This window comes from Micromonospora sp. NPDC023869 (assembly GCF_055559695.1).
Genome location: NZ_JBVHKD010000001.1, coordinates 1 through 57,671, shown reverse-complemented (window position 1 = coordinate 57,671; position 57,671 = coordinate 1). Strand labels below are relative to the sequence as shown.

General features: G+C 72.6%; 50 protein-coding genes and 1 tRNA gene. 33 read left to right on the top strand and 18 right to left on the bottom strand.

Going from position 1 to position 57,671, the window contains the following annotated elements; genetic code table 11:
• Positions 1 to 5: 5 nt before the first annotated feature.
• From ACZ31C_RS00255 to ACZ31C_RS00245, 3 genes are all read left to right on the top strand, one after another.
• A complete protein-coding gene (locus ACZ31C_RS00255) occupies positions 6 to 749 on the top strand; it encodes a hypothetical protein (RefSeq protein WP_465793556.1) in 744 nt (247 codons plus the stop codon).
• Between the two features lie 2 nt (positions 750 to 751).
• Entirely contained in the window at positions 752 to 1,732 is a 981-nt protein-coding gene (locus ACZ31C_RS00250; protein WP_465793555.1) for a nucleoside triphosphate pyrophosphohydrolase, read from the top strand.
• 386 nt (positions 1,733 to 2,118) lie between these two features.
• Positions 2,119 to 3,738: a DUF885 domain-containing protein gene (locus ACZ31C_RS00245; RefSeq protein WP_465793554.1), complete on the top strand. Its 1,620-nt coding sequence runs from the start codon at positions 2,119 to 2,121 to the stop codon at positions 3,736 to 3,738.
• A 3-nt stretch (positions 3,739 to 3,741) separates the two neighbouring features.
• Here ACZ31C_RS00245 and ACZ31C_RS00240 read toward each other — a convergent pair whose 3' ends face one another.
• Positions 3,742 to 4,431: a hypothetical protein gene (locus ACZ31C_RS00240; RefSeq protein WP_396740607.1), complete on the bottom strand. Its 690-nt coding sequence runs from the start codon at positions 4,429 to 4,431 to the stop codon at positions 3,742 to 3,744.
• Positions 4,432 to 4,652: 221 nt separating this feature from the next.
• On the opposite strand from ACZ31C_RS00240, the gene eno reads away from it, so the two are divergent.
• The 14 genes from eno to ACZ31C_RS00170 all read left to right on the top strand — a co-directional run bounded on the left by eno (position 4,653) and on the right by ACZ31C_RS00170 (position 16,745).
• A complete protein-coding gene (gene eno / locus ACZ31C_RS00235) occupies positions 4,653 to 5,936 on the top strand; it encodes a phosphopyruvate hydratase (RefSeq protein ID WP_396740605.1) in 1,284 nt (427 codons plus the stop codon).
• A 29-nt stretch (positions 5,937 to 5,965) separates the two neighbouring features.
• On the top strand, positions 5,966 to 6,595 hold the full coding sequence (locus ACZ31C_RS00230; RefSeq protein ID WP_396740603.1) for a septum formation initiator family protein: 630 nt from the start codon (positions 5,966 to 5,968) through the stop codon (positions 6,593 to 6,595).
• A gap of 36 nt (positions 6,596 to 6,631) precedes the next feature.
• Positions 6,632 to 7,189, top strand: a complete 558-nt coding sequence (locus tag ACZ31C_RS00225) for a DUF501 domain-containing protein (RefSeq protein ID WP_350695693.1) — start codon at positions 6,632 to 6,634, stop codon at positions 7,187 to 7,189.
• The gene (locus ACZ31C_RS00220; RefSeq protein ID WP_465793553.1) at positions 7,186 to 7,719 is read left to right on the top strand and encodes an amino-acid N-acetyltransferase; all 534 of its coding nucleotides are present in this window, start codon (positions 7,186 to 7,188) and stop codon (positions 7,717 to 7,719) included. Before ACZ31C_RS00225 ends, ACZ31C_RS00220 begins: the two co-directional genes overlap by 4 nt.
• Positions 7,720 to 7,772: 53 nt before the next feature.
• Positions 7,773 to 8,711, top strand: coding sequence for a Ppx/GppA phosphatase family protein (locus ACZ31C_RS00215; RefSeq protein WP_465794329.1), 939 nt, complete (start codon positions 7,773 to 7,775; stop codon positions 8,709 to 8,711).
• Between the two features lie 104 nt (positions 8,712 to 8,815).
• A complete protein-coding gene (locus ACZ31C_RS00210) occupies positions 8,816 to 9,316 on the top strand; it encodes an LppU/SCO3897 family protein (RefSeq protein WP_465793552.1) in 501 nt (166 codons plus the stop codon).
• Positions 9,317 to 9,516: 200 nt separating this feature from the next.
• Positions 9,517 to 10,203 carry a dienelactone hydrolase family protein gene (locus ACZ31C_RS00205; RefSeq protein ID WP_465793551.1) on the top strand — a complete coding sequence of 229 codons (687 nt, stop codon included), beginning with the start codon at positions 9,517 to 9,519 and terminating at the stop codon, positions 10,201 to 10,203.
• Positions 10,196 to 10,936, top strand: a complete 741-nt coding sequence (locus ACZ31C_RS00200) for a uracil-DNA glycosylase (protein WP_396740595.1) — start codon at positions 10,196 to 10,198, stop codon at positions 10,934 to 10,936. The genes ACZ31C_RS00205 and ACZ31C_RS00200 overlap by 8 nt, the downstream gene beginning before the upstream one ends.
• A gap of 78 nt (positions 10,937 to 11,014) precedes the next feature.
• The gene (locus ACZ31C_RS00195) at positions 11,015 to 11,743 is read left to right on the top strand and encodes a DUF4129 domain-containing protein (protein ID WP_465793550.1); all 729 of its coding nucleotides are present in this window, start codon (positions 11,015 to 11,017) and stop codon (positions 11,741 to 11,743) included.
• Positions 11,740 to 12,330, top strand: coding sequence for a hypothetical protein (locus ACZ31C_RS00190; protein WP_396740591.1), 591 nt, complete (start codon positions 11,740 to 11,742; stop codon positions 12,328 to 12,330). The genes ACZ31C_RS00195 and ACZ31C_RS00190 overlap by 4 nt, the downstream gene beginning before the upstream one ends.
• Positions 12,330 to 13,337, top strand: a complete 1,008-nt coding sequence (locus ACZ31C_RS00185; RefSeq protein WP_465793549.1) for an AAA family ATPase — start codon at positions 12,330 to 12,332, stop codon at positions 13,335 to 13,337. The genes ACZ31C_RS00190 and ACZ31C_RS00185 overlap by 1 nt, the downstream gene beginning before the upstream one ends.
• 6 nt (positions 13,338 to 13,343) lie before the next feature.
• On the top strand, positions 13,344 to 14,714 hold the full coding sequence (locus tag ACZ31C_RS00180) for a DUF58 domain-containing protein (protein ID WP_465793548.1): 1,371 nt from the start codon (positions 13,344 to 13,346) through the stop codon (positions 14,712 to 14,714).
• Positions 14,711 to 15,265: a hypothetical protein gene (locus tag ACZ31C_RS00175; RefSeq protein WP_465793547.1), complete on the top strand. Its 555-nt coding sequence runs from the start codon at positions 14,711 to 14,713 to the stop codon at positions 15,263 to 15,265. Before ACZ31C_RS00180 ends, ACZ31C_RS00175 begins: the two co-directional genes overlap by 4 nt.
• Positions 15,266 to 15,419: 154 nt before the next feature.
• The gene (locus ACZ31C_RS00170; protein ID WP_465793546.1) at positions 15,420 to 16,745 is read left to right on the top strand and encodes an NAD(P)/FAD-dependent oxidoreductase; all 1,326 of its coding nucleotides are present in this window, start codon (positions 15,420 to 15,422) and stop codon (positions 16,743 to 16,745) included.
• Positions 16,746 to 16,781: 36 nt separating this feature from the next.
• Here the strand turns inward: ACZ31C_RS00170 and ACZ31C_RS00165 are convergent, their stop codons facing one another.
• On the bottom strand, positions 16,782 to 18,611 hold the full coding sequence (locus ACZ31C_RS00165; RefSeq protein ID WP_465793545.1) for a hypothetical protein: 1,830 nt from the start codon (positions 18,609 to 18,611) through the stop codon (positions 16,782 to 16,784).
• A gap of 101 nt (positions 18,612 to 18,712) precedes the next feature.
• Here ACZ31C_RS00165 and ACZ31C_RS00160 point away from each other — a divergent pair.
• The 3 genes from ACZ31C_RS00160 (at position 18,713) to ACZ31C_RS00150 (ending at position 20,190) form a co-directional block, all read left to right on the top strand.
• Positions 18,713 to 18,793, top strand: a tRNA-Leu gene (locus ACZ31C_RS00160).
• A 103-nt stretch (positions 18,794 to 18,896) separates the two neighbouring features.
• Positions 18,897 to 19,733 carry a Bax inhibitor-1/YccA family protein gene (locus tag ACZ31C_RS00155; RefSeq protein ID WP_131055973.1) on the top strand — a complete coding sequence of 279 codons (837 nt, stop codon included), beginning with the start codon at positions 18,897 to 18,899 and terminating at the stop codon, positions 19,731 to 19,733.
• A gap of 124 nt (positions 19,734 to 19,857) precedes the next feature.
• The gene (locus tag ACZ31C_RS00150; protein ID WP_465793544.1) at positions 19,858 to 20,190 is read left to right on the top strand and encodes a hypothetical protein; all 333 of its coding nucleotides are present in this window, start codon (positions 19,858 to 19,860) and stop codon (positions 20,188 to 20,190) included.
• Positions 20,191 to 20,197: 7 nt separating this feature from the next.
• Here ACZ31C_RS00150 and ACZ31C_RS00145 read toward each other — a convergent pair whose 3' ends face one another.
• The 3 genes from ACZ31C_RS00145 to ACZ31C_RS00135 all read right to left on the bottom strand — a co-directional run bounded on the left by ACZ31C_RS00145 (position 20,198) and on the right by ACZ31C_RS00135 (position 23,451).
• Positions 20,198 to 21,457 carry an acetyl-CoA C-acetyltransferase gene (locus tag ACZ31C_RS00145; protein ID WP_465793543.1) on the bottom strand — a complete coding sequence of 420 codons (1,260 nt, stop codon included), beginning with the start codon at positions 21,455 to 21,457 and terminating at the stop codon, positions 20,198 to 20,200.
• Between the two features lie 88 nt (positions 21,458 to 21,545).
• Entirely contained in the window at positions 21,546 to 22,337 is a 792-nt protein-coding gene (locus ACZ31C_RS00140; RefSeq protein WP_465793542.1) for an SGNH/GDSL hydrolase family protein, read from the bottom strand.
• A gap of 61 nt (positions 22,338 to 22,398) precedes the next feature.
• Positions 22,399 to 23,451, bottom strand: coding sequence for an SGNH/GDSL hydrolase family protein (locus ACZ31C_RS00135; RefSeq protein WP_465793541.1), 1,053 nt, complete (start codon positions 23,449 to 23,451; stop codon positions 22,399 to 22,401).
• A 162-nt stretch (positions 23,452 to 23,613) separates the two neighbouring features.
• Here ACZ31C_RS00135 and ACZ31C_RS00130 point away from each other — a divergent pair, with 162 nt between their 5' ends.
• Both ACZ31C_RS00130 and ACZ31C_RS00125 read left to right on the top strand, forming a co-directional pair.
• Positions 23,614 to 23,970, top strand: coding sequence for a YkvA family protein (locus tag ACZ31C_RS00130; RefSeq protein WP_396740573.1), 357 nt, complete (start codon positions 23,614 to 23,616; stop codon positions 23,968 to 23,970).
• Positions 23,971 to 24,051: 81 nt separating this feature from the next.
• Positions 24,052 to 25,422: a cystathionine beta-synthase gene (locus tag ACZ31C_RS00125; protein ID WP_465793540.1), complete on the top strand. Its 1,371-nt coding sequence runs from the start codon at positions 24,052 to 24,054 to the stop codon at positions 25,420 to 25,422.
• A 135-nt stretch (positions 25,423 to 25,557) separates the two neighbouring features.
• On the opposite strand, the gene ACZ31C_RS00120 is transcribed toward ACZ31C_RS00125, so the two are convergent.
• The 8 genes from ACZ31C_RS00120 to ACZ31C_RS00085 form a co-directional block, all read right to left on the bottom strand.
• Positions 25,558 to 25,884, bottom strand: a complete 327-nt coding sequence (locus ACZ31C_RS00120) for a DUF6506 family protein (RefSeq protein WP_465793539.1) — start codon at positions 25,882 to 25,884, stop codon at positions 25,558 to 25,560.
• A gap of 335 nt (positions 25,885 to 26,219) precedes the next feature.
• Complete coding sequence (locus ACZ31C_RS00115) at positions 26,220 to 26,729, bottom strand: GNAT family N-acetyltransferase (RefSeq protein ID WP_465793538.1); 510 nt, start codon at positions 26,727 to 26,729, stop codon at positions 26,220 to 26,222.
• The gene (locus ACZ31C_RS00110; RefSeq protein WP_465793537.1) at positions 26,726 to 27,655 is read right to left on the bottom strand and encodes a ribonuclease Z; all 930 of its coding nucleotides are present in this window, start codon (positions 27,653 to 27,655) and stop codon (positions 26,726 to 26,728) included. Before ACZ31C_RS00110 ends, ACZ31C_RS00115 begins: the two co-directional genes overlap by 4 nt.
• Positions 27,656 to 27,991: 336 nt before the next feature.
• The gene (locus ACZ31C_RS00105; protein WP_396740566.1) at positions 27,992 to 29,182 is read right to left on the bottom strand and encodes an osmoprotectant NAGGN system M42 family peptidase; all 1,191 of its coding nucleotides are present in this window, start codon (positions 29,180 to 29,182) and stop codon (positions 27,992 to 27,994) included.
• Positions 29,179 to 31,074, bottom strand: a complete 1,896-nt coding sequence (gene ngg, locus ACZ31C_RS00100) for an N-acetylglutaminylglutamine synthetase (protein ID WP_465793536.1) — start codon at positions 31,072 to 31,074, stop codon at positions 29,179 to 29,181. Before ngg ends, ACZ31C_RS00105 begins: the two co-directional genes overlap by 4 nt.
• Before the next feature lie 2 nt (positions 31,075 to 31,076).
• Entirely contained in the window at positions 31,077 to 32,861 is a 1,785-nt protein-coding gene (locus ACZ31C_RS00095; protein ID WP_465793535.1) for an N-acetylglutaminylglutamine amidotransferase, read from the bottom strand.
• A gap of 251 nt (positions 32,862 to 33,112) precedes the next feature.
• The gene (msrA, locus tag ACZ31C_RS00090; protein ID WP_396692662.1) at positions 33,113 to 33,775 is read right to left on the bottom strand and encodes a peptide-methionine (S)-S-oxide reductase MsrA; all 663 of its coding nucleotides are present in this window, start codon (positions 33,773 to 33,775) and stop codon (positions 33,113 to 33,115) included.
• 73 nt (positions 33,776 to 33,848) lie between these two features.
• Positions 33,849 to 34,271 (bottom strand): HIT family protein, encoded by a 423-nt coding sequence (locus tag ACZ31C_RS00085; RefSeq protein WP_465793534.1) that lies wholly within the window; start codon positions 34,269 to 34,271, stop codon positions 33,849 to 33,851.
• 87 nt (positions 34,272 to 34,358) lie between these two features.
• Between ACZ31C_RS00085 and ACZ31C_RS00080 the strand changes: the two genes are divergently transcribed.
• The 4 genes from ACZ31C_RS00080 to ilvA all read left to right on the top strand — a co-directional run bounded on the left by ACZ31C_RS00080 (position 34,359) and on the right by ilvA (position 38,949).
• Positions 34,359 to 34,823 (top strand): hypothetical protein, encoded by a 465-nt coding sequence (locus ACZ31C_RS00080; protein ID WP_396740560.1) that lies wholly within the window; start codon positions 34,359 to 34,361, stop codon positions 34,821 to 34,823.
• Positions 34,824 to 35,029: 206 nt separating this feature from the next.
• On the top strand, positions 35,030 to 36,172 hold the full coding sequence (locus ACZ31C_RS00075) for a cystathionine gamma-synthase (RefSeq protein WP_396740558.1): 1,143 nt from the start codon (positions 35,030 to 35,032) through the stop codon (positions 36,170 to 36,172).
• A 16-nt stretch (positions 36,173 to 36,188) separates the two neighbouring features.
• Positions 36,189 to 37,598, top strand: a complete 1,410-nt coding sequence (locus tag ACZ31C_RS00070; RefSeq protein WP_465793533.1) for an amidase — start codon at positions 36,189 to 36,191, stop codon at positions 37,596 to 37,598.
• Between the two features lie 130 nt (positions 37,599 to 37,728).
• Positions 37,729 to 38,949, top strand: a complete 1,221-nt coding sequence (gene ilvA / locus ACZ31C_RS00065; protein ID WP_449951091.1) for a threonine ammonia-lyase — start codon at positions 37,729 to 37,731, stop codon at positions 38,947 to 38,949.
• 63 nt (positions 38,950 to 39,012) lie between these two features.
• Here the strand turns inward: ilvA and greA are convergent, their stop codons facing one another.
• Together greA and ACZ31C_RS00055 are read right to left on the bottom strand one after the other, a co-directional pair.
• Positions 39,013 to 39,510: a transcription elongation factor GreA gene (greA, locus tag ACZ31C_RS00060; protein WP_131053387.1), complete on the bottom strand. Its 498-nt coding sequence runs from the start codon at positions 39,508 to 39,510 to the stop codon at positions 39,013 to 39,015.
• Positions 39,511 to 39,780: 270 nt separating this feature from the next.
• Positions 39,781 to 40,215: a DUF4307 domain-containing protein gene (locus tag ACZ31C_RS00055; RefSeq protein WP_350695644.1), complete on the bottom strand. Its 435-nt coding sequence runs from the start codon at positions 40,213 to 40,215 to the stop codon at positions 39,781 to 39,783.
• 220 nt (positions 40,216 to 40,435) lie between these two features.
• Here ACZ31C_RS00055 and mca point away from each other — a divergent pair, with 220 nt between their 5' ends.
• From mca to ACZ31C_RS00040, 3 genes are all read left to right on the top strand, one after another.
• The gene (mca, locus tag ACZ31C_RS00050; protein ID WP_465793532.1) at positions 40,436 to 41,320 is read left to right on the top strand and encodes a mycothiol conjugate amidase Mca; all 885 of its coding nucleotides are present in this window, start codon (positions 40,436 to 40,438) and stop codon (positions 41,318 to 41,320) included.
• A gap of 48 nt (positions 41,321 to 41,368) precedes the next feature.
• Positions 41,369 to 41,665, top strand: a complete 297-nt coding sequence (locus tag ACZ31C_RS00045) for a hypothetical protein (RefSeq protein WP_396740548.1) — start codon at positions 41,369 to 41,371, stop codon at positions 41,663 to 41,665.
• A gap of 179 nt (positions 41,666 to 41,844) precedes the next feature.
• A complete protein-coding gene (locus ACZ31C_RS00040; RefSeq protein WP_465793531.1) occupies positions 41,845 to 44,385 on the top strand; it encodes a putative bifunctional diguanylate cyclase/phosphodiesterase in 2,541 nt (846 codons plus the stop codon).
• Positions 44,386 to 44,452: 67 nt separating this feature from the next.
• On the opposite strand, the gene ACZ31C_RS00035 is transcribed toward ACZ31C_RS00040, so the two are convergent.
• Positions 44,453 to 45,529, bottom strand: a complete 1,077-nt coding sequence (locus ACZ31C_RS00035; RefSeq protein ID WP_465793530.1) for a phosphatidylinositol-specific phospholipase C domain-containing protein — start codon at positions 45,527 to 45,529, stop codon at positions 44,453 to 44,455.
• A gap of 134 nt (positions 45,530 to 45,663) precedes the next feature.
• Between ACZ31C_RS00035 and ACZ31C_RS00030 the strand changes: the two genes are divergently transcribed.
• The 3 genes from ACZ31C_RS00030 to purE all read left to right on the top strand — a co-directional run bounded on the left by ACZ31C_RS00030 (position 45,664) and on the right by purE (position 49,526).
• Complete coding sequence (locus ACZ31C_RS00030; RefSeq protein ID WP_465793529.1) at positions 45,664 to 47,703, top strand: thioredoxin domain-containing protein; 2,040 nt, start codon at positions 45,664 to 45,666, stop codon at positions 47,701 to 47,703.
• A gap of 53 nt (positions 47,704 to 47,756) precedes the next feature.
• On the top strand, positions 47,757 to 48,938 hold the full coding sequence (locus ACZ31C_RS00025; RefSeq protein ID WP_465793528.1) for a 5-(carboxyamino)imidazole ribonucleotide synthase: 1,182 nt from the start codon (positions 47,757 to 47,759) through the stop codon (positions 48,936 to 48,938).
• A 99-nt stretch (positions 48,939 to 49,037) separates the two neighbouring features.
• A complete protein-coding gene (purE, locus tag ACZ31C_RS00020) occupies positions 49,038 to 49,526 on the top strand; it encodes a 5-(carboxyamino)imidazole ribonucleotide mutase (protein ID WP_350695631.1) in 489 nt (162 codons plus the stop codon).
• Between the two features lie 80 nt (positions 49,527 to 49,606).
• Here the strand turns inward: purE and ACZ31C_RS00015 are convergent, their stop codons facing one another.
• Positions 49,607 to 54,739, bottom strand: coding sequence for an SCO7613 C-terminal domain-containing membrane protein (locus ACZ31C_RS00015; RefSeq protein WP_465794328.1), 5,133 nt, complete (start codon positions 54,737 to 54,739; stop codon positions 49,607 to 49,609).
• 456 nt (positions 54,740 to 55,195) lie between these two features.
• Entirely contained in the window at positions 55,196 to 56,623 is a 1,428-nt protein-coding gene (locus tag ACZ31C_RS00010) for a UDP-glucose dehydrogenase family protein (RefSeq protein ID WP_465793527.1), read from the bottom strand.
• A 252-nt stretch (positions 56,624 to 56,875) separates the two neighbouring features.
• On the opposite strand from ACZ31C_RS00010, the gene ACZ31C_RS00005 reads away from it, so the two are divergent.
• Positions 56,876 to 57,671 (top strand): acyl-CoA dehydrogenase family protein (locus ACZ31C_RS00005; RefSeq protein WP_465793526.1); only part of this gene is annotated, 796 nt, incomplete at its 3' end.

Below are 57,671 nucleotides of genomic sequence, written 5' to 3'. Positions count from 1 at the left end.
CGGGCATGCGTGCTCGCCGTCTTGTCGCCGTCGCCAGCGTGGCGGTCGGCCTCGTCGCCCTCTCCGGTTGCCGTTCCGAGCCCGGTGTCGCCGCGTACGTCGGTGACCACCGGATCACCGAGGACGCCGTCACCGAGGTCATCGACGACGCCCGGGCCAAGAACCCGGAGCCGACCGAGGCGGCCGAGCAGGTGCCCGGCCAGCAGCAGGTACGGCTGCCCGGGCGCAGCGAGGTGGTGAGCACCCTGGTGCTCGGTCAGGTCTGCGAGCGGATCTCCGCCGCCGAGGGTTACCGCCCCCAGGGGCAGGCCGAGGCCGCCCAGGTGGCCCAGCAACTCGGCATCAGCCCGGAGGCCACGTACGCGCGGCAGGTCGCCGAGCTGTACACCTGCCTGTCCGGCATCCCGGTCGGCTCGCCGGTGGCACCGACCGAGCAGGAGCTGGCCGACCTGGTGGCGGCGGGCAAGCGCGCCGGTGCCGTACCCGCCGACGTGACCGTCGAGCAGGCCACCCCGCAGCTCGACGGCGAACAGCTCCGCCAGGCCCTGGCCACCCGCGACGCCCTGGCCGGGGCGGTCGAGACGTACGACGTGACGGTCAACCCGCGCTACCGTCCGCTGGAGTTCCCGGTGCTCAGCTTCGCCGGTCAGGCGGTCGCGGTGGGTGTGCCGCTGGGTGAGCCCGGTTCCGACGCGGTCACCGACGTCTCCACTCCGAGGCCGGCGCAGACCGGCCCGGTCGACGGCTGACCGTGCCCCGGATCGTCCTGCTGGTGACCTCGCCCCGGTTGCCGGCCGGTCTGCTGACGGCGACCGCCTGGGACGTCGTACGCGCCGCGCCGGTGTTCGCCGGTGCGGAGAGCGAGCTGACCAACGCCTTGCGGGTCGCCGGTGCCGAGGTGCGGGTGCTCGACGGGCCGGCGGTGCCGGTGTTGCTGGACGCCTCGACGACGCACGAGACCGTGGTGTGGCTGGCCGGCCCGGCCGGCGACGAGTCGCTGGCCCGTCAGCTGGGGCTGCGGTTGGCCCGCGAACCGGGGCTGGCCGAGCTGGAGCTGATGTACGGCTCGTGGGATCCGCCGGGGGCCCGGCTGCTCGACGCGGTGGCGGTGCTGGACCGGCTGCTCTCCCCGGGTGGTGATCCGTGGAAGCGGGCGCAGACCCACCAGAGTCTGGCCGGGTTCCTGCTGGAGGAGTGCTACGAGGCGTACGACGCGATCGGCGCCGGAGACACCGACGCGTTGCGCGAGGAGTTGGGTGACGTGCTCCTCCAGGTGGTGCTGCACGCCCGGCTGGCCGAGGAGCTGCCCGAGGGCGAGCGGTGGACCGTGGACGACGTGGCCGGTGGCCTGGTCGACAAGATGGTCCGGCGCAACCCGCACGTCTTCGCCGACGCCGAGGCGGGCAGCCTGGAGGAGATCACCGCGAACTGGGAGCGGATCAAGCAGGCCGAGAAGTCCCGGGACTCGGTACTCGACGGCATCGCGGTGAGTCAGCCCGCGCTGGCCCTGGCCGCCAAGATCCTGGAACGCGCCACCCGGGCCGGACTCGGTGTGCCGCTCCCGTCGCCGCAGGCCCAGCCGGACGCCGAGGCGGCCCTGGGCGCCGCACTGCTGACCGCCGTGGCCGAGGCCCGCGACGCCGGCCTGGACCCGGAGACCGCCCTGCGCCGCGCCACCCTCGCCCACGCCGAGTCCATCCGCAAAGCCGAATCCACCGCCCGCCCGAGCTGACGCACCGCCCCCCCCCTGACGCACCGCCCCCTGACGCACCGCCCCCTGACGCGCCGCCACGGATCGTGGCAGTGCAGCTGCTCCAGACCCGGCGTGTCGAACAGCTACGCTGCCACGCTGCTGCCAAGGGCGGAAGCCCCCCATCGCGCTGAGGTTGGGTCAGCCCAGAGGCCCGATCTACTTGGCCAGGTTGACGAACCCCTGCCAGATGGCCGCCGTGGCTCCGTGATCAAGAGGTTTGCATCGGAGAGACCGCGCCGGCACGACGCAAACTCCTTGATCAACGGGATGGGTGGCCTGATCACCGGAGTGGGTGGACCGTTTGCGGTGGGCGGGGCGGGACCGCTCCAGCGGCGGGGGACGGGTGGGGTGGTTAGGTTCGGGGGGTGGAGAAGTTCGGGGTGGTGGCGGAGCGGATCGTCGAGGCGTTACTGGTCAGTCGGCCGGGGGTGGCCACCTCGGTCGGAGACCACCGGTACGACGACCGGTTGCCGGATCTCTCCGCCGACGGGGTGGCGGCCGACCGGGCGATGCTCGTGGACGCGGCCAGCGTGCTGTGCGAGATCGACCCGGATCCGGGCGACGTCGAGGAGCAGGTGGACCACGCACTGCTGGCGGCGGCGGTCGACCGGGAGTTGTTCGAGCTGACCGAGATCCGGGCACACGAGTGGGACCCGCTCGCGCACAATCCCGGCCCGCTGCTGCACGCGCTCGTCGCCCGGCCGTACGCGCCGGTCGAGGAGCGGTTGACCGCGCTCGCCGGGCGGCTCGCCGCCGTACCGGACGCGTTGGCGACCGCGCGGGCGACGCTGCGCGACATGCCCCGGATCCATGCGGAGACGGCGGTCGGGCAGTTCACCGGCACCGCCGCGCTGGTCCGGGACGAGGTGCCGGCGCTGCTCGCGCAGGCACCGGCGTTGGTCGACCGGGTCGAGCCGGCGGCCACCGCGGCGATCGCCGCGCTGGAGGAGTTCGTTGCCTGGCTGGGCACCGGGCTGGCCGCCGAGGACGGGCCGGGACGGGATCCCCGGTTGGGACGGCGGCGCTGGGAGGCCCGCCTGTGGCACACCCTCGACACCGAGCTGGGCGCCGCCGAGATCCAGCGGCGGGCGTGGGCCAACCTGGACCGGATCGGTGAGGAGATCCGCGCGGCGGCGGTCGAGCTGGTCGGTGGTCCGGCCGACGACGAGACGGTACGCCGCGCGCTGGACCTGCTCGCCGCCGAGCACCCCGACGACCACACCATCGTCGACCTGGCCTCGATCACCATGGACGAGGCGAGCGACTTCGTCCGCGCGCACGACCTGGTGAGCGTGCCGGACGACCCCTGCGTGATCCAGGTGATGCCGCAGTTCGCGCGCGGCGTGGCAGTGGCCTACTGCGACGCGCCGGGCGCGCTGGAGACCGCCGACCTGCCCACGTTCTACTGCATCGCGCCGACTCCGGCGGACTGGCCGGCGCATCGCGTGGACTCGTTCTACCGCGAGTACAACGACCACATGATCAGGAACCTGACCGTGCACGAGGCGATGCCCGGTCACTTCCTCCAGCTCGCCCACGCCCGCCGTCACCGGGGCACCACCCGGGTACGCGCGCTGACCCGCTCCGGTCCGTTCGTCGAGGGTTGGGCGGTCTACGCCGAGGAGCTGATGGCCGGGCACGGGTTCGGCGGGCTACCGGTGCGGTTGCAGCAGCTCAAGGTGCAGTTGCGGATGACCCTCAACGCGTTGCTGGACCAGTTGGTCCACGCCGAGGAGGCGTCCGAGGCGGAGGCGATGGCGTTGCTGACCGGGCGCGGCTTCCAGGAGGAAGGTGAGGCGGCCGGCAAGTGGCGCCGCTCGCTGCTCACCTCGGCCCAGCTCTCCACCTACTTCGTCGGGTACGCGGAGGTCGCCGACATCGCCGCGGCCCGCCCGTCCGAGGTGGCGCTACGGGACTGGCACGACGAGATGTTGGCGCACAACTGCCCGCCCCCGCGCCATCTGCGGACCCTGCTCGGGATCTGAGCCTCAGGTGGCGGGTCGGCGGTCCACCACGCCCGCGCCCGGCGGTACCTCGAACGCAGCGCCGTCGACCTGCTCCTGGTAGCGGCTCAGCGCCAACTCCACCGGCACACCGTCGATCTGGCCGGTGAAGCTGCCGAGCACGCCCTCCGCGGTCACGCAGGCGTTGAAGCTCTCGGCGGTCTGCCGCACGTCGACGCAGGTCGCGTGGTGCCCGGCGATGGTGTTCTCGCGCTGGGTGATGACCGCGCCGGGATCCAGTGCGGCACTGGTCAGCAGGCCCATCACCAGCGGCGGCGTGACCAGGCCCTCGCGTTCGGCGGCGGCGAAGACGACCACCGGCGGCTTGCTGTTCGCAGCGGGCGGCGCTTCGAGCGTGCAGACCGTCCGCCCGTCGTCGGCCTCGCAGCGGGTGGTCGCCTCGGCGGTCACGGTCAGCTTGCCGTCCGGCCACTCGTACGCCGACCGGGCCGGGTCCTGCGACTGGTTGATCGACGCGGTCCGTCCGCCGGAGAGTTGGTACTGCGCCGAGTAGGTCAACTCCAGCGCCCGGTCGATCCGGGCGGCGAGTTCGTTGACCACGTCGGCCCGTCCCATCGCCCGTCCGGCGTCGTCCAGAGCCTGACAGCCAGTGACGGTGAGCAACGCGATGACCGACACGGCGAGCGTACGGAGGGTGGTCGAGGCGGCGGGCATGGCGCCAAGCCTGATCGATCAGGTCCCGCTCGTGCAAACCCGTTGCCGGTTGACGCACGAGAATTCGGGAATGTCCGACCCGTCGGCGCTCACAGAGCGGGTGGCGGCCCGCCCGGTCGCGGTGCGGAGGAACGGGGACCGATACGCTGCGTTCAACACCTGCCTCAGCCGCACCGTCGCGGCCCATACCGCACGAGACGACACGAACGAGGAGCGACTCAGTGGCAACCATCGAGGTAATCGAGGCTCGGGAGATCCTGGACTCGCGGGGTAACCCGACGGTCGAGGTCGAGGTCGGGCTGGACGACGGCACGGTCTCCCGGGCGGCGGTGCCCTCCGGCGCCTCCACCGGCGCCTTCGAGGCGGTCGAGCTGCGCGACGGTGACAAGGGCCGCTACCTGGGCAAGGGAGTGGAGAAGGCGGTCGCCAACATCGAGGACCGCATCGTCGACCAGCTCATCGGGTACGACGCCAGCGAGCAGCGGGTGATCGACCAGAAGATGCTGGACATCGACGGCTCCGACAACAAGGGTGAGCTGGGCGCCAACGCCATCCTCGGCGTCTCGCTGGCGGTGGCCAAGGCGGCGGCCGGCAGCGCCGGGCTGAGCCTCTTCCGCTACCTGGGCGGGCCGAACGCGCACCTGCTCCCGGTGCCGATGATGAACATCCTCAACGGCGGGGCGCACGCCGACAGCAACGTCGACATCCAGGAGTTCATGATCGCGCCGATCGGCGCGCCGAGCTTCCGGGAGGCGCTGCGCTCCGGCGCCGAGGTCTACCACGCGCTCAAGACCGTGCTGAAGAAGAAGGACCTGTCGACCGGGCTCGGCGACGAGGGCGGCTTCGCCCCGAACCTGCCCACCAACGCCGCCGCCCTGGACCTGATCGCCGAGGCGGTGGAGAAGGCCGGCTACACGCTCGGCACCGACATCGTCTTCGCCCTGGACGTCGCTGCCACCGAGTTCTTCGCCGACGGGCGCTACACCTTCGAGGGCGTCGCCAAGAGCGCGGAGGAGATGAGCGAGTACTACACCAAGCTCGCCGACGCGTACCCGATCGTGTCGATCGAGGACCCGCTGGCCGAGGACGACTGGAGCGGCTGGCAGACGCTGACCGCCGCGATCGGCGACCGGGTCCAGATCGTCGGTGACGACCTGTTCGTCACCAACCCGCAGCGCATCGCCCGGGGCATCACCGAGCGGGCGGCCAACGCGGTGCTGGTGAAGGTCAACCAGATCGGCTCGCTGACCGAGACCCTGGACGCGGTCGACCTGGCCCACCGGGCCGGCTTCAAGTGCATGATGAGCCACCGGTCCGGCGAGACCGAGGACACCACCATCGCCGACCTCGCGGTGGCCACCGGCTGCGGCCAGATCAAGACCGGTGCCCCGGCCCGCTCCGACCGGGTGGCCAAGTACAACCAGCTCCTGCGCATCGAGGAGGAGCTGGCCGACGCGGCGCGGTACGCCGGTGCGGGCGCCTTCCCGCGTTACCGTTCCGCCTGACGGGTGGTGAACCTCGGGGGAGGGGTGTGATGCAGCAGCGCCGCACGCCGGGTGGTCAACGTCCGGCCCGCCGGCCGGGCCGCACCGGTCGGCCCGGCACCGGCCGGGGCGCGGTCCGGGACGGCGGAGGGGTCCGCGCCGAGTCGCGTACCACCGCCGGCCGGGCGCCGTCGGCCGCCCGCGGTGCCGAGGGCGTACGCTCCGCCAAGCGGCCCGCCGCAGCCCGGCGCACCGCCGCAGGCGGCGTCACTCGGCTCTCCGCACCCCAATCCCGAGGTCTCACCGGCCGGGCCACCGTGCTGGTCGCGGTGCTGATCGCGCTCGCGCTCGCCTACACGTACCCGGTCCGGGTCTATCTCGACCAGCAGGCCGACATCGAGCGGATGGAGGCCTCGCAGGCCGCCCAGCGCAAGCTGATCGCCGAGCTGACCGAGGAGGCCGAGAAGTGGCAGGACGACGCGTTCATCGAGGCCAAGGCGCGGGAGCGGTTCTTCATGACCCGGCCCGGTGAGAAGTTGGTGGTGCTGCTCGACGACCCGGCCGGGGCCGCGCGGGACGCCGGCACCGCCCAGCCCGGCACCCCGTCCACACCGGACCGCTGGTACGACACGCTCTGGTCGAGCGTGCGCGCCGCCGACGCGACCCCGACCGTCGACTGAGCACCGACCACCCCCGCACGAACGAGAGATGGCACCGTGACTGTCGTACCACCGCAGGAGCCGGCTGCGGCCTCCGTACCCCCACCGAAGCGGGAACCGGCCACGGAGGCCGACCTCGCCGCGGTGGCCGCGCAGCTTGGACGCCCGCCGCGCGGCACCCGGGCGGTGGCGCACCGCTGCCCGTGCGGCCTGCCCGACGTGGTGGAGACGACGCCCCGGCTGGCCGACGGCACCCCCTTCCCGACGCTCTACTACCTGACCTGCCCCCGCGCGACCGCGGCGTGCAGCCGGTTGGAGTCGGCCGGGTTGATGCGGGAGATGGCCGACCGGTTGGCCGCCGATCCGGAGCTGGCCGACCGCTACCGGGCCGCGCACGAGGACTACCTCGCCCGGCGGGACTCGATCGCCGAGGTCCCCGAGATCGCCGGCATCTCGGCTGGCGGGATGCCCGGCCGGGTGAAGTGCCTGCACGTCCACCTCGGTCACGCGCTCGGTGCCGGGCCCGGCGTGAACCCGTTCGGTGACGAGACGCTGGACCTGGTCGAGCCCTGGTGGGCGGCGGGCCGGTGCGTCGACGTGCCGGACGCCGAGTGAGCGGCGAGCCCGTTCCGGACGGGGCCGACGACATCCTGGTCCGGCCCGCCCGCACCGCCGACGTCCGGGCCATCCGTCGGCTGGTGGACACCTACACCGACGACCGGCGGCTGCTCAGCAAGGCCACCGTCACGCTCTACGAGCACGTGCAGGAGTTCCGGGTCGCCAGCCGGGTCGCCGACGGCGCGGTGGTGGGCTGCGGCGCGCTGCACGTGATGTGGGAGGACCTGGCCGAGATCCGGACGGTGGCGGTCGACCCGACCTGCCGAGGTCGGCGGATCGGGCACCGGATCGTGGCCGAGCTGATCGAGGCGGCGCGGGACCTGGGCATCGCGCGGATCTTCGTGCTCACCTTCGAGACCCGGTTCTTCGGCTCGTTCGGCTTCACCGAGATCGACGGCGCTCCGGTGCCGAACCCCGTCTACGAGCAGTTGCTGCGCTCGTACGACGAGGGCGTCGCCGAGTTCCTCGATCTGGAACGGGTCAAGCCGAACACGCTGGGCAACACCCGGATGCTGCTGCGTCTCTGAGGCCGGGTGCCCGGTCGGCTCGCCACTGTAGGGTGACCGTCGTGACGACGCGTGTGGCCGCCATCGACTGTGGCACCAACTCGATCCGGTTGCTGATCGCCGACCTGCCCGACCCGTCGGAGGGGCCCACCGCGCCGCTGCGCGACGTGTCCCGGCGGATGGAGATCGTCCGGCTGGGCCAGGGCGTCGACGCCACCGGACGGCTCGCCCCCGAGGCGATCGAGCGGACCCGGGTCGCGCTCGCCGACTACGCCGCCGAGATCGAGAAGTCGGGTGTCGAGCGGGTGCGGATGTGCGCCACCTCGGCCAGCCGGGACGCGGAGAACGCCGCCGACTTCCGGGCCATGGTGCAGCAGACGCTGGGCGTGGCGCCCGAGGTGGTCAGCGGCGACGAGGAGGCCCGGCTCTCGTTCACCGGCGCGGTACGCGGACTGCCGTCCGACGCGCGGTCGCCGTACCTGGTGGTGGACATCGGCGGCGGCTCCACCGAGTTCGTGGTCGGAAGCCGGGACGGCGGCGTCGACGCGGCGATCTCGATGGACATCGGCTGCGTCCGGATGACCGAGCGGCACCTGCACGGGGACCCGCCCGGGCTGGACGAGATCGCCGCCGCGCAGGCCGACATCGCGGTGGCGGTCGACCGCGCGCTGACGGTGGTGCCGGGACGCGAGGCGGCCACGCTGGTCGGGCTCGCCGGGTCGGTCACCACCGTGGTCGCGATCGCCGAGGGCCTCACCGGGTACGACCCGACCCGCATCCACCACGCGCGGGTGTCGTACGACCGGGTGGCGCAGGTGACCGCCGAGCTGCTGGCGGCCAATCGGGAGCAGCGGTTGGCGATCCCGGTGATGCACCCGGGCCGGGCCGACGTCATCGGTGCCGGCGCGCTCGTCCTCCGGGTGATCATGGAACGGGCCGGGATGGACTCGGTGGTGGCCTCCGAGCACGACATCCTCGACGGCATCGCCTGGAGCCTCGCTCCGGTCGGCTGAGTGCCTTCTGGGAAATAGCTGAACGGTTGATGCCCACGGGGCGACGGACGACATCGATGATCGCTTACGGTGTCGTCTGCTCATCCACCCTGGAAGGACAAACCGTGTCAGAGCAGGTCGCATCGGCTCCCGCGCCGAATGCTTCGCAGGACCCGTCGAGTGTCCCGGCACCGCCCTCCGGAGAGGCGGCGGGACAGTCGGCGCCGCCGACCGAACCGGCACGTGGGTCCGGTGGCAAGAAGAAGCTGATCGGCATCGTCGGCGCGCTCGTCGTGTTCGCGGTCATCACCGGTCTGAAGTTCGGCCTCGCCAGCCTCTTCGACTCCGACCAGACCGCCGAGGCGAAGTCCGGTGACTGCATCGCCGAGCTCCCCGAGACGATCGGCGAGCAGGAGACCGAGGTCAGCGGTGCGAAGGTGGTCGCCTGCACCGACACCGACGCCGCGTACAACGTGGTCGGTCGGGTCGACGACCAGACCGAGGCCCAGGCCCGCACCGGTGAGGCGTGTGAGCCGTACTTCAAGGAGGGCGAAGACGGCTACGTCTTCTACAGCGTCAAGCCCGGCGCCACCGGCTACCTGCTCTGCCTGACCCGAAAGGCCTGACGGCAGGGCATGGCCCGGCACCATCGACGGCGGCACCGGCCCCGGTGCCGCCGTCGGCGTGTCGAGCGGGGTGTGCGAACGGGAGGTGAACACCACTGCTCCCGCATCTTCCTAGCGATGGTCACCCCGTGGCAGGCTACCGACACGTACGACCACTGGGCGACCAGCCAACGATGACTGACCGCTAGGAGGATGGGCCGATGGGCGAGATGGTTACTTACCGTGGCGACGGAGGTACCGGCGAGGGGTATCTCGCGGTGCCCGCCAGTGGCACGGCCAGCCCTGCGGTCATCGTCATCCAGGACTGGTGGGGCCTGGTGCCGCAGATCCGGTCGGTGGTGGACCGCTTCGCCGAGGCGGGCTTCGTCGCGCTGGCCCCGGACTTCCGGCACGGCGAGCCGGCGGGCAAGCCGAGCGAGCCCCGACGACTGTTGAACGGTCCACAGATGGACGAGGCGGCCCGCGAGATCGCGGTGGCCGCCGACTACCTCGCCGGGCGTGCCGAGGTGACCGGAAAGGTCGGCTGCGCGGGCTTCTGCGCCGGGGCGAGCCTGGCGCTCTGGGCGGCCAGCCACTCCGAGCGGATCGTCGCCGCCGCCGCGTTCTACCCCCGGCTGCCCTGGGAGGGCATGAGTCCGGAGTGGACCGACTACGCCGGAAAGGACGCCCTCGTGCATTGCTCCGAGGCGGACGGCACCTCCACCGACCCCGGCGTCCAGACGGTCCGCCGGGCGATCGAGAACGCCGGCGGCACCTGCCAGTTGCACGACTACCCGGGCACCGCGCACGCCTTCTTCAACGAGGACCGGCCGGAGAAGTTCGACCTGCGTGCCGCCACCAGCGCCTGGGCCCGCACGCTCGAACTGTTCCGGGCCAAGCTTGGCTGAGTCGCGTACCCCGGCCGACGTGGTCGCCCGCGCCACGCGGGCGGCCGACCTGACCGACCTCGACGCGGCCGTCGCCGACTGCTTCGCCTGCCCCCGGCTGGTCACCTGGCGGGAGGAGGTGGCGCGCACCCGACGCGCCGCCTTCCGCGACCAGGAGTACTGGGGCCGGCCGGTACCCGGCTTCGGTGACCCCGAGGCCCGGATCGCCGTGCTCGGACTGGCCCCGGCGGCACACGGCGGCAATCGCACCGGACGGATCTTCACCGGCGACCGCTCCGGCGACGTGCTCTTCGCCGCGCTGCACCGGGCGGGCCTGGCCAACCAGCCGACCAGCGTGGCCGCCGACGACGGACTGGCCCTGCGGCACACCCGGATCTTCGCGGCGGTGCGGTGCGCCCCGCCGGACAACAAGCCGAGCCCGGCCGAGCGGGACACCTGTGCGCCCTGGCTGCACCGGGAGGTCGACCTGATCCGACCGACGCTGCGGGTGGTGGTGGCGCTGGGCGGCTTCGCCTGGGCCGCGTGGTGGCCGGTGGCACGCCACGTGTACGGCGTCCGTCCGCCCAGCCCGCGACCGTCGTTCGGCCATGGGGCACACTGGTCCGGCACGGCCGTACCGGAACTGCTCGGCTGCTATCACGTCAGCCAGCAGAACACCTTCACCGGACGGCTGACACCAGGAATGCTTGACGATGTGTTCGCCCGGGCGAAAGAACTGGCCGGGTTGGACTGACGCTGCGGGGTGGTGGAGATGGCGGACGCGACGCAGACGAGCCCGCCGTACGCCCTGGTGGAGCGAAGGTAGGTCGACGTGGACCTGCTGCGCAAGTGGTGGCCCGTCACCGCGGTGATCGGCCTGCTCGCCGTCGTCACGCTGGCCGCCGCACACTCGTCGATCGGCGCGAGCCGGATCCCGCCGGCCGTGCAGGACGCCCCGTTCGTCCTGGAGTACCCGACCGGCGACCCGCGTCCCTCGATCCCGGTCGAGCCGCGCGACGCCGCCGAGCAGACCCGGGCCGAGATCCCGCCCTGGATCGGCACGCTGGCGTTGGCGCTGCTCGGGCTCGTCCTGCTCGTGGTCATCGGCTACCTCGCCTGGACGGTGATCCGGGGCATGACCCGCCGGGTCACCCGGCGGCTGCCCGCCCGTCCGGCCCGCCGCAGCGCCGCCGGCACCGCCCGCGAGGTGGTCGCCGCGGTCGACGCCGGCCTGGTCGACCTGGACGACCGGGACACCGACCCGAGGACCGCGGTGATCGCCTGCTGGGTCCGCCTCGAAGAGGCCGCCGCCGGTGTCGGGGTGCCCCGACGGGCCGGTGACACCCCCACCGACCTGGTCACCCGGCTGCTGCGCGGGGACTCCGCCAACGGCGTGCCGGCGATCGTCAGCGCCGACGTGCTGGCCGAGCTGGCGCAGGTCTACCGCGAGGCGCGGTACGCGACCCGCCCGGTCGAGGAGCGCACGCGCGACCAGGCCCGCGCCGCCCTGCAACGGTTGCGCGGCGAACTCACCGCCACCGCCGCCGGAGTGCCGGCATGAGCAAAACCAGTATCGACGACCTGCTCAGCTTCGAGGAGGAACGGCCGGTCCAGCAGGAAGCGCCCCGGGGTGGGCGGCTGCGGAGCCTGCTCGGGTTCCTCGGCCTCACCGCCGCCGCGACCGTCGTCCTGATCGCCGGGCTGCGGGCGGTCGGGTTGCGGGTGTCCCTGGTGGTGCTGGTCGCCGGAGTGGTCACCGTGCTCGCGGTACGCCGCATCGTCGCCACGCTCGCCCCTCCGCCGCGCTCCGGACAGACCGTGGCGCGGCCGCAGCAGGACGGCGAGGAGGACGGGATGTACAACTGGGACGCCCGGGACGCGCTGCGCACCGCGATCAACGGGTGGGAGCTTCCTCTGGAGTGGTCCAAGACCCAGCCGGAGCGCTTCTCCCACGTGATCCTGCCCCGCCTCGCCGAGCTGGCCGACGAGCGGCTCCGGCTCAAGCACGGCGTGACCCGCGAGTCGGATCCCGGCCGGGCCCGGGCCCTGCTGGGCGAGCGACTGTCGACGTTCCTGGACACCCCGCCCCGCCGTACCCCTTCGCCGCGCGATCTCGCGGCGATCGTCGCCGAACTGGAGAAGATCTGATGAACGACGTCGGCCAGACGATGCCCCCCGCCGAGGTCGGCCGCCTCGCCCGGGCGGTGTTGGACGCGGTGGGCCAGGTCGTGGTCGGCAAGCGGGACTCGCTGGAACTGGTCCTCGCTGGCATCCTCGCCGGTGGACACGTGCTCCTGGAGGACCTGCCCGGCCTGGGCAAGACGCTCACCGCGCGGTCCTTCGCCCAGGCGCTCGGGCTGGACTTCCGCCGGCTCCAGTTCACCCCGGATCTGCTGCCCGCCGACGTCACCGGCTCGTTCCTCTACGACCAGCGCAGCGGCGACTTCACCTTCCGGGCCGGCCCGGTCTTCACCAATCTGCTGCTGGCCGACGAGATCAACCGGACGCCGCCGAAGACCCAGTCCGCCCTGCTGGAGGCGATGCAGGAGAAGCAGGTCTCGGTCGAGGGGGTCACCTATCGCCTGGACGAGCCCTTCCACGTGCTCGCCACCGCCAACCCGATCGAGTACGAGGGCACCTATCCGCTGCCGGAGGCGCAGCTGGACCGTTTCCTGCTGCGAGTGTCGTTCGGATACCCGGAGCACGAGGAGGAGTGGGAGGTGCTGCGTCGGCGGATGGCCCGCCGCCGCGAGGAGGCCGAGATCAAACCGGTCGTGGACGCCGCCACCCTGCGCGCCATGCAGGCGGCGTTGGAGGACGTGGTGGTGGAGGACTCGGTCGGCCGGTACATCGTGTCGTTGACCGCGGCCACCCGGGAACACCCGTCGGTGCTGGTCGGTGCCTCGCCGCGTGGCTCGCTGGCACTGCTGCTGCTGGCCCGGGTGCGGGCCGTGCTCTCCGGCCGGGACTACGTGGTGCCGGAGGACGTCAAGGACGTCGCGGCACCGGCGTTGGCGCACCGGATCACGCTGCGGCCGGAGATGTGGCTGCGCCGGGTCGACCCGTCTTTCGTCGTCGGCGAGGTCCTCGACGGCACTCCCGCGCCGGCCAGTGGCGCGCTGCCCAGTTACGCCGCCGGTGGACCGGGACGCTGACCCATCGTGACCGCTCCGGACCGACCGGCCCCGCCGAGCTGGACGCCGACTGCGGCGCTCGGCCGCGCGGTGCTGCTCACCGGCCTGCTGCTGGCCGCCGCGGTGCTGTTGGGTCGGGTCGACCTGGTCGTGCTGGCCGTGCCGTTCGCGCTCGGCACCGCGTACGCGCTGCGTCGCCGACCCACCGAGCTGCCCCAGGTGTGGATCAGTGCCGACGAGGCGCACCTGGTGGAGGGCGGCGACGTGAGCGGCACGGTCAGCGTCGGCAACCCGGGCACCGTGCCGTACGACGTGGCGGTGCTGCGTACCCGGGTCTCGCCGTGGCTGCGGGTGACCCGGGCGGCCCTCGCCGGTGGCGACGCTCCCGCCGGCCAGCGCTCCTCTCCGACCGACCGGCCCTTCGTCACCTCCGTCGCCCCGGACACCGCAGTCGACCTGGAGCTCTCCGGCACCGCGTTGCGGTGGGGACGGCACCGGATCGGCCCGGCCGGCGCCCGCGTCGCCGCCGCGCAGGGCCTGCTGACCTCCCGTGCGGTCTACGCCGAGCCGATCAGGTCCAAGGTGTACCCGAAGACCGAGCCGTTCGACGCGGTCGAGGCGATGCCCCGAGCCGCCGGCCTGGTCGGCGCGCACCATTCGCGTCGGCCCGGCGAGGGCGGCGAGCTGGCCGGTGTCCGCGTGTTCGCCCCCGGCGACCGGCTGCGTCGCATCGACTGGCGGGTGTCGCTGCGGGCCCGGCAACTGCACGTGGCGTCCACCCTCTCCGACCGGGACGCCGAGGTGGTCGTGCTGCTCGACGTGCTCGCCGAGGCGGGCCGCTCCGGCGGGATCGCCGGCACCGCCTCGGTGCTGGACACCACGGTCCGGGCCGCCGCCGCCATCGCCGAGCACTACCTGCACCGGGGCGACCGGGTGGCGTTGCTGGAGTACGGCCCGAGCGCCCGCCGCCTTCGCCCGGCCACCGGACGCCGCCAGTACCTCACCGTCCTGGAGTGGCTGCTGGACGTGAAGGCGCAGTCCTCCCCGCACGAGCCCTACGACCAGGTGTTCGGGCCGCAGGTGCTCTCCGCCGACGCACTGGTGGTGGTCCTCACGCCGCTGCTCGAGGAGCGGTCGGCGCAGATGCTGGCTCGGCTGGCCCGCTCGGGGCGGTTCGTGGTCGCGGTGGACACCCTGCCGGCCGACCTGACCCCGCCGACCGACCGGGGCTGGGCCGAGGTGGCGTACCGGCTGTGGCGGCTGGACCGGGAGACGATGATGGCCCAGCTTCGCGAACACGGGGTGCCGGTGGTGCCCTGGGCCGGTGCGGGCAGCCTCGACCAGGTGCTGCGGGACGTGGCCCGGCTGGCCACGGCACCCCGGGTGGGTGGCCGGTGATCGCGCGGCTCAAGGCGGTACGGACGGCGGCCGGTCGGATCACCCTGGCCCCGATCCTGGTGCGCTTCGGCGTCTTCCTCGTCACGTTCGCCGGGTTGCTGCTGTCGTACCCCGTCCAGATGCTCCAGGGGCAGACGCTCGGCGCGCTGGCTGTGGTCGCGGTGGCGCCCGCGGTGTCACCACACCGGTTCTGGCCGAGCTTCGCCACGCTGGTCACGGTCGCCGGCTGGGTGCTCGCCACCGACCTGCACGAGCGGCCGATCACGCTGTGGCGGCTGCTGTTCGTGGCGGCGCTGCTCTACCTCGCGCACACGCTGACCGCCCTGGCGGCACTGCTGCCGTACGACGCGGCGGTGGACCCGGATCTGATCGTGCGTTGGCTCACACGGGCGGGCACAGTGGTGCTCGCCACGTCGGTCCTCGGGGTGCTGCTGGTCGAGTTGGCCCGGGTCGGCAGCGACGGCACCGGACGGATGCCGGTCACGATCGCCGGTCTGCTGGTGGTCGTCGGGTTGACCGCGATGCTGGCCTGGCTGCTGCGACGCAGGTGAACGGCGGCTCGGACGGGATCGTCGGGGCCTGCGGTGCCACTGTGATTCGTCCGGTTTCGTCCCTGCGGTAGCGCGGGTCACACTGAGGTTGTGCTCGGTCACAGAAGGGTGCCGCGAGCGGGGTTACCGGCGCTGGCACGGGAAAGATGTAAGCGTGAATCCGAAGCGGATCCTTGTGGTGGGTGCCGGGCACGTCGGGCTCTACGCGGCCCTGCGCCTGTCGAAGAAGCTCAGCTCCCGTGAGGCCGAGGTCATCGTCGTCGACCCGCAGCCGCACATGACCTACCAGCCGTTCCTCCCCGAGGCGTCGGGAGGGAACATCTCTCCGCGGCACTCCGTGGTGCCGCTGCGTCGCGAGTTGCGTAAGTGCACGGTGGTGGCCGGTGCGGTGACCCGCATCGAGCACGACCGCAAGACCGCCACCGTGCAGCCGATCATCGGCCCGCCACGGGAGATCGCGTACGACCACGTCGTGGTCGCCCCGGGTTCGGTCTCCCGGACCCTGCCCATCCCCGGCCTGCACGAGCACGGCATCGGGTTCAAGACCATCGGCGAGGCCATCTACCTGCGCAACCACGTGTTGGAGCAGTTGGACGTGGCGGCCGCGACGACCGACCCGGAGGTCCGGCGCCGCGCCCTCACCTTCGTCTTCGTCGGCGGCGGGTACGCCGGCATCGAGGCGCTCGCCGAGATGGAGGACATGGCCCGGCACGCGCTGAAGTACTACCCCGAGCTGACGGCTTCGGACATGCGGTGGGTGCTGGTCGAGGCCACCCAACGGGTCCTTCCCGAGGTCGACCGGGACATGGGTGCCTACACCGTGCAGCAGTTGCTGAAGCGGGACATGGACATCCGGCTGGACACCCGCCTGGAGTCCTGTGTCGACGGGGTGGTCACGCTGTCCGACGGGGACAGCTTCCCCTCGGACACCATCGTCTGGACGGCGGGCGTGAAGCCGGCACCGATGCTGGACGCCACCGACTTCCCCCGCGACGAGCGGCGTCGGGTCACCTGCCGACCCACCCTCCAGGTGGTCGACGGGGACCGGGTCCTCGATGGCGCCTGGAGCGCCGGTGACTGCGCCGCCGTACCGGACCTGACCAAGCCGCCGGGCAACTTCTGCTCGCCCAGCGCCCAGCACGCGGTACGCCAGGCCCAGCGGATGGCCGACAACATCGTCGCCGTGGTCCGTGGCGGGCAGCCGGTCGACTACAAGCACAAGCACGCCGGCAGCGTGGCCAGCCTCGGCCTGCACAAGGGCGTGGCCCAGGTCTACGGCATCAAGATGACCGGCTGGCCGGCGTGGTTCATGCACCGGACGTACCACATGAGCCGCATCCCCTCGTTCAACCGCAAGGTCCGGGTGGTGGTCGACTGGACGTTGGCGTTCTTCCTCAAGCGTGAGGTGGTCGCCCTCGGTCAGTTGCACGACCCGCGCGAGGAGTTCGCCGAGGCGTCCTACCCGGGCTCCAAGGCGTAGTGGTCCGAGCCCGCGCGGCCCACCGGCCGCGCGGGCTCAGACCCGCCAGATCCAGGCGTCGGCCACCCGGCTGGACGGCCCGTAGAGCGCCTCCAGCGTCAGCCGCAGGCTGTCCGCGTGCGCGGTGGCGACCGCCAGCACCACGCAGGAGGCACCCCAGTGCCGCACGTCCTCGGCCGCCCGGCGGCGCTGGTTCTCGCCGACCACCGGGCGTAGGCCGCTTCGGGCCACCTCGGCGAGCAGCGCGGCCGTGGGCCGTGGGGCCACCCCCATCGCGGCGCTGCCGCCCCGGCCGTGCGGGCCGATGAAGAAGCCCTCCGGCATGCCGAAGGCGGCGTCGGCCGCCGTCGACCATCGCATCGGCCAGGGGTCCTTCGGCGTCGCCAGCGGCACTGGCACCAGCACCCCGCCCGGTTCGACGCAGGTCCGCCAGTGCCCGGCGGTGACGAACTCGGGCACCGGCGTGCGCGCGGCGGTGGGCAGCGGCGTCGGGACCAGTGGCAGGAGCACCACACCGGCCGTCACCAGCGCCAGCCGTCGGGCACGCCGCCCCGCGCGCAGCGTCCGGTCCAGCGCGAGCACCAGGATCGTCGCCGCCAGCGGCGGCACCGCCAGGGCGAAACGCATCGGCAGCGCACCGTCCACCACCGGCAGCCCGGCCAGCAACGCGTACGGTCCGGGCAGGCCGGTGCCCTCGCCGGAGTGGACCACCTCCGGGCCGAGCGAGAGCGTCCCCATCACCAGGATGCCGGCGAGGCAGGCCAGCGCCAGCGGGCACCGCCGCAGCCAGAGCGCACACCCGGCGGTGACCACCAGCAGGGGCCAGCCCAGGAAGGTGTTGTACTCCGCTGGCCCGGTGGTCAGCTCGGCCGAGCGCTCGTCACCGAGCAGGGTCAACGGCGAGACCGCCCACCAGCTGCGCAGGTCGGCCGAGAAGTAGTGCGGGCTGAACATGCCGTCGGCGACGCCGAGCGGCCCGGCGAACTGGAGCCACAGCGGGCGGGCGAGCACCAGCAGGGCCAGTCCGGTGGCGAGCGCCATCCCGCCGACGAAGGCGGGCAGCGCGCGGCGGGTCAGGTCCCGGTCCACGGCCGCCATGGTCGCGGCCATCACCAGCAGGGTGACGGCGGCGAGGAACAGCACCTCCTCGCCGACGAACACCTGGACGCAGACCACGGCGGCGAGCCCCACGGCAGAGGTCACCAGCCGCCGCCGGTCCGGCCCGGCACGCCCGGTCCCGTCGGCGGCCCGGAGCAGGCGCACCACCAGCCAGACCACGACCGGCAGCAGCCACTGGGCGGTCATGTGCAGGTGGCTGTTGGTCTGCGAGACCATCCCGGGGCCGAAGCCGCACAGCGCGCCGCCCAGGACGGCTGCCAGGCGGTGCACGCGCAGCAACCGGGCGAACAGCAGGTACCAGGCGGTCGCGGTGGCGGCCAGGTTGCCGGCGGCGAGCAGGGCGAAGGTGACCGGCGCGCCGAACACCAGGGTCACCGGTGCGAACAGCAGGCCCAGGGCGACGACCGAGGTGTTGGCCATCAGATTCACCCCGTCCGGGGCGTTCAGCCGGTCGGTGTGCAGCCCGAAGTCGCCCAGCAGGGCCCGCGCGTCCACGGTCAGGAACCACTCGTAGAGGACCTGGTCCTCGGGGTTGAGGGCGAGCACCCGCCCCGTCGGGTCGGGCCAGAGCCCGTGTGTGAGCCAGCCCGCCAGCACCACGAACGCCAGCCCCACCAGCAGGTCGGCCCGGTGCCGCGTGACGGCCGCCACCAGCCGGGCCCGGCGTGGCAGGCGTACCCGATCGGTGGTACGGATCGCCCGCTCGGACACGCCGTTTTCGCGTGCGGTGGGTGCGGCGCTGCTCACGGCCTCGACCCTAGTGCGGGTGCTCCGCGCGGGACGCCGCAGCGGGCGGGAACCCGCTACCGTGGCACTGCACCACGCGTGTCGTCGCGTCGGGGTCACCCGCCCGGGTGGTGGAACGGCAGACACGGCCGCCTTAAAAGCGGCTGCCGCAAGGCGTGCGGGTTCGACCCCCGCCCCGGGCACTCTCAGGGTTCCCTCAGCATTCCGATCGACACCGCGCTGCTCCGGCCGTTTACTCTTGTAGCGCGCGTTGACGTGCCACGACCCCCTTAGGGAGGCCAGAGAGTGAAGACTTCGAACCCGGTGCTCGCCCGGCTCGGCCAGGCGGCCGAGCGGGAGCGTGCCGCCGGGTACGCCCCGACCGGGCCGTACGGACAGCCCGGATACCCCCAGCAGCAGTACCCGCCGCAGGCCGGTTACCCCGGTGCGCCGGGTTACCCGTCCGCGCCGCCGGCGGTCACCCCCATGTCGATCGACGACGTGGTGGTCAAGACCGTCATGCTCCTGGCCATCGTCGGTGTGACCGGCGCGGCGGCCTGGGTGATGGTGCCCGACGCGCTGCTCGGCGTCGCCTGGATCGGTGCCGCCGTCGTGGGCCTCGTGCTCGGCATGATCATCTCGTTCTCCAAGATGGCGAACCCGGCTCTGGTCATCGCGTACGCGGTGGTCCAGGGTGTGCTCGTCGGCGCGGTGAGCAAGTTCTTCGAGTCGCTGTACGACGGCATCGTGATCCAGGCGGTGACCGCCACCTTCGGTGTCTTCTTCGTGATGACCATGCTCTACCGGGCGAAGGTCATCCGGGCGACGCCGAAGTTCGTCAAGGGCATGGTCGCCGTGATGGCGGGTCTCTTCGCCGTCATGCTGATCAACCTGGTGCTGGCGATGTTCGGTGTGAACACCGGTCTGCGTGACGGCAGCCCGCTGGCCATCGGGTTCAGCATCGTCTGCATCGTGGTCGCCTCGCTGAGCTTCATCCTCAGCTTCAAGGAGGTCGAGGACGGCGTCCGGATGGGCCTGCCGCAGCGCTACTCCTGGGTCGCCGCCTTCGGCATCCTGGTCAGCCTGATCTGGCTCTACATCGAGATGCTGCGCCTGCTGAGCTACTTCCAAGGCGACGACTGACCATCGCCGCCCAGCGACCGACCGGCGCCCGCCCCACCCGGGGCGGGCGCCGTCGTTCGTAGCCGCACCCGTCGCCGACGGCGGCCATGATCGCCGGCTCCGGGCCGGTGCGTACAGTGCGGGGATGGGCGATTCGCAGGGGCGGGACGAGGTGGGGCGAGGCGTGGAACTGCTGGTGCGGCAGGTGGGGCACTGGCAGCACGCCCGCTGGGCGGCCCCCGCCTCCCGAGGCAACGTGTCCCGGGCGGACCTGGTGCACCGGTTGGTGCAGGAGATCGCCAACCTGGCCGCCGACGCGGAGGGGCAGCCCCGGCGCAGCGTGCCCCGGCTCGACAACGACCTCGTCCTGCCCGACCAGCTCCGGGTGGTCGCCGCCGACCTGCTGGCCGCCGGTCCGCCCGAGGAGACGCTGGCGCGGGCCGCGACCGAGGTGGCCGCGACCCGCACCGCGCTCTAGGACCGCCTCAGTTCAGGCGTTCGAGGACCATCGCCATGCCCTGCCCGCCGCCGACGCACATGGTCTCCAGGCCGATGGTCTTGTCGTGCCACTGCAACGCGTTCAGCAGCGTGCCGGTGATCCGGGCACCGGTCATCCCGAAGGGGTGACCGACCGCGATCGCGCCGCCGGCCACGTTCAGCTTCTCCTCGGGGATGCCGAGCTGCCGGTACGACGGGATCACCTGAGCCGCGAACGCCTCGTTGATCTCCACCAGGTCGACGTCGTCGATGGTCATGCCGGCCCGCGCCAGCGCCTGCCGGCTGGCCTCGACCGGACCGAGTCCCATGATCTCCGGCGAGAGCGCGGTGACGCCGGTCGAGACGATCCGGGCCAGCGGGGTGACCCCTAACTCCTCGGCCCGCTGGCCGCTCATCACGACCACGGCGGCGGCCCCGTCGTTGAGCGGGCAGCAGTTGCCGGCGGTGATCCGCCCGTCCGGCCGGAACACCGGCTTGAGTGCGGAGACGGCCTCCAGCGTCACCCCGGCACGCGGGCCGTCGTCGGCGGAGACCACGGTGCCGTCCGGCGTGGTGACCGGGGTGATCTCACGGGCCCAGAAGCCGTCGGCGATCGCCTTCTCCGCCAGGTTCTGGCTGCGGACGCCAAAGGCGTCCATGTCGGCGCGGCTGACGTCGTGCACCTGGGCCAGGTTCTCGGCGGTCTGCCCCATGGCCAGGTAGACGTCGGGGAGTGCGCCCTGCTCACGGGGGTCGGTCCAGACCGGGGCGCCGGCCTCCGTACGGCTCTTGGAACGGTCCCGCGCCTCGGCGAACCGGGGGTTCTCCCAGCGTCCGAGCAGGGCCTGTGCCTCCGGGGGCAGGACGTCGGAGTTGCCCCGGGCGTAGCGGGAGACGGTCTCGACACCGGCGGAGACGAAGACATCGCCCTCACCGGCCCGGATCGCGTGCATCGCCATCCGGGTGGTCTGCAGGGACGAGGCGCAGTAACGGGTGGTCGTTGCGCCGGGCAGGCCGTCGAGGCCCATCAGCACGGCCACCACCCGGGCCATGTTGAAGCCCTGCTCGCCGCCGGGCAGACCACACCCCAGATAGAGATCGTCGATCTCGCGTGGGTCGAGTTGGGGGATCTTGTCCAGGGCAGCCTGCACGATGGTGGCGGCGAGGTCGTCCGGCCGGACATCACGGAGGGAACCCTTGTGGGCCCGGCCGATGGGGGAGCGGGCGGTGGCGACGATCACGGCGTCGCGGGACGACTCAATCGGCATGGGCACACGCTAACTCGGTAGTAACTTGCAGCGGAAGTTTTCCGCAGTCGGGAAATGTCACCCCGCCGGGGCGGCCGATCGACCCAGTTCAGCGGCGAGGCGTCACCGCCGCTGCGGCGACCACGGCCGGCAGCAGTGCGTGCGCCCAGACCCGGTACCCGTCCGCCGAGGGGTGGTAGCCGTCGTGGCAGAACGTGCCCGCGTCGGCCCGGAACACCGGACCGGTCTCGGTGGCCAGGTCGACGACCGTGCCACCGGCGTCCAGGACCGCGCCGGTCTGCGCCCGCGCCACCCAGCGCCCCACCAGGCCGACGACTTGACGCAGGGGAGGGGCGATCGCGCGTACCGCGCCCAGGTCCGGACAGGTGCCGACGACGACCTCCACGCCCGCCTGGCGCAGCCGGTGCACGGCCGCCCCGAGGTAGGCGGCGGCGTCGGCCGGGCGGCGCATGCCGGTCACGTCGTTCGCGCCGACCAGGATGACCGCGACGTCCGGCCGCTCGCCGAGCAGCGCTCGGGCCACCTGGGTGGCCAGGTCGGTCGAGCGGGAACCGGAGACGCCGACGCTGGACAGGTGCACCTGCCGCCCGGCGGGCCCCTCGGCGAGCAACTCGGCCAGTTGACCGCCGATGGTGTCGCCCAGCCGGTCGACCCCGACGCCGAGCGCCGAGGAGTCGCCGAGCAGCACCAGCCGCAGCACCGGCGCGCCGCTGCGGCCGACCGTGGCCCGCAACGCGAGCCCCAGCTCCGGCTGGGCGTACCGGCGGTTGCGCGCCGCCACGGCCTGTCCGGCCAGGACGGCGGCACCACCGAGCGTGCTGGCGAGCAGGGAGACGGCGGCGGTGCGGGCGACCCGGGCACCGGGAGAGAGCCCGGTCATCGTGTCGCTCCCAGGCGCGTACCGGCAAACCGTGACCCGTGCTGCGGCCTGATCCGCTCAGTCATCTGAGTCCCTCCACTGCGGGTGAGTCGATCGCGGAGGCCGGCTGTGGCGTCGCGCCGCCCCCGAAGAAGCCCCGGCGGCGAAGCTGTGCCCACCGACCGGCCGGCCCGCTCTCCCTGCCGCGGACCTGCGTGCCGCTGACCTCCGTCCCCGGGTGCTGGGCCGCTTCCTGAGCGGCCTTCGGCAATGACCGTACGCCTTCCGGGCGTATGCGCGAAGGCCCGCGTTCGGCGCCCTGCGAGAGCGCGGAGACCACCGTGGGCAACAGGGCCGCGGCGGCGGCCGCGTAACCCTCGGCGGACGGGTGGAACCGGTCCCAGGCGAACATCCGCCCCGGCTCGGCGTCGAACCGGGGACCGAGCAGGTCACCGAGGGAGACCGTCCAGCCGCCCGCCGACACGACCGCGACGGTCTGGGCGGCGGCGAGTTGCCGACTCCACCGACGGGCCAGCCAGCGCAGCGGCGGCTGGATCGGCCGGATCGCCCCCAGGTCGGGACAGGTGCCGACGACCACCTCGGCGCCCGCCGCCCGTAGCGCGCGGACCCCCTCGGCGAGATGGCGGATGGCCAGGGCGGGCGGCGTCCGGTTGGTCACGTCGTTGGCGCCGATCAGGATCACCGCCACGTCGGGATCGCACTCCAGGGCCGCCTCGACCTGAAAGCGCAGGCCCGCCGAGATGGCGCCGACCACGGCGAAGCGGTGCAGCCGGACCGGCCGTCGCAGCCGCCGGGACAGGCCGGTCGCCAGTAGGGCACCGGGCGTCTCGCGGCGGCGGTGCACGCCGTAGCCGGCGGCCGAGGAGTCACCGAGCACGACCACGGTGATCGGCGTACCCGGGAACTTCGCACCGTAGACCCCGTCGCAGCGCGGCGGTGGCGCCTCGGCCATCGGGATGGTCCGCCGGGCCTGCCGGGCCTGGCCGAACAGCACTCCGGTGGTGGCCGCCGCGGCGGCCACCGAGGCACCGGTGCCGATGGCCGCGAGGCGGGCCACCCGCCGCGCGCGCTGCCAGCGCGGACGCTCCGAGACGACGGAATCAACCACCCCCATGAGGCGACACTAGCGCGCGGGTACGACGGCTCGCTGTCGTCGAGGACTCTGCACGGATGCCTGGAAAACGACCGATCTGGGTACTTGGCGCTGCGGCGTCGTGTGACGGATCGTGGAGGTTGCGCCGGGTCGTCACGCTGCACGGTGGAGAGGAGCACGACGATGGCTAAGACGTTGAAGCGGGGTGCGGCGTTCGTGGCCCTGGCCCGGGCGCTGACGGCCGGTGCCCGGGGCGGTCCGTCGATCGGCGCGCGGGTCGGGGCGCTGCCCAGGATGATCTCGGCCACCGCACGCGGCCAGTACGACGGCGGCCTGCGGTTGGCGATGATGACGGCGGCCACGGCCTACATCGTCTCGCCGATCGACGCCGTACCGGAGATGTTCCTGACGGTGTTCGGGCTGATCGACGACGCGGTCATGGTGACCTGGTTGGCCGGCGCGGTGCTGGCCGAGACCGAGCGTTTCCTGGAGTGGGAGGCGCGGGGCGGCTCCGTGATCCCGGGGCACGTGGTGCCCTGACCCGACGTACCCTGGGCGCGGGAATCACGCGATCACCCGCCCGGCCTCCGGCGCCGGCGCCGGAGGAAAGGGCACAACGAGGTGCAGTACTACGACAACGTCGTCGAGATGATCGGCAACACCCCGCTGGTACGTCTGCGTACCGTCGCCGAGGGCATCCAGGCGACCGTGCTGGCGAAGGTGGAGTACCTCAACCCCGGCGGCTCGGTCAAGGACCGGATCGCGGTGCGGATGGTCGAGGACGCCGAGGCCGCCGGCATCCTCCGGCCCGGTGGCACCATCGTCGAGCCGACCAGCGGCAACACCGGTGTCGGGCTGGCCCTGGTGGCGCAGCTCAAGGGCTACCGGTGCGTGTTCGTCTGCCCCGACAAGGTCAGCCAGGACAAGCAGGACGTGCTGCGGGCGTACGGCGCCGAGGTGGTCGTCTGCCCGACCGCCGTCGCCCCCGAGGACCCCCGCTCGTACTACAACGTCTCCGACCGGCTGGCCCGGGAGATCCCCGGCGCCTGGAAGCCCAACCAGTACGCCAACCCGGCCAACCCCCGCTCGCACTACGAGACCACCGGGCCGGAGCTGTGGAAGCAGACCGAGGGCCGGATCACGCACTTCGTCGCGGGCGTCGGCACCGGCGGCACCATCTCCGGCATCGGGCGCTACCTGAAGGAGGCGTCCGGCGGCAAGGTCAAGGTCATCGGCGCGGACCCGGAGGGCTCGGTCTACTCCGGTGGCACCGGCCGGCCGTACCTGGTCGAAGGGGTCGGTGAGGACTTCTGGCCGGAGACCTACGACCGGGACGTGGCCGACGAGATCATCGAGGTGTCGGACAAGCAGTCCTTCGAGATGACCCGGCGGCTGGCCCGCGAGGAGGGGCTGCTGGTCGGCGGCTCCTGCGGGATGGCGGCGGTGGCGGCGCTGGAGGTGGCCCGCGCCGCCGGACCGGACGACGTGATCGTGGTGCTGCTGCCCGACGGTGGCCGGGGCTACCTGTCCAAGATCTTCAACGACGCCTGGATGGCCCGCTACGGCTTCCTGGACAACTCCGGCTCGGAGCCGACCGTGGCGCAGGCGCTGGCCGCCAAGCCCGGTCAGCTTCCCGAGCTGGTCCACGTGCACCCCACCGAGACGGTCCGCGACGCGGTCGACTACATGCGCGAGTACGGCGTCTCGCAGCTCCCGGTGCTCAAGGCCGAGCCGCCGGTGGTGACCGGCGAGGTGGCCGGCTCGATCGCCGAGAAGGACCTGCTGGACGCGCTCTTCACCGGCCAGGCCCAACTGCACGACACGATCGAGCGGCACATGGGGCCGGCGCTGCCGATGATCGGTGGTGGCCAGCCGGTCAGCGAGGCGGTGAACCTGCTGGAGAAGTCCGACGCCGCGCTGGTGCTGATCGACGGCAAGCCCAAGGGCGTCCTCACCCGCCAGGACCTGCTCGCCCACCTCGGCGCCCGCTGAGGCGCAGGAGAGGGCCCGGCCAGCGCAGGGGCGGCCAGGCAACGATCATCACGTTGCCTGGCCGCCCGCTGGTCATCGAGACGACAGTCGACGGCCCCGCCCAGGCCCTGGCCCACCGGCTTGCGGCGGAGGCGGTCAGTCGGCCTGGGGCTGGTCGGCCTCGAACAGTTCACCGTATCGCGCCGCGCCGCGTACCGAGTCCACCGCGAAGGTCACGTGGCCGACGGGCACCCGCCCGCCGACGGCCTCGGCCACCCGTGCCGCCGCCGTCAGCGCGAACCCGCCGCAGAGTTCGATCAGCGCGACCCCCTCGGCCAGCAGATCCGCCGCCACGGCAGGAGCCATCGACGGGTCCGGCACGGGCACGAGGTAGGTGCGTTGGCCGTCGCGTTCGAGCACGACCCGGTCGTCGACGGGGTCGCTACCCGGGTGCTCGTAGATGTATGCCCAGGCAACCGTCATGAGACGATTCCTCCTCGTCGATCAGGAGACGTCGTACGAGGTCTGACCATAAGAGTTGATCTGGACTTGAGGTCAAGCCGACGACCAGGGCATAGGGCCTGTGTCGAAGTCCCTGGCCGGCCTGCGGCGGGCCCAGGCGACGACCGGCCGCGTTGGAAATTGGTCCGGATACAACACCGGTATCCGGACCAATTCCCGCCTTGCCGGACCGCCGCCTGGACTCTGCCTCGGCTCGACCGAGGACTTCGACCAGGCCCTAGGCGAACAGCGCGTTGATCTCGGGGTAGCTGACCGACGGTCGATTCGCAAGGTCGACCGCTGGCAGGGGCCGTTCCCTACAGGTCCCGGCCGTAGCGGAGTTGGGGGGTGGTGACGGGGCCGACGACCTCGTCCCGCTCGACGTCGGTCGGCTGCCAGCCACCGCGTTCGTAGAAGCGGCGGGCGTGGGTGTTCTCCCGCATCACCCAGAGCATCGCGCGGTGCCAGCCGCGCGCCCGCATGGTGTCCAGCGCGTCGACCATCAACGCGCGGCCGACGCCTCGGCCGCGTTCGGCCGGTTCCAGGTGGATGGCGTGCAGCAGCCCGGTCGCCGGTTGACCCTCGTCGTCTGGGCCGAGATAGCTGAAGCCGGCCAGCCGCCCGTCCCGCTCGGCCACCGTCATCCGGTGGTCGTCCCGCTCGTACGGCCACCGGGCCGCCCAGTACTCGCCGAACGCCTCCGGGCTCGGGTCGGCCAGCGCCTCGGGCGGCAGGAACGACGAGTACGCGGCGACGCGCGAACGCTGGTGCAGGGCGCCCACCGCCATCAGGTCGTCGACGGTTGCGGTACGCAGCGTGACAGTCACTCAGCCGAGGGTACCCGGCGGGGTGGCACCTGAACCGTGGTCAGATCCTCGGCGATCACCAGGTCTCCGTCGAAGTGCCGGCGCGCCTCCTCGGCGAAGCGGAGCGGGTCGCCGTAGCGCTGGGAGAAGTGGGTCAGCACGAGTCGGCGTACCCCCGACTCGGCCGCCACCCGCGCGGCCTGGCCGGCGGTGAGGTGCCCGACCTCGGCGGCGAGTGCCGCCTCCGACTCCAGGAACGTCGACTCGATCACCAGCAGGTCGGCCTGGTCGGCCAGCGCGTACACGCCGTCGCAGAGGCCGGTGTCCATCACGAAGGCGAACCGCTGCCCGGGGCGGGGCACGCTCACCTCCTCCCGGGTGACGCGACGCCCGTCCCGGTCGAGGTGGCCGACGCGCTGCAACTCGCCGACAGCCGGCCCGTCGATGCCGTACGCGGCCAGCTTCTCCGGCAGCATCCGGCAGCCGTCCGGCTCCACCAGCCGATACCCGTACGTGTCGACGGGGTGCCGTAGTCGGCGGGCCTCCAGCGTGCCGCAGCGCAGCGCGATGCGCTGCCCGTCCGCCTCGATCGGCGCGACGGCCAGCTCGGCGGTCTCGTGGAAGGAGCTGGCGTGCCGCAGTCGGGCGAAGTACTCGGCGCCCTCGACGGGGAAATGCACCGCCACCGGCCGCGAGACCCGGTCCAGGGAGAGGCGCTGGATGGTGCCGGGCAGGCCGAGGCAGTGGTCGCCGTGGAAGTGGGTGACGCAGATCCGGGTCAGGTCGGTGGCGGTGACCGTGGTGTGCAGCAGTTGCCGCTGGCTGCCCTCGCCCGGGTCGAAGAGGATCACCTCGTCGTCCCAGCGGAGCACGTACCCGTTGTGGTTGCGGGCCCGGGTCGGGGCCTGACTGGCCGTGCCCAGCACCACCAGCTCGCGCATCGACACGGCGACCTCCAGGGAGGGGACCCGGATAAAGGGCGACCCCCGGGGTTTCCGCGCGGACGCGGACCGACTGGACTGAGTCGGCACCCCGGGGGTCGGGTGGCTTGTCGTGGATTCGCCGCACCGCTGCCACACGGTCTCGACGCTTGTTACTGCCCGCCTGCGAACAGACGGTCACTGTCGAGGACAGCGGCTAGCGGACAGCCACCTCACGAGTCCGATTGCTATACAAGTCTGGACCACCTCCTTTCACGTGTACCGCCACGTTATCCAGCGGTGGCCGCACCGGCAACGGATTTCGATCACATCCGTCGGGACGGGCCGTGCCGGGCGTCCCGGTCAGTCCGGGGCGATGCCGATCGGGCCCTTGCGGGGGCCGTCCGCGCTGGCCGGCTGCACCGCCAGCGACGGGAAGTCGGCCAGATCACCCTCCGGCTCGGCGTCCCACTCGGGGAACACCAGGTCGCTCTGGAGATAGAGGCAGAGCAACTGGGCCAGGTGGTGCAGCCCGTCCAGGTGGGTGCGCTCGTGCCCGTGGGTGGCGTCGACGCCGAAGCCGAGCAGGGCCACCCGCGCGTGGGCGCCTGCCTCGACCGCCGCCGCCACGTCCGAGCGGTAGTAGTCGAAGACGTCGCGGACCAGGTCGACGTCGTGTTCACGGGCGATCGCCGCCAGGTTCCGGGTCAGGTGGTAGTCGAACGGCCCCACCCCGTCGCCCATCGCCAGGGTGGCGGCGTTCTCCCGGGACTGCTGCCCGGGGGCGACCACGGCCGCGTCCACCGAGACGATCTCGGCCACGTCCGGGTCGAGCCCGTGCGACGCGCCGTGGCCGATCTCCTCGGTCACGGTGACCAGCAGGTGCGCGGTGACGGCGGGCTTCACCCCCGCGTCGACCATCGCCTTCATCGCCGCCAGCACCGCCGCCACGCCGGCCTTGTCGTCCAGATGCCGCGACTTCACATAGCCGCTGGGCGTGACCGTCGGGTTGGGCAGGAACGCCACGAAGTCCCCCGCGTCGATGCCGAGCGCCCGCAGCCCGGCGATGTCCTCCACCGGCTCGTCGATGCGTACCTCGACCTGATCCCAGCCGATGCCCTGCTCGTCCACCGCCTCGTTGTAGCGGTGCCCGCTGGCCTTGAGCGGCAGCACCTGACCGGTGACCACCCGATCCAGGTCGTCGGTGAAGACCCGGACGTGCGCGCCCTCGGCGAACCGGGCGCTGTGCGTACCGATCGGGTTCAGCTCCAGCCGACCATTCTCCTTGAGCCGCTTGACCATCCCGCCGATGGTGTCGGTGTGTACCACGATCGCCCGGTCCGCCCCGGTTTCCCGGGGGCCGGGCAGGCAGGCGCTGAGCGCGCCCCGGCGAGTCAGCGTCGACGGGATGCCGAGTGCCGACAGGCGCTCACCGACGTACTGCTGCACGTGGTCGGTGCGCCCCGACGGGCTCGGGATGTCCAACAGCTCGACCATCACCTGACGCAGATAGTCGAGGTCGATGGGGAGCGGAGTGGTCTTGCGTACGGTCATGCCCCAGATGGTGCCGCACCGGCCGGGGTCCACAGCCGTTGCGGTGCCCGAGTCCCGGGGAAAAGCAGGTCCACGAAGCGTTCGGCGGTCGGCTGGGGCTCGTGGTTGGCCAGCCCCGGCCGCTCGTTGGCCTCGATGAAGACGTGTTCCGGCCGGTCCGGGGCGGGTACCAGCAGGTCGAGCCCGGTGACCGGGATGTCCAGCGCCCGACTGGCCGCCACGCACGCCTCCGCGATCATCGGGTGCAGCTCCCCGGTGACGTCGTGGATGGTGCCCCCGGTGTGCAGGTTCGCGGTCCGGCGTACGGCCAGCACCTGCCCCTCGGGCAGGACGTCGGTGAGCGCGTACCCGGCCTCGGCGACCACGTCCCGGGTCATCTCGTCGAGCGGGATGCGGGACTCACCACCCGTGGCGGCGGCCCGACGCCGGCTCTGCCGTGCGATCAGCTCGGTGATGTCGTGCACGCCGTCGCCGGTGATCGAGGCGGGTCGGCGTACGGCGGCGGCCACCACCTCGTGGTCGATCATCACGACGCGCAGGTCCTCACCGGTGCACAGCTCTTCCAGCAGCACCTCGGGACAGAACCGGGCGGCCAGTTCGACGGCGGCGGCCAACGCCTCGTCGGTGCGTACGCCGACGGTGATGCCGTTGCCCTGTTCGCCACGGGCCGGCTTGACCACCAGGTTGCCCACCTCGGACAGGAACTCGGCGTCGGCGGCGTCACCGGTGGCGGTCCGGCCACGCGGCACCGACAGGCCGGCCTCGGTCAGGATCCGGCGGGTGACCCGCTTGTCGTCGCAGCGGCTCATGGCCACCGCCGAGGTCAGCTCGGAGAGCGACTCCCGGGTGAGGATGGTCCGGCCGCCGCTGGTCAGCCGCAGCTCGCCCCAGGCCGCGTCGGTCACCTCCACCCGGATGCCCCGGCGCATCGCCTCGTCGGCGACGATCTTCGCGTACGGGTTGAGCTCGTCGTACCCGGCCGGCATGGCCGGCAGGAACAGCCGCTCGTTGATCGGGTTCTTCCGCTTCACGCAGAGCGTGGCGGTGCGATAGAAGCCGAGCCGCTCATAGAGCCGGATCGCCCCGGCGTTCTCGGCGAGCACCGAGAGGTCGACGTACGCGCGCCCCCGGGCCACCAGCCGGGTGGCCAGCTCGGTGATCAGCGCCTGGCCGGTGCCGGGCGGCGCCTGGTTGAAGTCGACCGTGAGGCACCAGAGGCTGGCCCCGTTGTCCGGGTCGTCGAAGACCGCCACGTGGTCGACGCCGGTGATGGTGCCGACGATCTCGCCGGTCGCCGCCTCTGCCACCAGGTGCAGGAAACGGTCCGTGGCGGCGTTGTCGACCAGGATGTCCACCGGGGCGGTGACCATGCCGTTGGCCGCGTAGATCCGGTTGACCGCGTCCGCGTCGGCGGCGTCACGCAGCCGGCGGATGCGTACCCCGGGCAACTCGCCACGCCCGTTCACGGCGGCCGGAGTGTCGGCGTTGCCGGCCTCCTCAGTCGTCCCGTCGGCCCGACGCGGACCCGACCTGGCCCCGCCCAGCGGCAGCCGGAAGGTCAGCGACGGGTCGATGAACAGCTCGTCGGGCAGGCGGGAGACCAGCACGTGCGGGTCCCGCAGATAGATGCAGATGTCGCGGGCGCCAGCCGCCTCGGAGCGCAGCACGTCGGCAACGGCGGCCTGGTCGGCGAAGGTCTGGCCGAAGACCAGCCGTCCCCACCCACAGTCGAGGATGACGCCCTCGTCGCCGCCGGCACGGTCGTCGTCGGTGGCGTCGCCGCCGGTGTTCGCGGCGATCGGATCACCGCCCGGCCCGACCCGCTCGTACCGTCGTCCCGCGCCTCGACCTCGGTCGGTCCGGGCCACCCCGGTCGCCAGGGTGTCGGTCACGGTCAGTCGATTCCGTGGCTCTGGAGCCACATTTCCAGGAGTCCGAGTTGCCACAGCTTGTTTCCGTTCAACGGGGTCAGTTCGGCGTTGGGCGCGTCGAGCAGGGCGTTGACGTAATCGGTGCGGAACAGGTCGCGGCGGCGGGCCTCGGGCGCGGAGAGCGCGTCCCGTACCCGGTCGAGGAGCTTGCCCTCCAGGTGGGTGAGGCCCGGGACCGGGAAGTAGCCCTTCGGCCGGTCGATGACCTCGTGTGGCAGCACCCGGCGGCCGATCTCCTTGAGCACCCCCTTGCCGCCCTGAGCCAACTTCAGCTCCGGCGGGCAGGCGGCGGCCAGTTCGACGAACTCGTGATCCAGGAAGGGCACCCGGGCCTCCAGCCCGTGCGCCATGGTCATGTTGTCGACCCGCTTGACCGGGTCGTCGGTGAGCATGATCTGCGTGTCGAGGCGCAGGCCGGCGTCGACGGCGGTCTGCGCGCCGGCCCGTGCCAGGTGCGCGGCGACGAACTCCCGCGCCGGGTCGGCGTCGGTGAGCCACTCCCGGTTGAGCACCCGGGCCAGGCCGCTCGCGTCGCGGTCGAAGAATGCCTTGGCGTACGTGTCGAGAGCCTGCTCGCGACCGACCTCCGCCAGCGGCGGGTACCAGTGGTAGCCGCCCAGGATCTCGTCGGCGCCCTGGCCGGACTGGACCACCTTGACGTGCCGGGAGACCTCCTGGCTGAGCAGGTAGAACGCGACACAGTCGTGGCTGACCATCGGCTCGCTCATGGCCGCCACGGCGGCCTCCAGCGGCGGCACCAGGTCCTGGGCGGCGATCCGGAGCTGGTGGTGGTCGGTGTCGAAGGTCTTGGCGACCACGTCGGAGTAGCGGAACTCGTCGCCCTCCCGGCCGCCGACCGCGTCGAAGCCGATCGAGAAGGTGGAGAGACCGCGCTGCCCCTCACCAGCGAGCAGGGCGACCACCAGGCTGGAGTCCAGGCCGCCGGAGAGCAGTACGCCCACCGGCACGTCGGCGACCATGCGACGCCGTACGGCGGTGGTCAGCGACTCCAGCAACGCGTCCTGCCAGTCCTTCTCCGACCAGCCGGAGTGTTCGTCCCGGCGCAGGAAGGACGGGTCCCAGTAGACGCGCTCGTGGGTGGCGCCGTCGGGCTCGTAGACCCGGACGGTGGCCGGGGGCAGCTTGGTGACGCCGCGCAGGATGGTGCGCGGCGGCGGCACGATGCTGTGGAAGCTGAGGTAGTGGGCGAGCGCCACCGGGTCGATGGTGGTGTCCACGCCGCCGCCCGCCACCAGGGCGGGCAGCGTGCTGGCGAAGCGCACGACGCCGGGCGACTCGGCGAGGTAGAGCGGCTTGATGCCGAGCCGGTCCCGGGCCAACACCAGGCGGCCGGTGTCCCGTTCGGTGATCGCCACGGCGAACATGCCGATCAGGTGGTCGACGAAGTCGAGCCCCCACTCGGCGTACGCCTTGATGACGACCTCGCTGTCGCCGCTGGAGAAGAAGTGGTGGCCCTTGGCCGCCAGTTCGGCGCGCAGCTCGCGGTAGTTGTAGATGCAGCCGTTGAAGACGCCGGTCAGGCCCGCGGCCGAGTCGACGATCGGTTGGCCGCTGGCGGCCGACAAGTCGATGATCTTCAGACGGCGATGGCCGAGGGCGACCGGCCCCTGGGCCCACACACCGCCACCGTCAGGGCCCCGGTCGCACATCGTGGCGGCCATTCGCTCCACCGTCCCGACGTCGGCACGCGACGCGTCCCGTCGGAACTCCCCAGCCAGTCCGCACATGCGAGCCAATGCTGCCAGACGTTGTTGCGATTCGCCTGTTGAGACCATGACGGTCGTGTAACAGCATTGCTAGAATCCGCGCCCGCACGATCAGCCGGACGACATCTGCCGGCGAGAGCGGGCAGAAGATGCCCGACTGCGGAGATCTGTCCGACTTGCCCCGGCTGTCGGCCTGTGACGAGCGCCGCAATTTGGATCATCGTGCCCGGTGCGTACCGGCCCGCCCATCGGGCGAGCCGGTCGCCAGAGGGTCAGCCGGTGGTGCGTGCCACTCCGACCGGGCAACTCAGCCCGTTCGGGCCGTGGTTGCAGTAGCCGTTCGGGTTCTTGGTCGGTGCCAGATACTGCTGGTGATAGTCCTCGGCAAGGAAATAGTCGCCGAGGCGGCTGATCTCCGTAGTGATCTCGCCCTTGCCCGCGCGGGCCACGATCGGCGCGAACGCCTCCCGGGACGCCTCGGCGGTGGCGTACTGCTCGTCGGTGGTGGTGTAGATCGTCGAGCGGTACTGCGTACCGACGTCGTTGCCCTGGCGCATGCCCTGGGTCGGGTCGTGGTTCTCCCAGAAGACCTTGAGCAGGTCCTCGTAGCTGATCGTGGCGGGGTCGTAGACGACCTGGACCACCTCGGCGTGCCCCGTCCCGCCGGAACAGACCTCCTCGTAGGTCGGATTCGGGGTGTAACCACCCGCATATCCGACGGAGGTGGTGTAGACGCCCGGGAGGGTCCAGAACAACCGCTCGGCACCCCAGAAACACCCCATGCCGAACACGGCGACCTGGGAGCCCTCGGGGAACGGCCCCTTGAGCGGGGTGCCCAGGACCTCGTGCCGGTCGGCGACCGGCATCGCGATCGGGCGGCCCGGCAGGGCCCGGTCAGGGGAGATCATTTCGGCCTTCATGCTGCGGAGGAACACGGTGGAACTCCTTTCGTACCTTCCCCGCGTGCAACACCGGCGGACCCCACTTCCTTACCCGCCCCGCGCGCGCTCAGGCGCTGTCCGCCAGGGCGTGCCGCACGCGCTCGGCGTACGCGGTCGCCTCGGCGTCGTCGGCGTAGCGGGTACGCGGCCAGAAGAAGCCGCGCAGGCCGTCGCCCTTGGTCCGGGGCACCACGTGGGTGTGCAGGTGGGGTACCGACTGGGACACCTTGTTGTTCATCGCCACGAACGTGCCGCCCGCGCCCAGACCGCTCTCCACCGCGACGGTGAGTTGTCGGACCAGCCCGAAGTAGCCGGCGAGTGACTCCGGCGGCAGGTCGGCAAGGGTGACCAGGTGGGTGCGGGGCACCACCAGCACGTGTCCCTTGAACACCGGACGGGTGTCCAGGAACGCCACGCCGTCGGCGCTGTCGACCACCCGGAACGCCGGCACCTCGCCCGCCACGATCCCGCAGAACACACATCCCGCCATCGGTTCAGGTTATGGCCGTTCCCACGTGTCCCGCTCGGCGTGTTGATTCGACTTGCCAAGAAGTCTGAAAAAGTTCAGAATTTAGGTATGGCTACTACCACCGAGGTGCAGTGGAGTGAGCTGCAACGCGACCCCAAGAGCGTGGCGGCCCTCGCGGACTCGGGCGACGTCCGGGTCCGTCGCCGCGACGGCGCCGCATTGCTGCTCACTCGGGAGGACCGGGTGATCGCTGCGGGGGAGGGGGCGATCGCGGCGGCCCGCACCCTCCGCAATGCCCTGGTGCACCTTCCCGTCGACGTGGCTGCCACCGTGCTCGCGGAGGAATTCCCCTGGTTGCGGTTGCTCCCCGACGCCGATCTGCCGGAGTTCATCTCGGACTTCACGACGGCCGCCAGGATCTCGGCCGACCTGGGGCAATGGTCGGTGCTGACGCAGACTCTTCGTGAGTGGAAGGCGACCGCAGCCGTCTACACCGATCCGGCGCTGGTGCGCGAATTGACCCAGCCGTTGTCCGACGACCACGGCCCGGTGCCCGGCCCTTCGGAGGAGTGAGGATGCCGGCCAAGCGAGGGGACCGCGTTGCGCCGCCCGGCCGGCCGGGCGGTTGGGAGGCGAGGTTTGCCTCGTCCGAGGCGGCCAAGGGCTGGGACCACCTGTGTCAGACCGCCCGGTCGAACACCTGGGAGGCGTGGGTCGAGTAACCGGCCCACGATCGGGTTCCATGGGCTGGGACGCGGGGGAGGACTAACGTCTGCGTCATGACCCACGGCTTCGAGACGCTCGCGATCCACGCCGGCCAGGACCCGGAGGCCCGCACCGGCGCGGTGATCCCACCGATATACCAGACCAGCACCTACGCCCAGGACGCCGTCGGTGCGCCCCGGCTCGGATACGAGTACAGCCGTTCCGGCAACCCCACCCGGGACGCGCTCCAGGAGTGCCTGGCGGCGCTGGAGGGCGGGCCGGTCGGTCTCGCCTTCGCCAGCGGTCTGGCCGCCGAGGACACCCTGCTGCGGACCGTCTGCGGCCCCGGCGACCACGTGGTGATCCCGGACGACGCGTACGGCGGCACGTACCGGCTGTTCGCCAAGGTGGCCCAGCGGTGGGGGCTGACGTACACCCCGGCGAAGGTCTCCGACCCGGACGCGGTGCGGGCCGCGATCCAGCCCGGCACCACCAAGGTGGTCTGGCTGGAGACGCCGACGAACCCGCTGCTCGGCATCGCCGACATCGCCACCCTGGCCGCCGTCGCCCACGACGCCGGAGCGCTGCTGGTGGTGGACAACACGTTCGCCTCGCCGTACCTGCAACAGCCGATCGCCCTCGGCGCGGACGTGGTCGTGCACTCCACCACCAAGTACGTCGGCGGTCACTCCGACGTGGTCGGCGGGGCGCTGGTGGCGGCCGACGCCGGGCTCGGTGAGGAACTGCGCTATCACCAGAACGCGATGGGCGCGGTGAACGGCCCGTTCGACGCCTGGCTGACCCTGCGCGGCATCAAAACCCTCGGGGTACGCATGGACCGGCACTGCGACAACGCCGAGCGGATCGTCGGCTACCTGGACGGGCACGCCAAGGTGGCCGAGGTCCTCTATCCGGGCCTGCCGTCGCACCCCGGTCACGAGGTGGCCGCCAAGCAGATGCGCCGGTTCGGCGGCATGATCTCGTTCCGGGCGGCCGGGGGTGAGGAGCACGCCGTCGAGATCTGCAACCGGGCCCGACTCTTCGTGCTCGCGGAGTCCCTCGGCGGGGTGGAATCCCTGATCGAACACCCGGGTCGGATGACACACGCCAGCGCTGCCGGCTCGCCGCTTGAAGTTCCCTCCGATCTCGTGCGACTGTCTGTCGGCATCGAGACGGTCGAAGACCTGCTCGCCGATCTGGAGCAGGCGCTGGGCTGACCGCTGGCTGGGGAGGGTGGCCGTGCAGGACATCATGCCGACCTGGGTCGGGGCGACCGCCAAACAGATCGCCCGGGGCGTACGGCGGGGCGACGTCTCCGCCACCCAGGTCCTGGCCGACCATCTCGACCACGTCGCGAAGGCCGACGTCGACCTCGCCGCGTTCCGTACGGTACGCGGCGGGGAGGCGGTCACCGAGGCGGAGAAGGTCGACGAGCAGGAGGACCTGGGCAACCTGCCGCTGGCCGGGGTGCCGGTGGCGGTCAAGGAGAACACCCCGGTGGCCGGGGTGCCCACGTGGAACGGTTCGGCCGCGGTGCGTACCCCGGTGGCCGAGGCCGACCACGAGGTGGTCCGCCGGCTGCGCGGCGCGGGCGCGGTGATCCTCGGCGTCACCCGGATGCCCGAGCTGGGCCTCTGGGGGGTGACCGACGACGGCACCGCGGTCACCCGCAACCCCTGGGACCTGGGGCGTACCCCGGGCGGCTCGTCGGGTGGCGCGGCGGCGGCGGTCGCCGCCGGGCTGGTGCCGATCGCCCACGGCAACGACGGTCTCGGCTCGATCCGCATTCCGGCGGCCTGCTGCGGCCTGGTCGGCCTGAAGCCCGGCCGGGGTGTGGTGCCCTGCCAGCTCGGCGCGGAGGACTGGTTCGGGCTGACCGAGCACGGCATGCTCGCCACCACGGTCGCCGACGCGGCGGTGGGTTTCCAGGTGCTCGCCGGCCGGGCCCAGGAGAAGCTGGTCCCGCCGCAGCGGCTGCGGGTCGGGGTGTCGCTGCGCTCCCCGGTGCGCGGGGTCTCGCCGGACGCCCCGAACCGCGACGCGGTCGCCGCCGCCGGTCGGCTGCTCGCCGCCGCCGGGCACGACGCCGTCCCGGCCGACCCGGTCTATCCGACCGCCCTCGGTCTGCAGGGCATCGCCACCTGGTTCGCCGCCGCCGCCGCTGACGTGCGGGCCGCCGGCATCGACCGGCGCGACCTGCAACCCCGTAGCCGCCGGCACGTCACGTTCGGCGAGTGGGCCTGGCGGCGCGGGTACGTCCGGGAGGCCGACCGGACGGCCTGGCGTGAGCGGTCCATCGGCTTCTTCGCCGACCACTCGGTCGACCTGCTGCTCACCCCGGCGCTGGCCAGCGCGCCGCCGCCGGCCACGAGCTGGTCGGCCCGGTCCTGGCGGGCCAACATGCTGGTCAACATCCGGTACGCCCCGTACGCGGCGCCGTGGAACATCGCCGGGCTGCCCGCGCTGGTGGTGCCGGTGGGCCGCCGCCCGGACGGCCTGCCGCTGGCCGTGCAACTGGTCGGGCCGCCCGGGTCGGAGCTGCTGCTGCTCGGCGTCGCCGGTCAGTTCGAGATGGCGGCCCCGTGGACTCGGCACGCTCCCGGCTACCCGCGCGTCGGAACGGGGTCACCGGCCAGCGCGTGACCGTGCGTAGCGTTCCGGTCGACGCGGCGGCACGTCCGTCGGCCGCCGCCGTACCGGACGTGCCCTGGTCTGCGTCTGCGCCGGTCCGGGCACTGGGGGATCCCGGTGGGGCGGGTGGCACGATCGGGGCATGACGGAACTGGTCAGCCTGGACGACGTGCGGGCGGCGCGGGAGCTGCTCGCCGAGGTCACCCGCACCACCCCGCTGGAACCCTTCCGCCCGCTGAGCGCGGCGCTCGGCGGGCCGGTCTGGCTCAAGTGCGAGAACTTTCAGCGTGCGGGGTCGTACAAGGTGCGTGGCGCGTACGTGCGGATCTCCCGGCTGTCGGCGGCGGAGCGGGAGCGGGGGGTGGTGGCGGCCAGCGCCGGCAACCACGCGCAGGGGGTGGCTCTCGCCGCCGGCCTGGTCGGCGCGCACTCCACCGTCTTCATGCCGGTCAACGCGCCACTGCCGAAGGTGGTGGCCACCAAGGGGTACGGCGCCCAGGTGGAGTTGGTCGGTGCCACGGTGGACGAATCCCTGGTGGCGGCGCAGACGTACGCGGAGCGCACCGGCGCGGTGTTGATCCACCCGTTCGACCACCGGGACGTGATCGCCGGCCAGGGCACGGTCGCGTTGGAGATCCTGGAGCAGTGCCCCGAGGTCAGGACGATCGTCACCGGGGTGGGCGGCGGCGGGCTGGTCTCCGGGATGGCGGTGGCCGCCAAGGCGTTGCGCCCCGACGTCCGGGTGATCGGGGTCCAGGCGGCGGGCGCGGCGGCCTTCCCGCCCTCACTGGTGGCCGGTGAGCCGGTACGCCTGCCCGACTTCTCCACCATCGCCGACGGCATCGCGGTCGGTCGACCCGGTGACGTCACCTTCACCCACGTCCGCAAGCTCGTCGACGAGATCGTCACGGTCACCGAGGAGGACATCTCCCGGGCGCTGCTGATGCTGTTGGAGCGCGGTAAGCAGGTGGTGGAGCCGGCCGGTGCGGTGGGGGTGGCCGCGTTGCTGGCCGGGGCGGTCGAGGTGGAGCCGCCGGTGGTGGCGGTCCTCTCCGGAGGCAACATCGATCCGCTGCTGATGCTGCGGGTCATCGAGCACGGCCTGGCGGCGGCCGGGCGCTATCTCCGGGTGACCGTCCGCTGCTCGGACCGGCCCGGGCAGCTCGCCTCGCTGCTGCGGCAGATCGCCGAGCACCGGGCCAACGTGGTGGACGTGGAGCACCAGCGGGCCAATCCGCACCTGCGCCTCGGTGAGGTCGAGGTGGCGCTGTCGGTGGAGACCCGGGGCGTGGAGCACTCGGACACGCTGATCAGTGCGTTGCGGGCCAGCGGCTACCAGGTCTCGATCGCACCAGAGGCGTGACACCGTCCGGTGTCACGCCTCTGGGTTGCTGCGACGGCCGCCCCCTGCCGGGCGGCGGGTTGCTCAGCCGGAGAAGGGCTCGAAGCTGACCACGGTCACCTTGATGTCCGCGCCGCTGGGCGCGGTGTAGGTGCAGGCCTGGCCCGCCTTGCCGCCCAGGATCGCCTGGCCGAGGGCCGACTCGGGGCTGTAGACGGTGAGATCGGTGGTCGAGGAGATCTCCCGGGAACCGAGCAGGAAGGTCTCTGTGTCGTCGGCGTCGTCGTCGAAGTAGATCGTCACGACCATCCCGGGTGCCACGGCGTCGACGGTCGGCGCCTCGCCGACCTGGGCCGTGCGGAGCAGCTCCTTCAAGTAGAGGATGCGCCCCTCGGCCTTGCCCTGCTCCTCACGGGCGGCGTGATAGCCGCCGTTCTCGCGCAGGTCACCTTCCTCGCGCCGCGCGTTGATCTCGGCGGCGATGACCGGCCGGTTGGCGATCAACTCATCGAGCTCGGCCTTCAGGCGGTCGTAGGCGTCCTGGGACAGCCAGGTGGCGGGCGCCTCGTTGCCATTGGACACAGGCGGTCCTCCTCGGTTGTGCGGGCTGGCTGACAGGTGAACCTCCAAGTTACCAGTGCCGTACGACAAGGAGTGTCGGTGATCACGCTGGTGCGCTGGGCGGCCCCGGGCCGCGCGGCGACCCGACGGTCGCCGCCCCGCCGCAGGCCGGGTGGGTCCGGCCCGTCGTCGCGATGGGTTCGGGCCACCGCCACGGGTGGGTTCGGGCCATCGTCGCGCGGGCGTTCGGCCTGCCGTCCCGGCGGCTGCGACCGGCCGTACCGGATGGGTTCAGACCGCCGGTCGGCAGCGGACGACCTCGCCGATGAAGGGGCGGGCGCTGGTGGCGAGCGTGTGCCGGACGGTGACGCTGCGCTGCCCGTCGGCGGCGGTCACCGGGATCTCCTCCCGGGCCACCTCCGCCCCGGCGTGGTCCCGGGCCCGCAGCGCGCAGACCGCCGAGCCGCCCGCCGGCAGGTTCACCCGGAAGTTGACCACCACCTGTTGGTCGGTGATCTCGCCGTAGGTGATCACCTGGGCGTCGTAGGCCGGGTCGCCGTACTGCCGGTAGAGCCGGAACGAGACGGCGGTGAGCGCCACCAGCACGGCGATCACCAGCAGCGTGGTCAGCAGCCGCCGACGTCGACCCGGCGTGCGGCGGCGACCGTACCGGCCGGGCGGGAACACCGGCGCGGTCGATGCAGGTGTGGCGTGCGTCTCGGTCACCGGCGGGTATCTCCTGGCGTCGTTGTCGGGCCTATCGGCAAGAATGGCAGAGCGCCGTCGTTCCTGTCCGATCGGGCATTGCTGGTCGTGAAGGCAGTGCTGGTCCTGGGGTCAAATATGACAGGCCGGCACGGGCCGGGACCGCGACGGGGGAGGATTCCGGCAGGTCAACGGTGTGGCCCGTGGCCCGCCGGTGGGGCAGAGACGAGGAGCGCCGACCGTGGCAGAACAACTCCGGCTCATGGCCGTGCACGCGCACCCAGACGACGAGTCGAGCAAGGGCGCCGCGACCATGGCCAAGTACGTCGCCGAGGGGGTGGACGTGCTGGTCGTCACGTGCACCGGCGGTGAGCGGGGCAGTGTGCTCAACCCCAAGCTGGACCGGCCCGAGGTGTGGGCCAACATCGCCGACATCCGCCGAGCGGAGATGGACGCGGCCCGCGCCATCCTCGGCATCGAGCAGGCCTGGCTGGGCTTCGTCGACTCGGGTCTGCCCGAGGGCGACCCGCTGCCGCCGCTGCCGGAGGGCTGCTTCGCGCTCCAGGACGTCGAGATGGCCTCCGGTCCGCTGGTCCGCCTGATGCGGCAGTTCCGCCCGCACGTGGTCACCACGTACGACGAGGAGGGCGGCTACCCGCACCCGGACCACATCATGTGCCACAAGGTCAGCGTGGCGGCCTTCGAGGCGGCCGGTGACCCGGAGCGCTATCCCGAGCTGGGTGAGCCGTGGCAGCCGCTCAAGCTCTACTACGACATCGGCTTCTCCAAGGGCAAGATCCTCGCCCTGCACGAGGCGGTCCTGGCCACCGGTGCCGCCGAGTCGCCGTACGCGGAGTGGATCACCCGTTGGGAGGACCGGCCGGACAAGGGTCCCCGGATCACCACCCGGGTCGAGTGCGCCGAACACTTCCCGGTCCGGGACGACGCGTTGCGGGCCCACGCCACCCAGGTCGACCCGGACGGCTTCTGGTTCCAGGTGCCGATGGAGCTGCAACAGCGCGCCTGGCCGACGGAGGACTTCCAGCTCGTACGCTCGCTGGTCGACTCGCCGCTGCCCGAGTCGGACCTGTTCGCGGGCATCCGGGAGACGGCCCATGCCCGCTGATCCGGCGGCGGGCTACCCTGGTCGGACATCGCACTCCGGAGGAATCCCATGTTGACCGCTGCTCAGGTGCTCGCCCAGAACAATTTCGGGGACACCCGCACGGGGGGCCTGGCCGGTCCGATGGGCCTGTTCCTCATCCTCGTCCTGGGCACCGCCACCGTGCTGCTGATCCGCAACATGAACGCCCGGCTGCGCCGGCTGCCCGACCATTTCCCCGGTCAGGAGCCCGCCCCCGCCGAGTCGGGCACCGCGCAGCGAACGGTCGGTGATCCGACAGATGAGAACGTGATGCTGGATTCATCCGGTGACGCTCCCAACCGGCGCCAGCAGCGTCGCGACGGCTGATCGGGGCATGATTCACGCTGAACCGGATGGTCGCCCCCTGTTGCGACCATCCGGTTTGGCTTAGCCTTCCGCCGGGAGGACCAGACGTCCTCATGCCGTGCGCGGGAGGGGGCGCCGATGACCATCGCAGTCGTTTCGGCCCTCCGCGCGCCCTGTTCCCGCCCGGCGGGAGTGGGTCGGTGACCTCCGGCAGGGCCGGTCATCCGCTCGATCGGCCCGAGGGCCGTCGCACCCCGATCGGGGTGCACCTGCTGACCGCCGCCGTCGTCCTCACCGCCGTGGTGGCCGCCGTGGTGGGGCTCAGCGTGCCGGTCGGGCTGCCGGCCGACGATCCGTTCGGGCCGTACGGCGGGCTGACCCGCTTCGGCATCGCGGTCGCACTCTTCGCACTGTCGCAGTTGGCCCGGCTGCGGTTCCGGGCCGCCGCCGGGGTGGTCTCCATCACCTGGGCCGAGGCCGCGCTGATCGTCTGCCTCTATCTGGTGCCGCCCGGATGGCTGCCGGGCGCGGCCCTGATCGGCATGATGCTGGCCTGGACCATCCTGTCCGTGGTGGACGAGGGCAGGTCCACCTGGGACGTCGTACGCCTCGCCGCGTCCCAGACCGCCGCCGTCGCCCTCGCGGTGTCGGTCACCACCTCGCTCGGCGAACCGCTGCTGGCCACCCCGACCCCGGCGCTCGCGCTCGCCGTCGCCGCCGGTGCCCTCACGTACCTGCTGGCCGGTGCCTGGCTCGGCGGGGTCATGCTCGCTCTGCGGCACGACATGCCGATCGGGCGACCGCTGCTGGCCGCGGTGCGGGGCAAGCTGCTGATGTTCGTCGGCAACGTGGTGGCCGGCCTGCTCGTGGTGGCACTGATCGAGTTCGATCCACGGTGGCTGGTGCTGCTGCCCGCGCCGCTGTGGCTGCTCCACCAGACCTACCGGCAGCGGCTGCGCGACGAGCGCGAACGGCGTACCTGGCGGTCGTTCGCGGAGGCGACGGCGGCGCTCAACCAGCTCGACGAGCGTGGTGTGGCGACCGCCGGGGTGACCGGCGCGCTCACCGTCTTCGAGGCGGAGCTCGTGGACGTGGAGGTGGTCCGGGGCGACGGTCGCTGGCGCCGATATCGGGGCGATCCCAGCGGTCAGGTGGTCGACCGGGAGATCGCGCCACCCGGCGACGACGAGTCCTCCCCGGACGAACTGCTCCGGGACCTGTCGGTCGGCGAGAATCGAGTCGGCCGACTACGGGTCCGGCTGCCCCGCACGGCGCCGCCCACCGACCGGGAACGGCACGCGCTGGCCGCCTTCGCCGAGGCGCTCTCCGCCGCCCTGCACGACGCGGCCACCCACCGCGAGCTGCGGGTGGTCACCGCGCGTTCCTCGTACGAGGCGGTACACGACCCGCTGACCGGGCTGGCCAACCGGACGGCCATGCTCGGCCAGGGCGACCAGACGCTGCGGAGACTCGGGCACGACCACCCGGTGGCCCTGCTGCTGCTCGACATCGACCAGTTCAAGGAGGTCAACGACACGCTCGGGCACGCCGCCGGTGACCAGCTCCTGCGGTTGACCGCCAACCGGCTGGGCGCTCTGACCCGCGCAGGCGACCTGCTCGCCCGGCTCGGCGGCGACGAGTTCGCGCTGCTGTTGACCTCGGTCCCGGTGCTCGGTGACCGCACCGCCCCGATGGCGTACGCGCTGCGCCAGGCCCGCGAGATCACCGAGCGGCTGGCCGCGCCGACCGAGGTGGCCGGGGTACGGATGTCCGTCGAGGTGTCCGTGGGCGTGGTGGTGGCGTCGGCCGGCACCGCCGACCTGACCGAGCTGATGCGCCGGGCCGACATCGCGATGTACCAGGCCAAGTCCGGTGGCGGCAGCGTGGCGGCGTACGACGGCTCCCGGGACGCGGCCAGCACCGACCAGCTCGCGCTGCTCGCCGAGCTGCGTGAGGCGTTGCTGACCGACGATCAGCTCGTGCTGGTGCTGCAGCCGGCCGTGGACCTGACCACCGGCGCGCCGACCGGGGTGGAGGCGCTGATCCGCTGGCGACATCCGCGCCGGGGCTGGCTGGGGCCGGCCGACTTCATCCGGCCGGTGGAGAACAGCGAGCAGTTGGGCAACTTCACCCGCTACGTGCTGGACAAGGCGCTCGGGGTGGCGGCCGGCTGGGCCCGGGAGGGCCTGGACATCCCGATCTCGGTCAACCTCTCCGCCCGCAGCCTGCTCGACCACCGCCTGCCGGCGGAGATCGCCGACGCGTTGCGCCGGCACCAGGTCCCGGCCGACCGGCTGGTCCTGGAGATCACCGAGACCGTGGTGATGAGCGAGCTGGAGGTCATCGACCAGGTGCTCAGCGCGCTCCGGTCGATGGGCGTGCAGCTGGCCGTGGACGACTTCGGCACCGGCTTCTCCTCCTTGGCCTTCCTCACCCGGATCCCGGTCGACGAGTTGAAGGTGGACCGCTCGTTCGTACTCCGGATGGCGGACTCGCCGGAGGCGGCGGCGATCGTCCGAAGCACCGTCGGGCTGGCCCACGAGCTGGGGCTGCGGGTGGTGGCCGAGGGCGTGGAGACCGCCGCCCAGCGGTCGGCCCTGGCCGAGCTGGGCTGCACCGCCGCCCAGGGTTACCACTTCTTCAAGCCGATGCCCGCCGACAAGATCGGTGCCGTGCTCGGCTCGCTGTCCCGCCAGAGTCCCAGCAACGTCCTGCCGCTGCGCGCCGACGGCGCCTCCTGACCGCGACCCGCCCGTCCGCCTCCTGTACGGGACGGACGGGCGGCGGCACGGGCGGGACGGCGGACGGTCAGGCGCGTGGCAGGGTCCGGGCGACCACCTGGGGGATCGGGGCCCAGTCGGCGGAGGCGATGGTGGCGTGCCGGGCGGCCAGCGTGGTGAGGCGGGCCAGGGCGGCGTCCGGGTCGGTGTTGCCGATCGCGGGCGGGACCTTGTGCGCGTCGGTCATCACCAGCAGGTAGTGGTTGGCCGAGTACCAGGCGGTGTCGATGGACCCGGTGACGTACGCGCTGGCGTCGCCGTCGAAGACGACGAACCAGGGACGCAACGCGGTCTCCGCGTACTGGGTGCGGGGGTCACCGGCCCGCGCCCGGTGCACGGCGGGGAACGCCTTCGCGCTGCCGAGGGTGCCGGCCGCGTCCAGCGCGACCAGGTGTCGGGCGTACTCCACGTCGGTGCGGAGCACGTCGGTCGGGTTGCCGTGCTCGACCGTGCCGGGGATCAGATAGACGATCACCTTCCCGGCGAGCTGCCGCCGGGTCGGCCAGGCGTCGGCACGGGCTGCGGCGTCCAGCGAGGCGTGGCCGCCGCGCAGCTCGGCCGGGGTGAACAGCCGGTCGCCGAGTCGGGCGGCGAGGACCGCGTCGAGCTGGGTCGGCCCCTGGCCGGTACGGGCACTGAAGCCGGTCTTCAGCTCGATCTTGAGCAGCAGCGGCCCGGCGTCCGGATGCGCGGTCAGCCACAGCCGGATGTTGTCCAGGCAGTGCTCCAGGTTGCGGTTCCGGGTGCCGGAGTAGAGCTGGCTCGCGCTGGTGGCGGCGACACAGTTGTTGTCGTTGCCGAGCGGGTTGGAGTGGCTGACCCGCCACTGCCGGGTGAGGATGTCCGGCCAGACGTCCAGCTCGATCAGTCCGGGGCGGGCGTCCAGGGACTGTGCCAGATAGGGGTAGGTCGCCTTCTCGTACGCGTTGTGCGTACCGACGCCGGTGGTGGCCGAGATCCGGGCGTCCGGGTCGACGGCGGCGGCCGAGGCCGGTGACGCCGCCACCAGCACACCGGCGGCGAGGGTCGACAGGGCCACACCGGCCGCGAGGGCGGACCGGGCCACGCGGGCCGTGAGAGCGGACCGGAACCGGGATCTGCGCATGGGGTACCTCCTCGTCACCCGGCCGGTCGCCGGGAATATGCACAGATCTAAATGGACCGACGTGAACGGCGGAAGGCGTTCCGGCGCACGGCGTCCGACCGGCGGCCGGTCGCCCGGCTGGATATGGTCGTCGGGTGAACCGACTCGCGGATGCCACCAGCCCGTACCTCCTCCAGCACGCGGACAACCCGGTCGACTGGTGGCCCTGGTGCGAGGAGGCGTTCGCCGAGGCCAAGCGGCGGGACGTGCCGGTGCTCATCTCGGTCGGTTACTCCGCGTGTCACTGGTGTCACGTCATGGCGCACGAATCGTTCGAGGACGCGGGCGTCGGCAAGCTGCTCAACGAGGGCTTCGTGTCGATCAAGGTGGACCGCGAGGAGCGGCCCGACGTCGACGCCGTCTACATGACCGCCACCCAGGCGATGACCGGCCAGGGCGGCTGGCCGATGACGGTCTTCGCCACCCCGGACGGCACCCCGTTCTTCTGCGGGACGTACTTCCCCCGGGCGAACTTCGTCCGGCTGCTGGAGTCGATCGGCACCGCCTGGCGGGACCAGCGCGACGCCGTACTGCGTCAGGGCGCCGCGGTGGTGGAGGCGATCGGCGGCGCCCAGGCCGTCGGCGGGCCCACCGCCCCGCTCACCGCCGACCTGCTCGACGCCGCCGCCGACCAACTGGCCGACGAGTACGACGAGACCCACGGCGGCTTCGGCGGCGCTCCCAAGTTCCCGCCGCACATGAACCTGCTCTTCCTGCTGCGGCACCACCAGCGCACCGGCTCGGCGCGGAGCCTGGAGATCGTCCGGCACACCTGCGAGGCGATGGCCCGGGGCGGCATCCACGACCAGCTCGCCGGTGGCTTCGCCCGGTACGCGGTGGACGAGCACTGGACCGTGCCGCACTTCGAGAAGATGCTCTACGACAACGCCCTGCTGCTGCGGGTCTACACGCAGCTCTGGCGGCTCACCGGCGACGCGCTGGCGCTGCGGGTGGCCCGGGACGTCGCCCGGTTCCTCGCCGACGAGCTGCACCGTCCCGGTCAGGGCTTCGCCTCGGCGCTGGACGCGGACACCGAGGGCGTCGAAGGGCTCACGTACGCCTGGACGCCGGCCCAACTGGTCGAGGCGCTCGGCGAGGAGGACGGCCGCTGGGCCGCCGACCTCTTCACGGTCGTCGAATCCGGCACCTTTGAGCACGGCACGAGCGTGCTGCGGCTGGCCCGGGACGTCGACGACGCCGACCCGGAGGTTCGCGCCCGCTGGCAGGACGTGGTCCGTCGGCTGTTGGCCGTCCGCGACACCCGCCCCCAACCGGCCCGCGACGACAAGGTGGTGGCCGCCTGGAACGGGCTGGCCGTCACCGCGCTCGCCGAGTTCGTCCGGCTCGTCGAGACCGCCGGGCGGATCGGCACCGAGGGCGAGGCGAACCTGCTCGACGGGGTCGTCATCGTCGCCGACGGCGCGATGCGCGACACCGCCGAGCACCTGGCCCGGGTGCACGTGGTGGACGGGCGGCTGCGCCGCGCCTCCCGGGACGGCCGGGTCGGTGAGCCGGCCGGCGTGTTGGAGGACTACGGCTGCGTGGCCGAGGCGTTCTGCGCCATGCACCAGGTCACCGGCGAGGGGCGGTGGCTGGAGCTGGCCGGCCAGTTGCTCGACGCCGCCCTGACGCACTTCGCCGCCCCCGACGGGGCGTTCTACGACACCGCCGACGACGCGGAACGCTTGGTGGCCCGGCCCGCCGACCCGACCGACAACGCCACCCCCTCCGGCCGCTCCGCCATCGCCGCCGCCCTGGTCAGCTACGCGGCGCTCACGGGTGAGAACCGGTACCGGGAGGCGGCCGAGGCGGCGTTGGCGACCGTCGCGCCGATCGTCGGGCGGCACGCCCGGTTCACCGGGTACGCGGCCACCGTGGGCGAGGCGCTGCTCGCCGGCCCGTCCGAGATCGCGGTGGTCACCGGGGACCCGGCGAACGATCCGCTGGTCGCGGCGGCGTACCGACACGCCCCACCCGGCGCGGTGATCGTCGCCGGGCAGCCCGACCAGCCGGGGGTGCCGCTGCTGGCCGGTCGGCCGTTGCTCGACGGCGGGCCCGCCGCGTACGTCTGCCGGGGTTTCGTCTGCCAACGGCCGGTGAGCGGCGTGGACGACCTGGTGGCGCAACTGCGCTGACACCGGTGTCCGCCGACCGGCACCCCGATCGGCCCGGATAGGCTGACGCCGCTATGGATTCCCGTACCGGTCTGCCTGTTGTCGGCATGGTGGGTGGCGGCCAGTTGGCCCGGATGACCCACCAGGCCGCGATCGCCCTCGGCCAGTCGCTGCGCGTGCTCGCCCTCACCCCGGACGACGGCGCGGCGCTGGTCGCCGCCGACGTCCAGTACGGCGACCACACCGACCTGGCCGCGCTGCGCACGTTCGCCAAGAGCTGCGACGTGGTCACCTTCGACCACGAGCACGTGCCCACCGAGCACATCCGCACCCTCACCGCCGAGGGGGTGAAGCTGTTCCCGCCCGCCGACGCACTCGTGCACGCCCAGGACAAGCAGGTCATGCGGGAGCGGCTCGGCGGGCTCGGCGCGCCCAATCCGGCCTGGCGACCCGTCACCGCCCCGGCCGACGTGGTGGACTTCGGCGACGAGGTGGGCTGGCCGGTGATGCTCAAGGCGGCCCGGGGCGGGTACGACGGCCGGGGCGTGTGGCCGGTGGCCGACGCCGCCGTCGCCGACGACCTGGTGCGGACCCTGTTCGACGGCGGGACGAAGCTCATCGTCGAGGAGCGGGTGGCGTTGCGCCGGGAGTTGGCGGTGCAGGTGGCCCGCTCGCCGTTCGGGCAGGTCGCGGTCTATCCGGTGGTGGAGACCGTGCAGCGGGACGGCATCTGTGTCGAGGTGCTGGCACCCGCGCCCGACCTCGCCGAGGAGCTGGCGGTCTCCGCCCAGCAGCTCGCCATCGACCTGGCCACCGCGCTCGGCGTGGTGGGCCTGCTCGCCGTGGAGCTGTTCGAGGTGGCCGATCCGGCGGCCCCGAGCGGCAGCCGGGTCGTGGTCAACGAGCTGGCGATGCGCCCGCACAACTCCGGGCACTGGACCATCGAGGGCGCCCGGACGTCGCAGTTCGAGCAGCACCTGCGGGCCGTGCTCGACTACCCGATGGGCGACACCGGGCTGACCGCGCCGGTGGTCGTGATGGCGAACGTGCTCGGTGGCGAGCCCGGCGGCATGTCCATCGACGAGCGGCTGCACCACCTCTTCGCCGCCGTGCCGACCGCCCGGGTGCACCTGTACGGCAAGCAGGTCCGTCCCGGTCGCAAGATCGGGCACGTCACGGTGCTCGGCGACGACCTGGACGAGGTACGCGCCCGGGCCGCCCGAGCCGCCCGCTGGCTTCGCGACGGCGCGGAGTGACCGTAGCGGCCGTCTGACCGTACGGGCGTCCTGCCGGCTTCGCGACGCCGTGGAGCGACCGTGCGGACCCCGCAGTTCGTGAACGAGAGGGAGAACAGCGTGAGCACGGTCGGTGTGATCATGGGTAGCGACTCGGACTGGCCGACCATGAAGGCGGCTGCCGACGTGCTCGCCGAGTTCGAGGTGCCGTACGAGGTCGAGGTGGTCTCGGCCCACCGCACTCCGGTGAAGATGATCGACTACGGTCGGGCCGCCGCCGGGCGGGGCATGAAGGTGATCATCGCGGGTGCCGGTGGTGCCGCCCACCTGCCCGGCATGATCGCCTCGGTCACGCCGTTGCCGGTGATCGGCGTGCCGGTGCCGTTGAAGCACCTCGACGGCCTGGACTCGCTGCTGTCCATCGTGCAGATGCCGGCGGGGGTGCCGGTGGCCACGGTGTCGATCGGCAACGCGCGCAACGCCGGGCTGCTCGCCGTACGCATCCTGGGCATCGGCGAGCCGGCGCTCGTCGATCGGATGTCGGCGTACCAGGCGGATCTGGAGCAGCTCGTCGCCGAGAAGGACGCGGCTCTGCGCGCTTCGCTGTAGGGGCGCTGTGTGTTAGGAGGGGTCCCCTGCTATGCACGAGGCGTTAGCAGGGGCCCCCTCCTTACATCCGACCGGCCCGGTCACCGCATGCCGCGCAGCGCCGTCTGGAGGCGTTCCTGGGCGCGACGGCGGCGTTCGTTGCTGGCGCCGAGCACGAGCAGCAGGAGACCGACCGGGATCAGCACCAGCCACGGTCCGAGGCTGAACAGGGCGTGTACGGCGGCGATGGCGGTGACCACCGCGCCGACGATCACCGGCGCCTGCTGACGGGTCATCGAGCCGAAGACCAGCACCGCCACCGCACCGAGCAGCAGCAGCACCTGCCGCAGCGTGCTGGAGTCGGTGGCCAGCACGATCGCCAGGGTGGGTACGAAGGCCGCGACCAGCGCCGGGCCGTACGCGACCCAACTGCTCAGGTCGGCCCGCTGCCGCAACTCCAGCACGCCGACCAGCAGCGCCAACGCCGCGAACGGCAGCGTGTACGCCTCGGGCAGCGCCACGTCGGCGACCCACATCAGGATCCACCAGGCGGTGATCTCGCAGATCACCACGCCCCAGAACAGGATGCGGCGTTCCATCGGCCGTCGACCGGGCCGGGTGGCGGCGAGCCCGAGGACCGCACCCCAGGCGGCCAGCAGCGCGGCGATGTGCCGGGGTGAGTCGAAGGCCAGCGCCAGCGCGATGAGTGCGGCGGCGTACCCGCTCCACTCCACCGTCGCCGCCTCGCGCCGCGCCTCGGGGCGACGGAACCGGGGCAGTGTGGCGGCGAAGACCTGGAGGGCCGCGCCGACCGCGAGCACGCCGAACGCCGACCAGACCGGGGCGAGACCGGCCACCAGCCCGGCGGTGAGCACCAGGAGCTGCGCCTTGAGCGAGGCGAACAGCCAACCGAGGATGCGTGCCCGAGAGGTGGTGCCGTACAGGGCGGCGACTACCCCGACGGCGACCCCACCGGCGAGGGTGAACAGGGTCAGCTCCCGGGTGGCGAGGCTGCCGGCGAGTCCCGCCCCACCGGCGGCCAGCCCGATCACGAAGACCAGGACCCGGGCCAGCCGGATCGAGCGGGCCCGCTCCTCGATCGGGGGCGGCGGGGTCAGTGCCAGCCCCAGCATCGAGATGGCGAACACCGCCAACGCAGAGAGGGTGCTCGACGGCCAGCCGCTGCCGAGCGCGACCGGGGCGATCAGCAGGGTCACCGCGGCGCCGGGCAGCACCACCGGCACCGCCCGGGTACGCCGACCGCCGCTGAATCCGGTGGCGGCCAGGGCCGCGGTGACGGTGAGCAGCAGCGCGGTGAGCACATGGGTGGGGTCCACCGCGGCCGGCGGAGGGTTCAGCAGCTCCGGTGGGGGCCCCTGCCAGATCCGGCTGAGCGTGCGGTGCGGGTCGACCAGCGCGGCCAGCAGCGCCGGGGCGATCGAGACCAGTGCCAGGATGACCGGCAGGGTGGCGGCGGCCAGCGCCCCGGCGGCGGGGCTGACCCGCCACCGACGCCGTCTCCCGTCGTCGGGCAGCCGGCGCAGGGCGCCGTCCAGCAGGACCGTCCACCGGCGAACCGGCTGCGCCGCGCCGACCGGTGGTTCGGTGGCCCCCCGGACCAGTTCGGCGAGCACCCCGAGCAGGGCTGCGGCGGCGGCGTACACGCCGATCGGCAGGTGCACGGGCACGGCGGCCAGCGCGGTCACGCTCGCCCCGCCGACCACCCCGGCGCTCGCCCAGGGCAGGTACTGCGGGACCTGGCGGCGGACGGCGGCGATCGCGGCCAGCCCGAGACTGGACGCGGCCAGGCCAGCGGTCAGCACCACCTGGGTCGGGTGCCCGAACTCGACGGCCAGGGCGGCGGTGGCGCCGGGCAGCGCCAGCAGCGCGGCACCGGTGCCCGCTCCGCCGATCTGCGCCAGGTGCGGCGGCATTCCCTCGACGTGGATGTCGTCGACCAGCGGCTCCGCCATCGACCGGGCGAGCATCGCCACCACCGCACCGATCAGCACCACGCTGGCCAGAGCCAGCGCGGTCGTCCACGGCCGGACCAGACCGGCGCCGGTGGCGTGCAGCGCCACCACCCCGGCGGCGGTGATCCGGGACAGCCCGGCCCGAGGGTCGACGGCGGCGACCGCGGCCATGCCGAGGACCGCGGCGACCATCGCACCGAGCACCACCGGTGACCACCAGCTCAGGTTGAACGCGGCGGCGGCGCCGATGGTGGCGAGCACCACCGCCGCGTTGGCGACGTCGTAGCGCCAGGGCGGCGGCAGCAGGATGCCGGCGGCCAGCGCGAGCAGCAGCAGCGCGATCGGCCCCTGCCACGTCGTACCGCCGGTCGGTGCGGCGGGCCAGCCGCTGAGGTCGCCGTTCCAGATCGGTCCGGGGGTGGCCAGCACGCCCACACCACCGCGCAGCGCCATCCACCCGGCCAGCAGCCCGATCAGCACCCCGCCGACGGCGAGGCCGAGCACCGGTCCGCGCCGCCACTGCTCGGGCATGGCCCGCGCGGCCACCGAGACCACCAGGACCAGCGCGGCGGCGACCGCGAGTTGCCCGCCCGGTGCCAGCACCGTGCCGATCCGCAGCAGGGTGGCGACCAACGCCGCGGTGACCGCTGCGGCGGCCAGGTCGGAGCCGTCCATCGTGGCGTCGGCGCGACGGCCGCTGTCGATAGATGGGGCCAGGAAGAGCAGCACGGCGGAGACCAGCAGCAGCGCGCCCACCCAGGCGTCGGCCACGGTGGCGCCCGGTGCGCCGAAACCGGCGGCGGCGACTACCAGCGCGCCGAGGCCGGTACCCACCGACAACGGCGTCGGAATGTGGCGCTGGGACACCTGCACGATGGCCGCGTAGCCGAGGGTGACGCAGACGGCGAGGAAGCTGGCCGCCAGCACCGGGACGGTCACCTCCCGCAGCGCGGCGGGGGTGAGTATCGGGTCGGTGGGCAGGGTCGCCGCGACGAAGGCGGCGACCGCTCCGGGCAGGGCGAAGGCCGCGCCTCCGGCGGCCCAGGCGGAGACGGTGTCGGCCGTCGCCGGGGCGAGCCGGATCCGGGGCGCGGCGGCGATCAGGATGCCGGCCAGCACGAGGGCGAGCAGCACGGCGGCGGTCGACGCCGGGCGGGCCAGGGCCGCGCCCGCACCGGCCAGACCGACGCCGGTGGCGGCGATCGCGTGCGCCAGGGCGGCCCGGGGAGTACGCGCGGAGAGCCCGACCGCCCCGATCCCGATCGCGGTCACCACCATCGGCCAGGGCGCCAACGCCCAGGACAGCCCGAAGGAGGCGGGTACGGCGAGCGCGGTCAACGCGGCACCGGTCACCGCGAACTCGCGGCGGATCTCCGGCGGCAGGGCCAGCACGGCGGCCACGGTCAGCAGGAAGGCGCTGGTGGCGAGCTGCCAGGCGGCCGGTCCCACCGAGGCGGCGAGTTCGGTCGGATACTGATCCAGGTCCGCCGCCCAGGCCGGCAGGGCGGCCTGGATGGGGGCGAGCCCGGCCCGCAGGGCGCTGCCGGCGACCAGCACCCCGGTGACCGTCAACGCGATCGCGGAGGCGAGTTGCGGGCCACGGCGGGCGGACTCCGGCACCGCCCGGACGGCCAGGCCGGTGACCGTGATGACCGCTGCGATCAGCAGCAGGGCGCGACCGGGCAGGGCCACCGAGGCGATCCGGCCGAGCGCGCCGATGACGGCCAACGTGAGCACGCCCGCGCCGATGTCGGGCAGCGGCGGCCGCCGAAGCACCAGCGTCCCGGCCAGGCAGACGGCGGCGGCCAGCAGCAGCACCAGGCCGGCCACGGTGGCGCCCGGCACGGTGATGGCCTGCACCAGGGCGGTCACCGCGTACGCGATGGCGACCGCGACCGCGACGCCGTGCAGGACCCAGGTCAGCTCCCGCAGCCCGGGTACCGGCCGGGTCGGCGTGGCGGTACGCCCGGCGTTGGTCGGGTCCAGCAGCTCACCGGCCTCTTCCGGCGCTCCTTCGGGCCGTCCCTCGGCCTGCCGCTGGCGGGGCGGGTGCGTCCGTCCGGGCGGGCTCGCCTCGTCGGCGGGCAACTGCTCCACGGTGACCGGGGAGCGCGCCAACCAGAGGTCGAGCAGGGCCACCACGGTCAGCACCAGCGCCCAGCCGACCGGTCCGCTGATCCGGTCGTAGGCCAGCAGCGGCACCACCGGCTGGGCGGCCAGGACGGTCGCGAAGCGGGGTGCGCGCAGTCGCGTCCAACCGGCGTACCCGACCGAGACGGCGGCGGTGACCGCGAAGATCACTCCGGCGAAGACGGCGCCGGAGGCACCCCCGGCGCCGATCGCGTCGACGGCCCAGAGTGCGTACCCGGCCAGCGGCACCAACAGCAGGCCCACCGCCGCGATGGTCTCGGCGGTGGAGGTCAGTCCACGCCGGACCAGCACCGGCGGGGCGAGCAACATGAGCACGGTGGCGAGCAGCAGGATGCCGAGCCGGGACAACGCGTCCATCGAGCTGGTCGCGACCACCGCGAAGACCACCGCGGCCACCCCGAGCAGCAGCGCGCCGAGCCCGAGCGGGATGTTCTGCACCTCGCGCGAGGAGGCTTCCGGCGGGTGCTCCGGGTCGTCGGCGTCCAGCCAGACCGGCGCGTCCGGAGGCGGCTCCCCGACTCCGAAGGCGGCACCCTGCCGGGGCACCCGTGGCGGGGCGTCACCACCGGCCGGGCCGTACGTCGCCCGGCTGCTGCCGTCCCCGGGCGGCCGGCGCCTGCCGTCGACGGGTTGCTTACGGGCCGAGGCAGCACCGCCCGGCGGCCTACGCGTCGGCCCGTCGGCATCGTCGGCGAAGCGCGTCGGACCGGTGACACCGTCTCCGGGGGACATGTGCGTCGAGCCGGTGACACCGTCATCGGTGGGGACGCGCGTGGACCCGGTGGCGTCGTCGCCGGCAGGCATGCGGGCCGTCGAGGTGACGCTGTCGCCCGGTGGCGTACGCGTCGCTCCGGTGGCGCCGTCGGTGGGCTGTCGCCGTGGCGGCGGGGTGGTGCGGTCGGTTGTCGCGGCAGTGGCGGTGGTGCCGTCGCCCGGGGGGGTGCGCGGCGGGCGGCGGCGCAGCACGCGGCGTGACCGGCCGGACTGCTTGAGACGTTCGTCACCCGAGTTGCCGGCGTGCGCGAGGATGTCCCGCTGGAAGATCGCGGCCTGCATCTTGGACGCGAGTTGCCGTTGCTCACTGGCGATGGCGGCCTCGCGGGCCTTCATCTCCGCGATGGACCGCTCGATGTCCGCCAGGTGCTCGGCCCATTGTGGCTGGTGGGCACCGCAGCGCGGGCAGCGGACGGCCGGCTTGATCTCCTGGCCGCACGAGGAGCACTGAAAGTTCGCCACGACACCCCTCCACCCGCAGTGTGGATTCCCACTGTCGCAGCATGCCCAATGCAGCCCAGGAATTCGACCGTTGTCGGCGGGTCACACACCCCCCTCCAAGATCGACCACACCCACCCGACCCACCGAGCCACCCGACCCACCGAGCCACCCGGACCCGCCGAGCGAAGCGAAGGCCCCGATTTCACCCCGCGCCGGGGATGGACCGACTCACGCAGCCTGCGGGAAGTCAGGTTTTCCGGGGGAGCCCGCCCGCGCAGGGATCAAGCCTGACCGCCCGGAGCGGGTGGGCTCCCCCGGAAAACCCCACCCCAACCCCAAGAAAAGCAAGATCAAGGACGCCCCATCCCCCGATACTCCCAGCCAGCCTGCGTCCACAGTGCCGAGTCGAGGCAGTTGCGCGCATCCACCACGCGCCGTCCGGTGACCAGTTCGCCCAGCGCGCTCGGGTCGGCGTTGCGGAAGTCCGCCCACTCGGTGAGGACGCAGACCAGGTCGACGCCGGTCACCGCCGCGTTGACGTCCGGCTCGTAGGTCAGCTCCGGCACCGCCCGGCGGGCGTTCTCCATGCCCTGCGGGTCGAAGACGTGCACCTCGGCACCGGCCTTGTGTAGCAGCGCGGCGACGGCGAGCGCGGGCGCGTCGCGTACGTCGTCGGTGTTGGGTTTGAAGGTCGCCCCGAGGACGGCGATCCGGGTGCCGGACAGGTCCGGGCCGGCCGGACCGGACCGACGGCCGAGCAGGTCGGCGGCGAGCTGGAGCACCCGGGTCCGGCGACGCAGGTTGATCAGGTCGACCTCGTGCAGGAAGCGCAGCGCCTCACCGGCACCCAGCTCCTGGGCCCGGGCCTGGAAGGCGCGGATGTCCTTCGGCAGGCAGGCACCGCCGAAGCCGAGCCCGGACTGCAGGAAGCGGTTGCCGATGCGGGGGTCGTACCCGATGGCCTTGGCGAGCTGGGTGACGTCGCCGCCGGCCGCCTCGCAGACCTCGGCCATCGCGTTGATGAAGGAGATCTTGGTGGCCAGGAAGGCGTTCGCGGCGACCTTGACCAGCTCGGCGGTGGCGAAGTCGGTGACCACCAGGGGCACCTCGCGGTCCTCGGTGGCGGCCAGGTCGAAGACGCCCTTGTGCGCGGCGTAGAGCATGCCGTTGGCCCAGTCGCTCTTGACGCCGACCACGATCCGGTTCGGCCGGAGCACGTCGTCGACGGCGAAGCCCTCCTGGAGGAACTCGGGGCTCCAGGCCACCTCGACGCCCAGGTCGACGGAGGCGTGCTTGCCCACGAGCTGTTCCACCCACTCGGCGGTGCCGACCGGGACGGTGGACTTGCCCACGATCAGCGCCTTGCGGGTCAGGTGCTGGGCCAGGCCGGTGACCGACGCCTCGACGTACGACAGGTCGGCGCCCATGCCGTCGGCGCGCTGCGGGGTGCCGACGCAGATGAAGTGCACGTCGCCGAAGTCGGCGGTCTCGGCGATGTCGGTGCTGAACCGCAGCCGCCCGGCGGCCAGGTTGCGCCGGAGCAGCTCGTCCAGGCCGGGCTCGTGGATCGGCACCTCACCCGCGTTGAGCTTGGCGATCTTGTCGGCGTCGACGTCGAATCCGAGCACCTCGTAGCCGAGTTCGGCGTAACAGATGGCGTAGGTCGCGCCGAGATAGCCAGTGCCCAGGAAGGTCACCCGAGGTCGGGAGGCACCCGAGGGGGGTGTCACCGAGGCGATGGCGGGCATCGGCTGGGTGTTCGGGTACGGGATGGTCACGCCTGTCTCTCCGCTCGCACTGGCGGCGCGTGGTCGCGTCGCGGTCCGCTGCGGCACCTGGCGGGGCACCGGAGGGGGGTCGTTCTGCTGTCTGTGCTCCATCATCGCCGAGCGGCGTCGATGCGCCGTTCCGGCTTAGCCTACGCGCCGGTAACATTTCTCGGACGGTGGTGACTATCCTTCAGTCTGCGCGATGGCCGTCCAGGTGACGCTACAGACTGCGCATAGTAGCGGTGAAGGGGAGGGGCCGGCATGCCCGCAGAGCAGTCGTTCGATGTGTATCGGTTGCCCGAGGAGCACCAGGCGATCCGGGAAGCCGTCCGTGAGGTCTGTACGGCGAAGGTGGCGCCACAGGCGGCCGAGGCCGATGAGACCGGTGAGTTCCCCACGGCGTCATACGACGCGTTGCGGGCCGCCGACTTCCACGCCCCGCACATTCCCGAGGAGTACGGCGGGGCGGGTGCCGACGCGCTGGCCACCGCGATCGTGATCGAGGAGGTCGCCCGGGCCTGTGCCTCGTCCTCGCTGATCCCGGCGGTGAACAAGCTCGGCACCATGCCGCTGCTGCTGGCCGGTTCCGACGATCTCAAGCGCCGCTACCTGACCCCGGTCGCCGCCGGTGAGGCAATGTTCTCGTACTGCCTGTCCGAGCCGGAGGCCGGCAGCGACGCGGCGTCGATGACCACCCGGGCGGTGCGCGACGGCGATCACTGGGTGCTCAACGGCGTGAAGCGCTGGATCACCAACGCCGGGGTGTCCGAGTTCTATACCGTCTTCGCCGTCACCGACCCGACCGCGCGTTCCCGGGGCATCTCCGCCTTCGTGGTCGAGAAGTCCGATCCGGGCGTCAGCTTCGGTGCGCCGGAGAAGAAGCTGGGCATCAAGGGGTCGCCGACCCGCGAGGTCTACCTGGACAGCGTGCGGATCCCGGCAGACCGCATGATCGGTGCCGAGGGCACCGGTTTCGCCACCGCGATGAAGACGTTGGACCACACCCGGGTCACCATCGCCGCGCAGGCGCTCGGCATCGCGCAGGGCGCGCTGGACT

Bases quoted from the DNA above. Each gene is read 5' to 3' on its own strand.
- ACZ31C_RS00145 (WP_465793543.1), bottom strand. From the start codon at position 21,457: ATGCCGATTGAGTCGTCCCGCGACGCCGTGATCGTCGCCACCGCCCGC.
- ACZ31C_RS00095 (WP_465793535.1), bottom strand. From the start codon at position 32,861: ATGTGCGGACTGGCTGGGGAGTTCCGACGGGACGCGTCGCGTGCCGAC.
- ACZ31C_RS00185 (WP_465793549.1), top strand. From the start codon at position 12,330: ATGAACGACGTCGGCCAGACGATGCCCCCCGCCGAGGTCGGCCGCCTC.
- ACZ31C_RS00240 (WP_396740607.1), bottom strand. From the start codon at position 4,431: ATGCCCGCCGCCTCGACCACCCTCCGTACGCTCGCCGTGTCGGTCATC.
- ACZ31C_RS00120 (WP_465793539.1), bottom strand. From the start codon at position 25,884: ATGACGGTTGCCTGGGCATACATCTACGAGCACCCGGGTAGCGACCCC.
- ACZ31C_RS00230 (WP_396740603.1), top strand. From the start codon at position 5,966: ATGCAGCAGCGCCGCACGCCGGGTGGTCAACGTCCGGCCCGCCGGCCG.
- ACZ31C_RS00105 (WP_396740566.1), bottom strand. From the start codon at position 29,182: ATGACCGTACGCAAGACCACTCCGCTCCCCATCGACCTCGACTATCTG.
- ACZ31C_RS00025 (WP_465793528.1), top strand. From the start codon at position 47,757: ATGGATTCCCGTACCGGTCTGCCTGTTGTCGGCATGGTGGGTGGCGGC.
- ACZ31C_RS00035 (WP_465793530.1), bottom strand. From the start codon at position 45,529: ATGCGCAGATCCCGGTTCCGGTCCGCTCTCACGGCCCGCGTGGCCCGG.
- ACZ31C_RS00015 (WP_465794328.1), bottom strand. From the start codon at position 54,739: ATGAAGGCCCGCGAGGCCGCCATCGCCAGTGAGCAACGGCAACTCGCG.
- ACZ31C_RS00080 (WP_396740560.1), top strand. From the start codon at position 34,359: ATGGCTACTACCACCGAGGTGCAGTGGAGTGAGCTGCAACGCGACCCC.
- ACZ31C_RS00150 (WP_465793544.1), top strand. From the start codon at position 19,858: ATGGGCGATTCGCAGGGGCGGGACGAGGTGGGGCGAGGCGTGGAACTG.
- ACZ31C_RS00255 (WP_465793556.1), top strand. From the start codon at position 6: ATGCGTGCTCGCCGTCTTGTCGCCGTCGCCAGCGTGGCGGTCGGCCTC.
- ACZ31C_RS00190 (WP_396740591.1), top strand. From the start codon at position 11,740: ATGAGCAAAACCAGTATCGACGACCTGCTCAGCTTCGAGGAGGAACGG.
- ilvA (WP_449951091.1), top strand. From the start codon at position 37,729: ATGACGGAACTGGTCAGCCTGGACGACGTGCGGGCGGCGCGGGAGCTG.
- ACZ31C_RS00205 (WP_465793551.1), top strand. From the start codon at position 9,517: ATGGGCGAGATGGTTACTTACCGTGGCGACGGAGGTACCGGCGAGGGG.
- ACZ31C_RS00135 (WP_465793541.1), bottom strand. From the start codon at position 23,451: ATGGGGGTGGTTGATTCCGTCGTCTCGGAGCGTCCGCGCTGGCAGCGC.
- ACZ31C_RS00045 (WP_396740548.1), top strand. From the start codon at position 41,369: ATGTTGACCGCTGCTCAGGTGCTCGCCCAGAACAATTTCGGGGACACC.
- ACZ31C_RS00130 (WP_396740573.1), top strand. From the start codon at position 23,614: ATGGCTAAGACGTTGAAGCGGGGTGCGGCGTTCGTGGCCCTGGCCCGG.
- ACZ31C_RS00075 (WP_396740558.1), top strand. From the start codon at position 35,030: ATGACCCACGGCTTCGAGACGCTCGCGATCCACGCCGGCCAGGACCCG.
- ACZ31C_RS00085 (WP_465793534.1), bottom strand. From the start codon at position 34,271: ATGGCGGGATGTGTGTTCTGCGGGATCGTGGCGGGCGAGGTGCCGGCG.
- ACZ31C_RS00140 (WP_465793542.1), bottom strand. From the start codon at position 22,337: ATGACCGGGCTCTCTCCCGGTGCCCGGGTCGCCCGCACCGCCGCCGTC.